This is a genomic window from Streptomyces sp. NPDC006450, assembly GCF_040612195.1.
Taxonomy (GTDB): domain Bacteria; phylum Actinomycetota; class Actinomycetes; order Streptomycetales; family Streptomycetaceae; genus Streptomyces.
In genome coordinates this window covers 1-57,671 of record NZ_JBEXPT010000007.1, presented here as the reverse complement: position 1 = coordinate 57,671, position 57,671 = coordinate 1, and the positions used below count along the sequence as shown (strand labels likewise).

Annotated in this window: 46 protein-coding genes and 2 pseudogenes (1 of these 48 running past the window's edge); 31 read left to right on the top strand and 17 right to left on the bottom strand. The window is 72.8% G+C overall.

The window, feature by feature from the left end; genetic code table 11:
* A protein-coding gene (locus ABZY57_RS04875; protein WP_356508186.1) for a serine hydrolase crosses the window boundary here: on the bottom strand, positions 1–1,662 show its 5' portion. It extends 297 nt beyond the left edge of the window; only the first 1,662 of its 1,959 coding nucleotides appear in the window; its start codon is at positions 1,660–1,662; its stop codon lies beyond the left edge, outside the window.
* 145 nt (positions 1,663–1,807) lie between these two features.
* Between ABZY57_RS04875 and ABZY57_RS04870 the strand changes: the two genes are divergently transcribed.
* The 3 genes from ABZY57_RS04870 (at position 1,808) to ABZY57_RS04860 (ending at position 5,808) form a co-directional block, all read left to right on the top strand.
* Positions 1,808–2,914 (top strand): nitronate monooxygenase family protein, encoded by a 1,107-nt coding sequence (locus tag ABZY57_RS04870; RefSeq protein WP_356508184.1) that lies wholly within the window; start codon positions 1,808–1,810, stop codon positions 2,912–2,914.
* Between the two features lie 20 nt (positions 2,915–2,934).
* Positions 2,935–4,488: an acyl-CoA synthetase gene (locus ABZY57_RS04865; protein WP_356508182.1), complete on the top strand. Its 1,554-nt coding sequence runs from the start codon at positions 2,935–2,937 to the stop codon at positions 4,486–4,488.
* A gap of 180 nt (positions 4,489–4,668) precedes the next feature.
* Positions 4,669–5,808, top strand: coding sequence for an ionic transporter y4hA (locus ABZY57_RS04860; RefSeq protein WP_356508180.1), 1,140 nt, complete (start codon positions 4,669–4,671; stop codon positions 5,806–5,808).
* Between the two features lie 80 nt (positions 5,809–5,888).
* Here the strand turns inward: ABZY57_RS04860 and ABZY57_RS04855 are convergent, their stop codons facing one another.
* Positions 5,889–8,375, bottom strand: coding sequence for a penicillin acylase family protein (locus ABZY57_RS04855; RefSeq protein ID WP_356508178.1), 2,487 nt, complete (start codon positions 8,373–8,375; stop codon positions 5,889–5,891).
* A 191-nt stretch (positions 8,376–8,566) separates the two neighbouring features.
* Between ABZY57_RS04855 and ABZY57_RS04850 the strand changes: the two genes are divergently transcribed.
* Positions 8,567–10,087, top strand: a complete 1,521-nt coding sequence (locus ABZY57_RS04850) for a fatty acyl-CoA synthetase (protein ID WP_356508176.1) — start codon at positions 8,567–8,569, stop codon at positions 10,085–10,087.
* A 64-nt stretch (positions 10,088–10,151) separates the two neighbouring features.
* Here ABZY57_RS04850 and ABZY57_RS04845 read toward each other — a convergent pair whose 3' ends face one another.
* From ABZY57_RS04845 to paaK, 3 genes are all read right to left on the bottom strand, one after another.
* Positions 10,152–10,676 carry a GNAT family N-acetyltransferase gene (locus ABZY57_RS04845; protein WP_356508174.1) on the bottom strand — a complete coding sequence of 175 codons (525 nt, stop codon included), beginning with the start codon at positions 10,674–10,676 and terminating at the stop codon, positions 10,152–10,154.
* Between the two features lie 74 nt (positions 10,677–10,750).
* Complete coding sequence (locus tag ABZY57_RS04840) at positions 10,751–11,575, bottom strand: YhjD/YihY/BrkB family envelope integrity protein (RefSeq protein ID WP_356508172.1); 825 nt, start codon at positions 11,573–11,575, stop codon at positions 10,751–10,753.
* 240 nt (positions 11,576–11,815) lie between these two features.
* Positions 11,816–13,126 (bottom strand): phenylacetate--CoA ligase PaaK, encoded by a 1,311-nt coding sequence (gene paaK, locus ABZY57_RS04835; RefSeq protein WP_356508170.1) that lies wholly within the window; start codon positions 13,124–13,126, stop codon positions 11,816–11,818.
* Between the two features lie 108 nt (positions 13,127–13,234).
* On the opposite strand from paaK, the gene ABZY57_RS04830 reads away from it, so the two are divergent.
* Positions 13,235–14,125, top strand: coding sequence for an alpha/beta hydrolase (locus ABZY57_RS04830; RefSeq protein ID WP_356508168.1), 891 nt, complete (start codon positions 13,235–13,237; stop codon positions 14,123–14,125).
* A gap of 124 nt (positions 14,126–14,249) precedes the next feature.
* Here ABZY57_RS04830 and ABZY57_RS04825 read toward each other — a convergent pair whose 3' ends face one another.
* Entirely contained in the window at positions 14,250–15,887 is a 1,638-nt protein-coding gene (locus tag ABZY57_RS04825) for an acyl-CoA synthetase (protein ID WP_356508166.1), read from the bottom strand.
* A gap of 174 nt (positions 15,888–16,061) precedes the next feature.
* Here ABZY57_RS04825 and ABZY57_RS04820 point away from each other — a divergent pair, with 174 nt between their 5' ends.
* The 9 genes from ABZY57_RS04820 (at position 16,062) to ABZY57_RS04780 (ending at position 25,336) form a co-directional block, all read left to right on the top strand.
* Positions 16,062–16,862: a crotonase/enoyl-CoA hydratase family protein gene (locus ABZY57_RS04820; protein WP_356508164.1), complete on the top strand. Its 801-nt coding sequence runs from the start codon at positions 16,062–16,064 to the stop codon at positions 16,860–16,862.
* Positions 16,863–17,124: 262 nt separating this feature from the next.
* Positions 17,125–18,087, top strand: coding sequence for an OB-fold domain-containing protein (locus ABZY57_RS04815; RefSeq protein ID WP_356508162.1), 963 nt, complete (start codon positions 17,125–17,127; stop codon positions 18,085–18,087).
* The gene (locus ABZY57_RS04810) at positions 18,087–19,145 is read left to right on the top strand and encodes a thiolase domain-containing protein (RefSeq protein WP_356508160.1); all 1,059 of its coding nucleotides are present in this window, start codon (positions 18,087–18,089) and stop codon (positions 19,143–19,145) included. The genes ABZY57_RS04815 and ABZY57_RS04810 overlap by 1 nt, the downstream gene beginning before the upstream one ends.
* Positions 19,142–20,317: a thiolase domain-containing protein gene (locus ABZY57_RS04805; protein WP_356508158.1), complete on the top strand. Its 1,176-nt coding sequence runs from the start codon at positions 19,142–19,144 to the stop codon at positions 20,315–20,317. Before ABZY57_RS04810 ends, ABZY57_RS04805 begins: the two co-directional genes overlap by 4 nt.
* Positions 20,318–20,447: 130 nt before the next feature.
* The gene (locus ABZY57_RS04800) at positions 20,448–20,687 is read left to right on the top strand and encodes a DUF397 domain-containing protein (RefSeq protein WP_356508156.1); all 240 of its coding nucleotides are present in this window, start codon (positions 20,448–20,450) and stop codon (positions 20,685–20,687) included.
* Between the two features lie 182 nt (positions 20,688–20,869).
* Positions 20,870–21,337 (top strand): hypothetical protein, encoded by a 468-nt coding sequence (locus ABZY57_RS04795; RefSeq protein ID WP_356508154.1) that lies wholly within the window; start codon positions 20,870–20,872, stop codon positions 21,335–21,337.
* A gap of 113 nt (positions 21,338–21,450) precedes the next feature.
* Positions 21,451–21,867, top strand: coding sequence for an ACT domain-containing protein (locus ABZY57_RS04790; protein WP_356508152.1), 417 nt, complete (start codon positions 21,451–21,453; stop codon positions 21,865–21,867).
* 124 nt (positions 21,868–21,991) lie between these two features.
* The gene (locus ABZY57_RS04785; RefSeq protein WP_356508150.1) at positions 21,992–24,691 is read left to right on the top strand and encodes an AAA family ATPase; all 2,700 of its coding nucleotides are present in this window, start codon (positions 21,992–21,994) and stop codon (positions 24,689–24,691) included.
* 144 nt (positions 24,692–24,835) lie between these two features.
* Positions 24,836–25,336, top strand: coding sequence for a hypothetical protein (locus tag ABZY57_RS04780; RefSeq protein WP_266911468.1), 501 nt, complete (start codon positions 24,836–24,838; stop codon positions 25,334–25,336).
* Positions 25,337–25,361: 25 nt separating this feature from the next.
* Here ABZY57_RS04780 and kstD read toward each other — a convergent pair whose 3' ends face one another.
* From kstD to ABZY57_RS04765, 3 genes are all read right to left on the bottom strand, one after another.
* Positions 25,362–27,155, bottom strand: a complete 1,794-nt coding sequence (gene kstD, locus ABZY57_RS04775; protein ID WP_356508147.1) for a 3-oxosteroid 1-dehydrogenase — start codon at positions 27,153–27,155, stop codon at positions 25,362–25,364.
* 221 nt (positions 27,156–27,376) lie between these two features.
* On the bottom strand, positions 27,377–27,565 hold the full coding sequence (locus tag ABZY57_RS04770; protein ID WP_356508145.1) for a hypothetical protein: 189 nt from the start codon (positions 27,563–27,565) through the stop codon (positions 27,377–27,379).
* Between the two features lie 128 nt (positions 27,566–27,693).
* Positions 27,694–28,818, bottom strand: a complete 1,125-nt coding sequence (locus tag ABZY57_RS04765; RefSeq protein WP_356508143.1) for an aminoglycoside phosphotransferase family protein — start codon at positions 28,816–28,818, stop codon at positions 27,694–27,696.
* Between the two features lie 229 nt (positions 28,819–29,047).
* Here ABZY57_RS04765 and ABZY57_RS04760 point away from each other — a divergent pair, with 229 nt between their 5' ends.
* Positions 29,048–30,529 carry a hypothetical protein gene (locus ABZY57_RS04760; RefSeq protein ID WP_356508141.1) on the top strand — a complete coding sequence of 494 codons (1,482 nt, stop codon included), beginning with the start codon at positions 29,048–29,050 and terminating at the stop codon, positions 30,527–30,529.
* A 117-nt stretch (positions 30,530–30,646) separates the two neighbouring features.
* Here ABZY57_RS04760 and ABZY57_RS04755 read toward each other — a convergent pair whose 3' ends face one another.
* Together ABZY57_RS04755 and ABZY57_RS04750 are read right to left on the bottom strand one after the other, a co-directional pair.
* Positions 30,647–32,074: a SpoIIE family protein phosphatase gene (locus ABZY57_RS04755; RefSeq protein WP_356508139.1), complete on the bottom strand. Its 1,428-nt coding sequence runs from the start codon at positions 32,072–32,074 to the stop codon at positions 30,647–30,649.
* A gap of 244 nt (positions 32,075–32,318) precedes the next feature.
* Positions 32,319–32,567, bottom strand: coding sequence for an SCO4226 family nickel-binding protein (locus ABZY57_RS04750; protein ID WP_356508137.1), 249 nt, complete (start codon positions 32,565–32,567; stop codon positions 32,319–32,321).
* A 378-nt stretch (positions 32,568–32,945) separates the two neighbouring features.
* On the opposite strand from ABZY57_RS04750, the gene ABZY57_RS04745 reads away from it, so the two are divergent.
* The 3 genes from ABZY57_RS04745 to ABZY57_RS04735 all read left to right on the top strand — a co-directional run bounded on the left by ABZY57_RS04745 (position 32,946) and on the right by ABZY57_RS04735 (position 37,793).
* Positions 32,946–35,180 carry a molybdopterin cofactor-binding domain-containing protein gene (locus ABZY57_RS04745; RefSeq protein ID WP_356508135.1) on the top strand — a complete coding sequence of 745 codons (2,235 nt, stop codon included), beginning with the start codon at positions 32,946–32,948 and terminating at the stop codon, positions 35,178–35,180.
* Positions 35,181–35,288: 108 nt separating this feature from the next.
* A complete protein-coding gene (locus tag ABZY57_RS04740) occupies positions 35,289–35,744 on the top strand; it encodes a (2Fe-2S)-binding protein (protein ID WP_327251219.1) in 456 nt (151 codons plus the stop codon).
* A 66-nt stretch (positions 35,745–35,810) separates the two neighbouring features.
* Entirely contained in the window at positions 35,811–37,793 is a 1,983-nt protein-coding gene (locus tag ABZY57_RS04735) for an APC family permease (protein WP_356508133.1), read from the top strand.
* Between the two features lie 16 nt (positions 37,794–37,809).
* On the opposite strand, the pseudogene ABZY57_RS04730 reads toward ABZY57_RS04735, so the two are convergent.
* Positions 37,810–38,529: pseudogene (locus tag ABZY57_RS04730) on the bottom strand (helix-turn-helix domain-containing protein); the annotation flags it as partial.
* Positions 38,530–39,077: 548 nt separating this feature from the next.
* On the opposite strand from ABZY57_RS04730, the gene ABZY57_RS04725 reads away from it, so the two are divergent.
* Positions 39,078–39,650 carry a TetR family transcriptional regulator gene (locus ABZY57_RS04725; protein WP_356508131.1) on the top strand — a complete coding sequence of 191 codons (573 nt, stop codon included), beginning with the start codon at positions 39,078–39,080 and terminating at the stop codon, positions 39,648–39,650.
* A 115-nt stretch (positions 39,651–39,765) separates the two neighbouring features.
* Complete coding sequence (locus tag ABZY57_RS04720) at positions 39,766–40,410, top strand: DUF6461 domain-containing protein (RefSeq protein ID WP_356508129.1); 645 nt, start codon at positions 39,766–39,768, stop codon at positions 40,408–40,410.
* A gap of 12 nt (positions 40,411–40,422) precedes the next feature.
* On the opposite strand, the gene ABZY57_RS04715 is transcribed toward ABZY57_RS04720, so the two are convergent.
* The gene (locus ABZY57_RS04715) at positions 40,423–41,730 is read right to left on the bottom strand and encodes a M48 family metallopeptidase (protein WP_356508127.1); all 1,308 of its coding nucleotides are present in this window, start codon (positions 41,728–41,730) and stop codon (positions 40,423–40,425) included.
* Between the two features lie 138 nt (positions 41,731–41,868).
* Between ABZY57_RS04715 and ABZY57_RS04710 the strand changes: the two genes are divergently transcribed.
* The 8 genes and pseudogenes from ABZY57_RS04710 (at position 41,869) to ABZY57_RS04675 (ending at position 50,021) form a co-directional block, all read left to right on the top strand.
* Positions 41,869–42,822 carry a DUF4304 domain-containing protein gene (locus ABZY57_RS04710; RefSeq protein WP_356508125.1) on the top strand — a complete coding sequence of 318 codons (954 nt, stop codon included), beginning with the start codon at positions 41,869–41,871 and terminating at the stop codon, positions 42,820–42,822.
* A 159-nt stretch (positions 42,823–42,981) separates the two neighbouring features.
* Positions 42,982–43,233, top strand: a pseudogene (locus ABZY57_RS04705) (helix-turn-helix domain-containing protein); the annotation flags it as partial.
* Between the two features lie 234 nt (positions 43,234–43,467).
* Entirely contained in the window at positions 43,468–43,866 is a 399-nt protein-coding gene (locus ABZY57_RS04700) for a hypothetical protein (RefSeq protein ID WP_356508123.1), read from the top strand.
* The gene (locus ABZY57_RS04695) at positions 43,863–44,642 is read left to right on the top strand and encodes a transcriptional regulator (RefSeq protein ID WP_356508121.1); all 780 of its coding nucleotides are present in this window, start codon (positions 43,863–43,865) and stop codon (positions 44,640–44,642) included. Before ABZY57_RS04700 ends, ABZY57_RS04695 begins: the two co-directional genes overlap by 4 nt.
* Positions 44,643–44,713: 71 nt before the next feature.
* Entirely contained in the window at positions 44,714–45,154 is a 441-nt protein-coding gene (locus tag ABZY57_RS04690; protein WP_356508119.1) for a roadblock/LC7 domain-containing protein, read from the top strand.
* Between the two features lie 143 nt (positions 45,155–45,297).
* Positions 45,298–45,672, top strand: a complete 375-nt coding sequence (locus ABZY57_RS04685; protein ID WP_356508116.1) for a hypothetical protein — start codon at positions 45,298–45,300, stop codon at positions 45,670–45,672.
* Between the two features lie 161 nt (positions 45,673–45,833).
* Positions 45,834–49,397, top strand: coding sequence for a bifunctional glycosyltransferase family 2 protein/CDP-glycerol:glycerophosphate glycerophosphotransferase (locus tag ABZY57_RS04680; protein WP_356508114.1), 3,564 nt, complete (start codon positions 45,834–45,836; stop codon positions 49,395–49,397).
* A gap of 141 nt (positions 49,398–49,538) precedes the next feature.
* Positions 49,539–50,021, top strand: coding sequence for a VOC family protein (locus ABZY57_RS04675; protein WP_356508112.1), 483 nt, complete (start codon positions 49,539–49,541; stop codon positions 50,019–50,021).
* 68 nt (positions 50,022–50,089) lie between these two features.
* Here ABZY57_RS04675 and ABZY57_RS04670 read toward each other — a convergent pair whose 3' ends face one another.
* Positions 50,090–50,833, bottom strand: coding sequence for a Sir2 family NAD-dependent protein deacetylase (locus ABZY57_RS04670; protein ID WP_356508110.1), 744 nt, complete (start codon positions 50,831–50,833; stop codon positions 50,090–50,092).
* Positions 50,834–50,978: 145 nt separating this feature from the next.
* Here ABZY57_RS04670 and ABZY57_RS04665 point away from each other — a divergent pair, with 145 nt between their 5' ends.
* Both ABZY57_RS04665 and ABZY57_RS04660 read left to right on the top strand, forming a co-directional pair.
* Entirely contained in the window at positions 50,979–51,857 is an 879-nt protein-coding gene (locus tag ABZY57_RS04665; protein WP_356508108.1) for an ATP-grasp domain-containing protein, read from the top strand.
* A gap of 97 nt (positions 51,858–51,954) precedes the next feature.
* The gene (locus tag ABZY57_RS04660) at positions 51,955–52,824 is read left to right on the top strand and encodes a GNAT family N-acetyltransferase (RefSeq protein WP_356508106.1); all 870 of its coding nucleotides are present in this window, start codon (positions 51,955–51,957) and stop codon (positions 52,822–52,824) included.
* 34 nt (positions 52,825–52,858) lie between these two features.
* Here the strand turns inward: ABZY57_RS04660 and ABZY57_RS04655 are convergent, their stop codons facing one another.
* The 3 genes from ABZY57_RS04655 to ABZY57_RS04645 form a co-directional block, all read right to left on the bottom strand.
* Positions 52,859–53,302: a subtilase-type protease inhibitor gene (locus ABZY57_RS04655; protein ID WP_356508104.1), complete on the bottom strand. Its 444-nt coding sequence runs from the start codon at positions 53,300–53,302 to the stop codon at positions 52,859–52,861.
* A gap of 185 nt (positions 53,303–53,487) precedes the next feature.
* On the bottom strand, positions 53,488–53,946 hold the full coding sequence (locus tag ABZY57_RS04650) for a cyclic nucleotide-binding domain-containing protein (RefSeq protein ID WP_356508102.1): 459 nt from the start codon (positions 53,944–53,946) through the stop codon (positions 53,488–53,490).
* A gap of 153 nt (positions 53,947–54,099) precedes the next feature.
* Positions 54,100–54,402 (bottom strand): hypothetical protein, encoded by a 303-nt coding sequence (locus ABZY57_RS04645; protein WP_356508100.1) that lies wholly within the window; start codon positions 54,400–54,402, stop codon positions 54,100–54,102.
* A 401-nt stretch (positions 54,403–54,803) separates the two neighbouring features.
* On the opposite strand from ABZY57_RS04645, the gene ABZY57_RS04640 reads away from it, so the two are divergent.
* A complete protein-coding gene (locus ABZY57_RS04640; RefSeq protein ID WP_356508098.1) occupies positions 54,804–57,536 on the top strand; it encodes a DNRLRE domain-containing protein in 2,733 nt (910 codons plus the stop codon).
* Positions 57,537–57,671: the final 135 nt, after the last annotated feature.

Below are 57,671 nucleotides of genomic sequence, written 5' to 3'. Positions count from 1 at the left end.
CTCCCAGGTCTGGCCGTCGGCGGAGGCCTCCAGGTGCAGCGCTCCCGCGCCGGGCACGGTGTCCCACCACAGTGCGCAGCGCAGCCGGGCGGAGCCGGTGGCGGGGGTCAGGGGCGGGAGGGTCAGGGTGCCCGAGCCGCCGGTCTCCATGCCGGAGTACCAGGCCGGGCCGCCGTGCTTCGTGCGGACGGGGACGGCGCGGGCGAAGCGGTTGCCGACGGCGACGCGGGGCGCGCTGCCCGCGCGCCAGGTGCGCACGGGGTGCACGGAGTTGCCCAGGAGGATCAGGAAGGAGTCCGTGGAGGGGTCCAGGACCAGGGAGGTGCCGGTGAATCCGGTGTGGCCGGCGGAGTGAGGGGTGGCCATGGCTCCCATGTACCAGTGCTGGTAGAGCTCGAAGCCCAGGCCGTGGTCGTCGCCGGGGAAGGCGGTGTTGTAGTCGGTGAAGAGGAGCTCGACGGAGGCGGGGCGCAGGATGCGCTTGCCGGCGTAGACCCCGCCGTCGAGGAGCGTGCGGGCGAGGATTGCCAGGTCCCAGGCGGTGCCGAAGACCCCGGCGTGGCCGGCGACGCCGCCCAGCGCGTGCGCGTTCTCGTCGTGGACCTCGCCCCAGACGAGCCCGCGGTCCAGCCCGGACCAGGGCGGGCGCTGGACCTCGGTGGCGGCCGTGACCCGGCGCCAGGAGAGCGGTGGGTTGTAACGGGTGCGGTGCATGCCGAGTGGAGTGGTGATCTCGTCCTGGAGCAGGAGGTCCAGCGTGTGGCCGGTGATCCGTTCCAAGAGCAGTTGGAGGGCGATGAGGTTGAGGTCGGAGTAGCGGTAGACCGTCCCCGGGGTTTCCTGTGGGCTTACCGACCACAGCAGCCTCAACTGACCTGCCCGGGTGGGCTCCTGGTAGAAGGGGGCCCAGGACCGCAGCCCCGAGGTGTGCGTGAGGAGCTGGCGTACGGTGATCGACTCCTTGCCGCCGCCCGTGAACTCGGGCAGGTACCGCTTCACCGGCGCCTCGAGCTCCAGCCGCCCGCGCTCCATCTGCTGCACGGCCAGCAGCGAGGTGAACAGCTTCGACAGGGAGGCCAGGTCGAAGACCGTGTCCTCGGCCATCGCGATCCGCTGGGCAGCGGGGAACTCCCGGACCCGGTCGGTGCGGCCGTCGTAGTCGGCGTACCGGACGGCGTCACCCATCGCCCGGTGCAGCGCCACCGTGCGGCCCCGCCCGGCGAGGACCACGGCCCCGGCGTAGTAAGGGTGTTCGGGGGAGGGGCCGAGGAAGCGCCGTGCCTCGTCCGCCACCCCTTCGAGATGCCTCTCCAGCAGTCCGGCCTGGCGGGCGGACCCGTACCGAAGCCGCAGCCCCTGGAGCGCGCGCCGCTCGGCCGGCCCTCCGGAGGCCCCCGCGGCCCCGGGCAGCGCGGCCTGGAGTGCGAGCACACCGCCCAGCGCCAGCAGCCGCGCCCCGAGCCGCCGCCGGCTGAGCCCGCGCGCGCTTGCGCCGCCGTCCGCCCCGCTTCCGGCGCCTTCCGCCCTGGGCCCGACCCCGTCCGCCCCGGGACCGCCGTCCTCTGCCCCGGGCGTGCTGTCGCCGTCATCGGGCGCCGTCGGGCCGGTCGTTCCGGAGCCCTTCGTGTCACCGTCGTTCCCGGCTGCCCGTCGTGTCTTCATGACCGGTCCTCCCGTCCACCGTCGTGCCCTCCCGAGTATCTGCCCGCTCACGACGCGGGCCCCGCGGTGACCGGCCGGCAAAGAATCTGACGCTGCATCAGAAAACCTCTTCCCTCGGCGGCCGGGCTGCGGCATCCTGCCGCCCATGGAGACGGAGCTGAGCAGAAAACTGGGAATAGAGCACGCCATCTTCGGCTTCACGCCCTTCCCGGCGGTGGCCGCTGCCATCACCCGCGCGGGCGGGTTCGGGGTGCTCGGTGCGGTCCGCTACACCGCCCCCGACGACCTGAAGCGCGACCTCGACTGGATGCAGGAGCACACCGACGGCAAGCCCTACGGGCTCGACGTGGTCATGCCCGCGAAGAAGGCCGTCGACGGTGTCAGCGAGGCCGATATCGAGGCGATGATCCCGGCCGCGCACCGGGAGTACGTCCGCGACACCCTCGCCAAACACCACGTACCCGAACTTCCCGAGGGCGAGGCCTCCGGCTGGCGCATCACCGGCTGGATGGAACAGGTCGCCCGCAACCAGCTCGACGTCGCCTTCGACTACCCCATCAAACTCCTGGCGAACGCACTCGGTTCCCCGCCCGCCGACGTCATCGCGCGCGCCCACGACCACGGCGTCCTCGTCGCCGCCCTCGCCGGCAGCGCCAAGCACGCCCGCCGGCACGCCGAGGCAGGCATCGACATCGTCGTCGCCCAGGGCTACGAGGCGGGCGGACACACCGGCGACATCGCCACGATGGTCCTGGTGCCCGAGGTGGTCGAGGCCGTCGCCCCGCTCCCGGTCCTCGCCGCCGGCGGCATCGGAAGCGGCGAGCAGATCGCGGCCGGACTGGCCCTCGGCGCCCAGGGCGCCTGGCTGGGATCCCTCTGGCTGACCACCACCGAGGCGGACATGCACTCCCGCGCCCTCACCGAGAAGCTGCTCGCCGCCGGCTCCGGGGACACCGTCCGCTCCCGCGCACTCACCGGCAAGCCCGCCCGCCAGCTGCGCACCGAGTGGACCGATGCGTGGGACGACCCGGAGGGCCCCGGCGCACTGCCGATGCCCCTGCAGGGACTCCTCGTCGCGGAAGCCGTGTCCCGCATCCAGAAGTACGAGATCCAGCCGCTGCTCGGCACGCCCGTCGGGCAGATCGTCGGCCGGATGAACAGCGAACGCAGCGTCCAGGCCGTCTTCGACGACCTCACCAGCGGCTTCGAGCGCGCGATCGACCGCATCACCCGCATCGCCGGCCGGGCCTGAGGATCTGAGGAGTGGACAAGATGACCGACACGCCCCCCAACGGCTTCTGGGCCCAGGCGGCCGCCGACCCCGAGCGCACCGTCCTCGTCACCCCGGAGGGCGAGACCTGGTCCGCCGCCCGGCTGCACGCCGACGTCAACCGCCTCGTGCACGGCCTGCGCGCCGCCGGGATGGAGCGGGGCGACGTCTTCGCCGTCGTCCTCCCCAACAGCGTCGAGTTCCTCACGGCCTACCTGGCCGCCTCCCAAGCCGGGTTCTACCTCGTCCCGGTCAACCACCACCTCGTCGGCCCCGAGATCGCCTGGATCGTCTCCGACTCCGGAGCCAAGGTCCTCATCGCCCACGAACGGTTCGCCGCCGCGGCCACCGCCGCGGCCGACGAGGCGGGCCTGCCCGCGAGCCACCGCTACGCGGTCGGAGCGGTCGCGGGCTTCCGCCCGTACGGCGAGCTGCTCGACGGCCGGCCGGACACCGCCCCCGCCGACCGCACGCTCGGCTGGGTCATGAACTACACCTCCGGCACCACCGGCCGGCCGCGCGGCATCCGCCGCCCGCTGCCCGGCAAGCTCCCGGAGGAGACGTACCTCGGCGGCTTCCTCGGCATCTTCGGTATCCGCGCCTTCGACGACAACGTCCACCTCGTGTGCTCGCCGCTCTACCACACGGCCGTTCTGCAGTTCGCCGCCGCGGCCCTGCACATCGGGCACCCGCTGGTCCTGATGGACAAGTGGACCGCCGAGGAGATGCTGCGCCTGATCGACGAGCACGCCTGCACGCACACCCACATGGTGCCGACCCAGTTCCACCGGCTGCTCGCACTCCCGCAGGAGACCAAGGACGCCTACGACGTCTCCTCCATGCGGCACGCCATCCACGGCGCCGCACCCTGCCCCGACCACGTCAAGCGGGCGATGATCGACTGGTGGGGCGGGTGCGTGGAGGAGTACTACGCGGCGAGCGAGGGGGGCGGCGCCTTCGCGACGGCCGAGGACTGGCTGAAGAAGCCGGGAACCGTCGGCAAGGCCTGGCCGATCAGCGAGCTCGCCATCTTCGACGACGACGGCGAGCGGCTGCCCGCCGGCGAACTCGGCACCGTCTACATCAAGATGAACACCGGCGGATTCAGCTACCACAAGGACGAGGGCAAGACGAAGAAGAACCGCATCGGCGACTTCTTCACCGTCGGAGACCTCGGCCTGATGGACGAGGAGGGCTACCTCTTCCTCCGCGACCGGAAGATCGACATGATCATCTCGGGCGGAGTGAACATCTACCCGGCCGAGATCGAATCGGCGCTGCTCACCCATCCGGCCGTCGCGGACGCCGCCGCCTTCGGGATTCCGCACCCCTCCTGGGGCGAGGAGGTCAAGGCGGTCATCGAACCGGCCGAGGGCTTCGCGGCGAGCGACGCGCTGGCGGCGGAGATCCTGAACCACTGCGAGCGGCAACTGGCCGGGTACAAGCGGCCCAAGACCGTGGACTTCATCGAGACGATGCCGCGCGACCCCAACGGCAAGCTGTACAAGCGCCGACTGCGCGAGCCGTACTGGGAGGGCCACGAGCGCGCGATGTGACGGCCGGAGGGCCGGTCCTGCCGGGGGTGGCGGGTTGGCCCTCCCGGGTCCGGCCCTGCGGGGCCCCGCGCTCCTCCGGGCGGCCCGCCACGCCCGGAGTTTCGTGAGAAGTGCCACGTCAGGGGTGTGAAGGTGGCTGTTCGACCGCACAGGTCGGACAGTTCTGGCAAGTTGGCTGATATGAGTACGGCAACCTACAGATCCCCCCTGACCGACTGGACCGTCGTGGTCCCCGTGGTGGCGCTCGTCGCGCTCGTCCTGAGCTGGGGTCGTGACCTGCCTCCACTCGCCGTGGGCCTGGTGGCCCTCTGTCTGGCCGGCGCCGTGCTGGCGGCGGTCCACCACGCCGAGGTCGTCGCGCACCGGGTCGGCGAGCCCTTCGGCTCGCTGGTCCTCGCCGTCGCGGTCACCGTCATCGAAGTGGCCCTCATCGTCACCCTGCTGGCCGACGGCGGGGACAAGACCTCCTCCCTCGCCCGGGACACCGTCTTCGCCGCCGTCATGATCACGTGCAACGGGATCGTCGGCCTGTCCCTGCTCGTCGGAGCCCTGCGCAACCGCGTCGCCGTCTTCAACGCCGAGGGCTCGGGCGCGGCCCTGGCCACCGTCGCCACGCTCGCCGTACTCAGCCTCGTCCTGCCCACCTTCACCACCAGCAAGCCCGGCCCCGAGTTCTCCACGGCCCAGCTCGCCTTCGCCGCCACCGCCTCGCTCGCCCTCTACGGGCTGTTCGTCGCCGTCCAGACGGTCCGCCACCGCGACTACTTCCTGCCCGTCGACACCAAGCGGATCCGCAGGGAGGCCGCGCAGGCGGCCGCCGCCGCGGCCGCCGGTGAAGAGGACGAGCACGCCGAACCGCCCACCGCCCGCGCCGCCCTGATCAGCCTCGGGCTGCTGCTCGTCGCCCTCGTCGCCGTCGTGGGAAACGCCAAGGCGGTCTCCCCGACCATCGAACGCGGAGTCGCGGACCTGGGCCTGCCCTACGCCGTGGTCGGTGTGATCATCGCCCTGCTCGTGCTGGCCCCCGAGACCCTGGCCGCCGTCCGCGCCGCCCGCCGCGACCGCGTGCAGACCAGCCTCAACCTCGCCTACGGCTCCGCCATCGCGAGCATCGGCCTGACCATCCCGGCCATCGCCCTCGCCTCGGTCTGGCTCTCCGGACCGCTGCTGCTCGGCCTCGAACCGCTCCACATGGTGCTGCTCGCGCTGACCATCGTCGTCAGCGCCCTCACCATCGTCCCGGGCCGCGCCACGCTGCTCCAGGGCGGCGTGCACCTCGTGCTGCTGGCCGCGTACCTCTTCCTCGCCGTCAGCCCCTGAGCGCGCCGCGACCCCGTACGGCCGGCCGCCGCCCTCCCGGGCAGCGGCCGGCCGTAGTCGCGAAGCGGCGACCTGTCCGCTCAGTGCCGTTCGCGCGGCCAGACCACCTTCAGCCGGGGCGAGGTGAGGATGTCCCGCTCGCAGAACCGTGCCTTCACCCAGCGCTCCTGGGAGAAGAGCCGGGTCTGGTCGGCCGAGTGCGGCGAATTCGGGTTCGAGGACTGGCTGTACGTCAGCAGCGTGCGCGCCACCGGACAGCGGCCGCCGTCCCAGCCGACCGCCTGGATGTGGCTGGAGCCGTGCAGGACCTCCGGGTAGCCGCCACCCGCCGCGTTCCACGGAGCCTCGATCTTGTTCCAGACGCCCAGGGCCTCCGTTCCGCCGCCCACCGGCAGCTTCTGCCCGCCGCGCACCACGAACTGGTGCTCCCCGAGCGGGGCGTCCGGAGCGATGCCCGCCTTCCTCAGCTCCGCGACCGTGTCGGCGAGGGCCCGCCCGATCCCGGGCGCCGCCTGGTTGAGCGTGCGGGGCGTCCGTACCGGATCGGCCGCGTCGAAGGGCACCAGCCACAGGTCCCGGGCCGGCGTGTTCGCGGCCAGCTTCCGCCAGAAGCGGTCGAAGAGCAGCGCGCCGCGGCTCGAGGCGTCGGCCGTCCGGTCCCAGGCCGCCAGCACCCCACAGGCCGCCGACACGTCCACGGCGGAGCCGTCGGACCCCGTGGCCGTCCCGCCCGGGAGGGCCGCGCAGGCCTTCGCCGCGTCGGCGGCCGCCAGATCACCGGCCGGGACCCGGTTCGCGAACTGCTGCTCCTGCAGGTCCGCCACCGTCAGCCCGCCCTGGTCGGCCATCGCGGAGACGTCCTCCAGGGCTCCCCGGGTCCGCAGCGAGCGCGGGGTTGCCACATTGCCCCAGATCCGCTCGTAGCCGGTGAGCGGCTGCTCCGCGTTGGCCAGCCAGGCGCTGTCGTTGGAGTTCTCGGCGTACGCGGCGTCGCGCAGCGTCGGGGCCCTGCCCGGGCCGAAGATCCCGGGCTGGACGGCGTCCGGGTCGGAGCCGGGCGCGCAGTCACCGCGCGAACCGTCCAGCACGGCCAGCCCCGAGGAGGGGTACGTGGCCCTGCCCAGGGGCGTCGAGCAGCGCGCGGCGAGCTCGTCCGTGATCCGGGGGAGCACCTGGGACTGGGTGAAGAGGGTGCCGCCCGCCGCGTCGGCGGCCACCGTGTTGACCCAGGGCAGCCCCTGCGTGCGCCGCAGGGCGTCCTGGACGCCGGCGACCGAGCGCGCCCTGCCCATGGCCAGGGCCGTGTCGGAGCCGCGCAGGTTCACGGAGTTGGGGTCGGCGAGCGCGTAGGCCGTGGTCGTGGTCCAGGGCAGCGGGAGGCCGCCGCCGAGGCCGGACAGGACCGGGCCGTACCGGGTCCACCACTGGGTCCGGGTGACCGGGGGGCCGCCCGCGACCTGCACGCTGACGGTGCGCGCGGTCATCTTCTCCGGCTTGCCGTCCACCAGATAGGCGGTCGGGTCGCCCGGGTCGAGGGCCAGTTGGTGGAGGTTGACGGGGGTGCCGGTGGCCACCGTGTGGCTCCATGCCACCTTCTCGTTGAAGCCGATGTTCACCACGGCGGTGCCCAGCAGCGAGCCGCCCGAGACGTTCAGCTCGCCGGGGATGGTCTGCTGCGACTGCCAGAACCGGCGGCCGCCCTGCCACGGATAGTGCGGGTTTCCGAGGAGCAGGCCGGAGCCGTTCGCGGTGGTGGAGCCGGCGAAGGCCACCGCGTTGGACCCCATGTCGTAGCGGGTGGTGTCGAAGAACTCCCGGGCCGCCTCGGCGGCGGCCGCCGGATCGAGGCCGGCCGCCGGATCCACGCCGGTCGTGTCCGGGACGGCCGTGCCCCGCGCGGCCGTGCCCGGCGCGGCCGTCGCACCCGGGGGCCGCGCCGAGGTGATGCCGTCGACGGCGCGGCCCTGGCCGCCGAGGACCGACACCGCGAGCCCGCGGGCGGCGACGTCGGTGGCGGTGACCGGGCGCACCCACCCCGCGCCCTTGCAGGCCGGGTCGGTGATCTCGTTCTGGGCCAGCCAGGCGTTGTAGCCGGCGGCCCAGCCCCGCATCAGCTCCTTGACCTCCTTGCCCGGCCCGGCCGGCGCGGGCACGGCCAGCAGCTCCTCCACGGCGCCGGAGTCGCGCACGCCCTTGAAGAACAGGTCGCTGGAGAGGTTTGCGGTGGCGGACGAGAGTGAACTGTCGGGCGCGGCGTCCGGGCCGAACCACCGCGACCGCTCCCCGGAAACGGTCAGGAACCCGTCGGCGAGTACGCACACCTGGTCGGCGGCCTGTGCCCAGCCCGTGCCGAACCCGAGGTGGGCGTAGTCACGGGCCAGGATGTGCGGGATCCCGTTCTCGGTGTACCGGATGACGGCGGACAGGCCGCCGCCGGACGGGCCGGAGCCCTGGTCCCGGGCGGCGGCCTCGGGTATCGCCGAGGCAGCGGCCAGCAGTGCGGTGCCGGTGACGGCGACACGACGGAGGAGCGGTCGGGCGCGGCGGTGTCCGTGGAGAAAGCGCAACGTGCCTCCCAAGTAGCCTGCGGACGGGCGCGATCGCCCGTGCGGGTGGGTGGTGCTCGCGTGCCCCCACACTCATGCAGGCCACCTGACGTCATGTCAACATGCCGTTTGGTATCCCCTGATGGTCCGGTCCGCCATCCACGGTGCCCGGGTCATTGACCCCGGCCCTGCGCGCAGACGAAGATCCCGCCATGACCCCGGTGCGCAAGAACACGGTCGACGGACTGCTCCACGACAGCGCGCGACGCGTCCCGGACCGGGTCGCGGTCCGCTACCGCGAGCGGACCTGGACCTACGCGGAACTCGACGCGGCCGTTTCCACGGGCGCCGCCGTGCTGCGCGGGCGCTACGGGCTGGCCGAGGGGGACCGGGTCGCGACCTTCGGGCACAACTCCGACGCCTACCTCCTCGCCTTCCTCGCCTGCGCACGGGCCGGGCTCACGCACGTCCCCGTCAACCAGAACCTCACCGGGCAGGACCTCGCGTACATCCTGGAGAACTCCGGGAGCGCGCTCGTCCTCGCGGACCCCGACCTGGCCGGCCGGGTCCCCGAGGGGTTCGCCGTACGCCCGCTGCGCGACGCGCCCGGCTCCTTCCTGGCCGAACCGGCGGAGCCCGCCGGGCCCGGGGCCTTCGCCGCTTCCACCGACCCGTCCCGGCTGGCGCAGCTGCTGTACACCTCCGGGACCACCGCCCTGCCGAAGGGGGCGATGATGACGCACGAGGCGCTCTGCCACGAGTACGAGAGCGCGATCGCGGCCCTGGACCTGGCGGAGGGCGATCTGCCGGTGCACTCCCTGCCGCTGTACCACTCGGCGCAGATGCACGTGTTCCTGCTGCCGTACCTGGCGGTGGGCGCGCGGAACACGATCGTGGACGCGCCGGTCGCGGAGGAGATCTTCGACCTGGTGGAGGCCGGTGAGGCGGACAGCCTGTTCGCGCCGCCGACGGTGTGGATCGCCCTGTCCCATCACCCCGACTTCGCGGACTTCGCCCTCCGCGACCTCTCCGCCCTGCGCAAGGCGTACTACGGAGCCTCGATCATGCCGGTCCCGGTCCTGGAGCGGCTGCGCGCACGGCTGCCCGGACTCGGCTTCTACAACTGCTTCGGCCAGAGCGAGATCGGACCGCTGGCCACCGTGCTGCGACCGGAGGAGCACGAGGGGCGGATGGACTCGTGCGGGAGGCCGGTCCACCACGTCGAGGCGCGGGTCGTCGACGAGGACGGGGCCGAGGTGCCGGACGGCACGGCGGGCGAGGTGGTCTACCGCTCCCCGCAGCTCTGCCTGGGCTACTGGAACGACGCCGAGGCGACGAAGAAGGCCTTCCGGGACGGCTGGTTCCGCTCCGGTGACCTGGCGGTCCGGGACCCGGAGGGGTACTTCACGGTCGTGGACCGGGTGAAGGACGTCATCAACTCGGGCGGGGTGCTGGTCGCCTCACGGCAGGTCGAGGACGTGCTGTACACCCACCCGGGCGTGGCCGAGGCGGCGGTGGTCGGCCTCCCGGACGAACGGTGGATCGAGGCCGTCACGGCGGTGGTGGTCCCGCGTGACGGGGTCACGGAGGCGGAACTGCTGGCCTACGCCCGCGAGAAGCTGGCCCACTTCAAGGCACCCAAGCGGATCCTCTTCGTGGACGCCCTGCCCCGCAACGCGAGCGGCAAGATCCTCAAGCGCACCCTGCGCGACCGCTTCTCGTCCCCGGCCTGAACGGGAAGCGGCCCCGGCCCCGGCCCCGGCCCCGGCACCGGCCCCGACCCCGGCCCCGGCAGGGTCAGCGGAGCTCGTCGGACAGCAGCCCCATGGTGAACATGTCGAACCAGCGGCCGTCGCGGCGGAAGACCTGGCGGAGGCGGCCCTCCTCGACGAAGCCGACCTTCTCGTAGGCCTTGCGCGCGGCACGGTTCTCGGTGACCACGGTCAGCGTCACCTTGTGCAGGCGCATGTCCTCGAACCCGTAGCGACAGACCGTGCGCACCGCGTCGGTGGCGTAGCCGCGGCCCCAGTACTCCTTCTCGCCGAGATAGATGTCGAGTTTCGCGATGCCCTTCTCGGGGGCCGTGTCGTGCAGGGTGACCAGCCCGATGAGCTTGCCGTCGGCGAGTGCCTCGACGCCGAGGAGCAGGTCGTCGTAGGAGTTGCGGGGGCGGTCGGCCAGCCACGTGCGGACGCGCTCCACCGTCTGGGGGTGCTGGTCGTCCATCCAGCGCATGACCTCGGGGTCGTGGTTCCAGCGCCACAGGGCCTCGGCGTCCCCGGGGCCCATGGCCCGCAGTCTCACCAGTTCTCCGAGCGCCATGCCCACCACACCTCTGGTCCATCTCGTGATCGTTTCGCGAACCATGAAGGGGTACCACGGCCGGGCTCGCACACTCAATCCAATTCGGCGAGCTCCGTTTCCTGGAGGCGGCGCAGGACGAGGTGTTCGTGGAGGAGCCGGCCGACCAGAGCGCCGCCGTAGACCACGAAGCCGACGCCGACCAGCCAGGACTGGACGACCAGAAGGGTGCCGAAGGGGCCGTAGGTCACGGCGTTGGAGGCGATCAGAGGGGAGAACACCAACTGTGAGAAGACCCGCAGTCCGAGGAGTCCCAGGCTGGTGACCACGGCGCTCGGGAGCAGGGCGCGCCAGCGGACACGGCCGCCGAGGAGCAGCCGCTGGGAGGTCCAGAAGAACAGGCAGGTGCCGATGAGATCGCCCGTGGCCCCCAGGACCGTGCCGGCCGCGCCGACCGAGGGAGCGGGGATCTCGACCAGCAGGGCGAGGTAGCAGACCAGCAGGGCCAGCCAGATGACGTGCCGCCACATGGTGTGCCAGCGGGCTGTCGGGAGGTCCCAGGCCTTCTCGTACCCGGTCTGCACGGCGGAGCCGAAGGTCAGACCGAAGACGGCGAGGGCGGCGAGGCCGAACCCCGTGGTCCGCTCCAGCGCGAGGTCCGCGGCCCCGAACAGCATCTCCACCCGCTCCCGGGAGGACGCCGTCACCCCGAGGGCCTGACCGAGCCAGCGGCCGAAGCCGGAGCCGCTGCCCGGCGCGGCGGCCGCGACGACGACGAGCAGCGGCACCAGGGTGAGGAAGCCGAGGGCGGCGAAGCCCATGGCCCGGTGCATCAGCTCCATCTCCCGCCCACGGCTCCATGCCAGCCCGGCCTGGGAAGCCTGGAGCCGGTCGTGGAGCCGTCGGAAGGTCGAGGTCACGCCTGTTTCCCTACCCGGAGGGGCCCGCGGCTTCCCGGGAGGCCCCCCGAGTGGGCCCGAAGGGGTGGATCCGACGGCGGTCCGGCCCTCCGGCGGAGGCGCTCGTCCGTCCTGTGTGCGCCCCAGGGCCAAGCTCAGGGCCAGGGTCCAGGTCCAGGTCCAGGGTCAGGGTCAGGGTCAGGGCCAGGGCCAGAGCGAGAGCCAGGGGTCAGGGCCAGGAGTCAGGGCCAGGGGTCAGGGTCAGGCATCCCGGAGGTCGACCACCCGCTTGATCTTGCCGACGGATCGCTCCAGCGTCTCCGGATCCACCACCTCCACCGCCACCGAGACTCCGATGCCCTCCTTGACGGCCCGCACCACCGAGGCCGCCGCGGCTTCCCGCTGGCCGGCGTCGCTCTCGCGGCGCGCCTCCACCCGTACCGTCAGGGCGTCCAGCCGGCCCTGCCGGGTCAGCCGGAGCTGGAAGTGGGGCGCCAGGGCCGGGGTCCGCAGGAGCACCTCCTCGATCTGGGTGGGGTAGAGGTTCACCCCGCGCAGGATGATCATGTCGTCGCTGCGGCCGGTGATCTTCTCCATGCGGCGGAAGGCCGGCCGGACGGTGCCGGGAAGCAGCCGGGTCAGGTCCCGGGTGCGGTAGCGGATGACGGGCATCGCCTCCTTGGTGAGCGAGGTGAAGACCAGTTCCCCGGGCTCGCCCTCCGGCAGCACGGCGCCCGTCAGCGGGTCGACCACCTCTGGATAGAAGTGGTCCTCCCATATGTGCAGACCGTCCTTGGTCTCGGAGAACTCCTGTGCGACACCCGGGCCCATCACCTCCGAGAGCCCGTATATGTCCACCGCGTCGATGTTCAGCCGCTCCTCGATCTCGCGGCGCATCTCCTCCGTCCACGGCTCGGCACCGAAGATCCCCGTGCGGAGGGAGGTGGCGCGGGGATCGATGCCCTGGCGCTCCATCTCGTCCAGCAGGGTCAGCATGTAGGAGGGGGTCACCATGATGACCTCCGGCCGGAAGTCCTCGATCAGCCGGACCTGGCGGTCCGTCATGCCCCCCGAGGCGGGGACGACCGTACAGCCCAGGCGCTCCGCGCCGTAGTGCGCGCCCAGGCCCCCGGTGAACAGTCCGTACCCGTAGGCGATGTGGACGATCTGGCCGGGCCTGCCGCCCGCCGCACGGATCGAGCGGGCGACGACGTCCGCCCAGGTGGACAGGTCCCCGTCCGTGTATCCGACGACGGTCGGGCGGCCCGTGGTGCCACTGGACGCGTGGATGCGGCGGACCTCGGTGCGCGGTACGGCGAACATGCCGAAGGGGTACTGGTCGCGCAGATCGGACTTGGTGGTGAAGGGGAACAGGGCGAGATCCGAGAGGGAGCGGCAGTCGTCGGGATGCAGACCGGCCTTGTCGAAGGCCTGCCGGTAGAAGGGAACCCGGTCGTACGCCCGGCGCAAGGTCGCCCGGAGCCGGGTCAGCTGGAGCGCCGCCAGCTCGTCCCGGCCCATCAGCTCGCCCTCGTCCGCACCGCCGTCGTGGCCCTGCGCGTACGTCCCCATGCCGCCCACCCCTTCTCCGAGTCAACCGACCGATCATTCGGTAGATTGCCGGACCTCGGCGGTCAAATCAATTACTCGAACGGGTGATCGTCTGCTGGGATGGTGCCCATGTCGACCTCCACGCCCTCCACCTGCACCTTTGCTTTCACCACCCCAGACGGAACCGAACTTGCGTACCACGTCCAGGGTGAGGGGGAGCCGCTCGTCTGCCTCCCCGGGGGCGCCATGCGGGCCTCCGCCTACCTGGGCGACCTCGGCGGACTGTCCGCCGGGCGCCGGCTGATCCTGCTCGACCTGCGCGGCACCGGCGACTCCGCCGTTCCGGCCGACATCTCGACGTACCGGGTCGACCACCAGGTGGCGGACGTCGAGGCGTTGCGCATCCACCTCGGCCTGGACAGCGTCGACGTGCTCGCCCACTCCGCCTCCGGCAACCTGGCCCTGCTCCACGCGGCGGCGCACCCGCGACGGGTGCGCCGACTGGCCCTGATCACGCCGACCTGCTGGGCCGTGGACCTCGCGGAGTCCCCGGAATCCCGCCTCGCGGACGTCCGCCGGAGAGCCGGCAGCGAGCCCTACGACACGGCCATCGCGGCCTACGAGCGGGCGCTGGCCGCCCTGGCCGCCGGAGGCGTCCCCGACGAGGCCGACTGGACGGCGGCGATGCCGCTCGCCTACGGCCGCTGGGACGAGGCGGCGCGCGCCCACGCGGCACTGAGCCCGGTCCAGAAGAACGCCGGGGCCTCCGCCGCCTTCGCCGGTCCGGGCGCCTTCGATCCGCCCGCCACCCGGGCCGCGCTGGGCCGGTTCGCCGGAGAGGTGCTCGTCCTGGCCGGGGAACTGGACTCCAACCCCTCCCCGGCCCTCGCCGCCCGGCTCGCGCAGCTCTTCGCGCGGGGCGTCGTCGACGTACAGCCGGGCGGCGGGCACTTCCCGTGGCTGGACGAAGCGGCGTGGTTCACGGCCCGCGTCGAGCGGTTCCTGGCGACCGGGGCCTGAGCGGCGGCCACCCGGCCGGGGGCGTCCGGGCGAAGCGGACGCCCCCGGCGCAGGAACGCCTACGAACACGCCCGCGGGCCGGGACCCCTCAGGGTCCCGGCCCGCCGGCCTGCGCAGCGCGGGGTCAGCTCGCGGCGTCCGTGTCCGCCTCCGTGGCCACCGACTTCGCCCACCGGTAGTCCGCCTTGCCGCTCGGGGAGCGCTGGATGGCGGGGGCGACGACGAGCTGGCGCGGGATCTTGTAGCCCGCCAGCTTCGTGCGGCAGTGGGCCTGTATCTCGTCCAGCGTCGGATCGGCGGCGCCCTCGCGGATCTGGACCACCGCCGCCACGTGGCTGCCCCACTTCGGGTCCGGGACCCCGGCGACCAGGGCGTCGTAGACGTCAGGGTGGGACTTCAGCGCCTGCTCGACCTCCTCCGGGTACACCTTCTCGCCGCCCGTGTTGATGCACTGGGAGCCGCGGCCGAGGACGGTGACGATGCCCTGCTCGTCCACGGTCGCCATGTCACCGAGCAGCACCCACCGCTCGGATCCCTTCTGGAAGAAGGTTTCGGCGGTCTTGGCGGGGTCGTTGTAGTAGCCGAGCGGGACGTACCCGCGCTGCGCGAGCCGTCCCGGCTCGCCGACCGGCACCGGCTCGTGGGTGACGGGGTCGACCACCTGCGTCCGCTCGTTGACCTCCAGCCGGAAACCCTTCTCCGGGCTGGAGTCGTTCGTCGCGCGGCCGTTCGAGCCGGACTCGGACGAGCCGAAGTTGTTCAGGAGCAGCACGTTCGGCACGAGTGCCTGGAACTCGGCGCGCACCGTCTCCGACATGATCGCGCCGGAGGAGGAGACGCTGAAGAGGGAGGACAGGTCGGTGCCCTTCAAGGGCCCGTTGAGGGCGTCGATGAGCGGCCGCAGCATGGCGTCGCCCACCAGCGAGACACTGGAGACCTTCTCCTTCTCGATCGTGCGCAGCACCTCCTCGGGCGCGTACTTGCGGTGGATGACCACCCGCTGCCCGTAGTTGAAGGCGATGAAGGACGTCAGCGTGGACGTGCCGTGCATCAGCGGCGGCGCGGGGAAGAAGGTCAGCCCGGCGCCCTTCGATGCCACCCGCTCGGCCAGTTCCTCGGGCCGCTTCACCGGTTCACCGGACGGTTCGCCGCCGAAGAGGCCGGCGAAGAAGAGGTCTTCGGCGCGCCACATGACGCCCTTGGGCATACCGGTCGTGCCGCCCGTGTAGATGATGAACAGGTCGTCGGGGGAGCGGGGCGGGAAGCCGCGGTCCGGCGAGCCGGCCGCCTCCGCGTCGGCGTACGCGATGGGTGCGATCGCGGGCTCCGGGGCGCCCGCGGGGGTCGGCCCGACGCGGATCAGGTGACGGAGCTCGGTCGTCTGCGGGAGGGCCGCCGCGACCCGTTCGGTGAACTCGCCCTCGAAGACGAGCGCCGCGAGATCGGCGTCGTTGTAGAGGTAGACGAGCTCCTCCTCCACGTACCGGTAGTTCACGTTCACCGGTACCAGGCGGGCCTTCAGGCAGGCGATGACGGTCTGGAGGTACTCGACGCCGTTGTAGAGGTGCAGGCCCAGGTGCTCACCGGCCTTCAGGCCGCTGTCCAGCAGGTGGTGCGCGATGCGGTTCGCCGCCGCGTCCAGCTCCGCGTACGTGAGGCGGCGCTCGGCGCCGGTCCCGGGGTGGTCCACGTACACGAGGGCCTCGCGGTCCGGGACCACGTCCACGACCGACTCGAACAGGTCGGCAATGTTGTACTCCACCGGTCCTCCTGACCCAGAAAATCCCATGGCTGGTCTGCTCGGCGGTCATTAGAGCGTCGCCAACCCCAACAGGGAAGGGGACCGTCCAAGAAATCTGACTGGGTGTCAGAAAACTATTGAACTGCACCGGCCCCTCCTGCAACCTGTTCTAGGTCTTGAGACGGGAGGACGGCAATGGGTGGGACAGAACACCTGACCGTGGAACGCCACGGAGCCACGCTGGTGCTCACCATGAACAGGCCCGAGGCGAAGAACGCGCTCTCGCTGCCGCTGCTGGTGGGGCTGTACGACGGCTGGCTGGAGGCCGACGCGGACGACACGATCCGCTCGGTGGTGCTGACCGGGGCCGGCGGGGACTTCTGCGCCGGCATGGACCTGAAGGCGCTGGCCGGCAAGGGCATGGCGGGCGACCAGTACCGGGACCGGCTGAAGGCCGACCCGGACCTGCACTGGAAGGCGATGCTGCGCCACCACCGGCCGCGCAAACCCGTCATCGCGGCGGTGGAGGGCTACTGCGTGGCCGGCGGGACGGAGATCCTCCAGGGGACCGACATCCGGGTCGCGGGCGAGGGGGCCACCTTCGGGCTGTTCGAGGTCAAGCGGGGGCTCTTCCCCATCGGCGGCTCGACGGTACGGCTCCCGCGGCAGATCCCGCGGACGCACGCGCTGGAGATGCTGCTGACCGGACGGCCGTACGCGGCCGAGGAGGCGGCGCGGATCGGGCTCGTGGGGCGGGTGGTACCGGACGGGACGGCGCTCTCGGCTGCGCTGGAGATCGCGGAGACGATCAACGCGTGCGGGCCGCTGGCGGTGGAGGCGGTGAAGGCCTCCGTCTACGAGACGGCCGAGATGACGGAGTCGGAGGGACTGGCGGCGGAGCTGCTGCGGGGGTGGCCGATCTTCGACACCGCCGACGCGAAGGAGGGGGCGCGGGCGTTCGCCGAGAAGCGGCCCGCGCTGTATCGGCGGGAGTAGCCCGGCTGCGGCCCGGCTGCGGCCCGGCCCGGCCCGTGCGTGTGCGGGCGCCCGTGGCCGTGTCGGTGGTACCGGACCGGGGCACGGGTGCGGCGCCGTTGCCGGGGACCAGTCCCCGGACCCCTGCGCCTCAAACGCCGGCGGGGCTGAATTGGGCCCGGCGGTGCCTGATTGGTTCGGCGGAGGCCGAGTTGGCCCCGGCAGATCTTGTTCGCCCGGCGGGGCGGAGAGCGTCCCGCCCCCTACATCGGAGACCCCACCCATGACAGCCGCGTCGCCACCCGAGATCCTCCGCGCGCCCCTCGTCGTCGAGTTCCCCTTCACCCGCTCCCTCGGTCCCGTGCAGAGCGCCTTCCTCACCGGGCTGCGCGAAGGGGTCGTTCTCGGGGTCACGACCGCCGACGGCAAGGTGATGGTGCCGCCCGTCGAGTACGACCCCGTCACCGCCGAGGAGATCCGCGACCTGGTCGAGGTCGGTACCACCGGGACCGTCACCACCTGGGCCTGGAACGGTTCGCCTCGCCCCAACCAGCCCCTCGCCACGCCCTTCGCCTGGGTGCTCGTCCGGCTCGACGGCGCCGACACCGCCATCCTGCACGCCCTCGACGCCCCCGGGCCCGAGGCGGTCGCCACCGGCATGCGGGTCCGCGTGCGGTGGGCCGGGGAGCGGACCGGGGCCATGACCGACATCGCCTGCTTCGAGCCCGCCGGGGACGGGGAGGCGGGTGCTCACGCGACGCCGCACAGCGGGGAGTTCGCCGACGCCGTCACCGGGATCGTCGCCGAGGCCCGCCTGGACTACACGTACAGCCCCGGCCGCGCGCAGACCGCGTACATCGCCGGGCTCTCCGAGCAGAAGACCATCGGCGAGCGCTGCCCCTCCTGCCACAAGGTGTACGTGCCCCCGCGCGGCGCCTGCCCCACCTGCGGGGTGGCGACGACCGACCGGGTCGAGGTCGGGCCGGCGGGCACCGTCACCACCTACTGCATCGTCAACATCAAGGCCAAGAACCTCGACATCGAAGTCCCCTACGTCTACGCCCACATCGCCCTCGACGGCGCCGGCCTCGCCCTCCACGGCCGGATCGGCGGAATCCCGTACGACCAGGTGCGGATGGGGCTGAGGGTCGAACCGGTCTGGACCGAGGGCGGGCGCTACCCCGACCACTACCGCCCCACCGGAGAGCCGGACGCGGACTACGACGTGTACAAGGAGCTCATCTGATGGCCCGATACGCCCGCGAGGTCGCGGTGGTCGCCTTCGCGCAGAGCGACCACCTGCGCCGTACAGACGAGCTCAGCGAAGTCGAGATGGTCATGCCGGTCCTGCACCAAGTGCTGGCCGCCACCGGCCTGAAGGCGGGAGAGATCGGCTTCACCTGCTCCGGTTCCAGCGACTACCTCGCCGGCCGGGCCTTCTCCTTCACCATGACCCTCGACGGGGTCGGCGCCTGGCCGCCCATCTCCGAATCGCACGTGGAGATGGACGGCGCCTGGGCCCTGTACGAAGCCTGGGTCAAGATCCAGACCGGCGAGGCCGACACCGCGCTCGTCTACTCCTACGGGAAGTCCTCGCCGGGGTCGGTGCGCGACGTGCTGACCCGCCAGCTCGACCCGTACTACGTCGCTCCGCTCTGGCCCGACTCGGTGGCCCTGGCCGCCCTCCAGGCCCAGGCGCTCATCGACGCGGGGGAGACCGACGAAGCCGGGCTCGCGGCGATCGGAGCCCGCAGCCGGGCCTCCGCGGAAACCAACCCGCACGCCCAGCTCAGCGGAGCCGTCGCGCAGGGCGGGTACCAGGTCGCGCCGCTGCGCACCGGCGACTGCCCGCCCATCGGCGACGGCGCGGCCGCCGTCATCCTGGCCGCCGGGGACGTGGCCCGCCGGCTGTGCGAGCGACCCGCCTGGATCACCGGCATCGACCACCGCATCGAGGCCCACAGCCTCGGGCTGCGCGACCTCACCGACTCCGCGTCGACGCGGATCGCCGCCGAGCACGCGGGCGTGTTCGAGGCTCCGGTGGACACCGCGGAACTGCACGCGCCGTTCTCCTCCCAGGAGGTCGTGCTCCGCAAGGCCCTCGGGCTCGGCGGGGACGTCGCCGTCAACCCCTCCGGCGGAGCGCTCGCCGCCAACCCGATCATGGCCGCCGGCCTGATCCGGATCGGCGAGGCGGCCGCCCGCATCCACCGCGGCGAGTCCGACCGGGCCGTCGCGCACGCCACCTCCGGCCCCTGCCTCCAGCAGAACCTGGTCGCCGTCCTGGAAGGGGACCGAGCATGAGCACGACGGGCAAGGAGCCGGTGGCCATCGTCGGCATCGGCCAGACCAAGCACGTGGCCGCCCGCCACGACGTCTCCATCGCGGGACTGGTACGGGAAGCCGCCGCGCGGGCGCTCGCGGACGCCGAGCTGACCTGGGCGGACATCGACGCGGTCGTCATCGGCAAGGCCCCCGACTTCTTCGAGGGCGTGATGATGCCGGAGCTGTACCTCGCGGACGCCCTCGGCGCCGTCGGCAAGCCCATGCTCCGCGTGCACACGGCCGGTTCGGTGGGAGGCTCCACGGCGCTGGTCGCCTCCAACCTGGTCGCCGCCCGCGTCCACCGCACGGTGCTGACCCTCGCCTTCGAGAAGCAGTCCGAGTCCAACGCCATGTGGGGGCTCTCGCTCCCCGTCCCCTTCCAGCAGCCGCTGCTGGCGGGGGCCGGCGGGTTCTTCGCCCCGCACGTGCGCGCGTACATGCGGCGCACCGGCGCCCCCGACACGGTGGGCTCGCTCGTCGCGTACAAGGACCGCCGCAACGCGCTGAAGAACCCGTACGCGCATCTGCACGAGCACGACATCACCCTGGAGAAGGTGCAGGCGTCCCCGATGCTGTGGGACCCGATCCGGTACTCCGAGACCTGCCCGTCCTCCGACGGGGCGTGCGCGATGATCCTCACCGACCGGGCGGGCGCGGCCCGTTCGCCGAAGCCGCCGGCCTGGGTGCACGGCGGGGCGATGCGCAGCGAGCCGACCCTCTTCGCGGGGAAGGACTTCGTGTCCCCGCAGGCGGGCAAGGACTGCGCGGCCGACGTCTACCGGCAGGCGGGGATCACCGATCCGCGCCGGGAGATCGACGCGGTGGAGATGTACGTGCCGTTCTCCTGGTACGAGCCGATGTGGCTGGAGAACCTCGGCTTCGCCGACGAGGGCGAGGGCTGGAAGCTCACCGAGGCCGGAGTCACCGAACTCGACGGGGACCTCCCCGTCAACCCGTCGGGCGGCGTGCTGTCCACCAACCCCATCGGCGCCTCCGGCATGATCCGCTTCGCGGAAGCGGCCCTCCAAGTGCGCGGCCAGGCGGGGGAGCACCAAGTCACGGACGCGCGGCGGGCGATGGGACACGCGTACGGCGGCGGGGCGCAGTTCTTCGCGATGTGGCTGGTCGGAGCGGAGCCGCCGGCCTCCTGAACGGAAGCCGGATTCCGGGGCAGGTGCCGTAACAGGCCACGAGTGACGCACCGTGGCCTGTGCGGCACGGCGTGCGATGGCTAACCTGGCGCCGGGACGACGAACCGGGAGTACCGGGAGGAGCACGCACGTGGCCGAGAGCATGACTTCGAAGGCGCCGGCCGGCTGGGGAAAGCCGGACATCGATCTGACCGAGGCGGACTGGCAGTCGAGCAGCCGGGGGGCGGGTGACGTCCAGATCGCCTTCGTGGAGGGGTTCATCGCGATGCGCAACGGCGACCGCCCCGAAAGCCCCTCGCTGATCTTCGCGCCGGACGAGTGGCGCAAGTTCGTCCTGAACGCACGGGGCGGGGAGTTCGACCTCACGTAGCCGGGGCCGGAACGGGTCGCGGCGCACCACCGGGGTCGGGGGCGGCCACCTTGCGGAGCCGCCGCCCCGGTGGCCGCCGGACCCGCATCCGGAGCTGCCCGCCCGCGTCCCCGGAACTCCCTTGCCGGACCCGGCAGGGCCCGGCATCATGGCCGCCATGACGATCACCCGCCGAAAGGGCGATGCCGCGTAGACGGCCCGGCGCGCTGCGCGCCGAACGAGGAACGTACGAGGACCGGCGGCCGCCCGCCTGGGCGTGGGAACTCCCGCCCGTGGACGGGCTGTCGCCCGATGCCGCCGCCGCGCACTGGGCCCGGCCCGGACAAGCCGACGAGATCGCGGAACTGCTGGGCCGCTACCGTGCCTTTCTGAGCCGCCCCGGCGGCTCCCTGCTCCTGGTCCCCTCCGAGTGCCCGGCCTGTCCCGGCTGCGCCCGCGACGACGTGGCCGTAGTCCGCGACGACCTGGGCGACCTGTACCGCGGCCTGCCACCGGTCGCACGCGCCGCCCTGGGCCGCGCGCTCCGGGGCCTGGACGCGCAGTTCCGCCGGCGCACGCTCCCGCACCCGGTCCCGTCCCCCGGGGGATGGGTGGACTGGAGCGGCCGTCCGCGCGCCTGGTGGCACCGGCGGCGCTACGAGGACGACTGACCCGGGGCGTCGCACCCGTGACCCGGGGGCGTCCTGCGGGCGTCGTGCGGGCCTTCGACTGGGGGCAAGGGGTGTCGTACCGGTCATAACGGCATGACCGGTACGGTAGGGGCATGAGTGGAGAAAGCGACCTGCAGAAGCTGCTGAGCGGAATGCGGCCCGAACTGAACGACGGGCTGTACGTGTTCTGCACCATCCCCGGCGACACCGACCCGGAAGCCCTGGCCGGGCTCACCCCCGTCGCCTCCGTCCTGGAACCCGAGGGGCTCACCCTCGTGCTGAGCCAGGAGGACGCGGACGGCGCCGGCCTCCCGTACACGTACACCGCGGGCTGGATCACCCTGCGCGTCCACTCCTCCCTCGACGCCGTCGGCCTCACCGCGGCCTTCGCCACCGAACTCGCGGCACACGGCCTGAGCTGCAACGTCATCGCCGGCTACCACCACGACCACCTCTTCGTGGACGCCGCCCGGGCCGCCGAGGCCGTGGCCGTCCTGGAAGCCCTCGCGAGCCGCTCCGCACAGGACTGAACCGGCGGGGGAAGCACACGAGGAGTCCCCGGAAAGAAGATCAGCTCGATTTGCCGCACCGGGCTTCCCGCGCGCGTGCGCGGGCGTACGCTGAACCCCCGAACAGGCCTGGGGGGTACCAGCCATGACGGAACGCCGGACCCGCAAACGGCGCACGCTGTTCGAACGCGACACGGAACTCACCGCCGTCGACGAAGCCCTGGAGCAGCTCACCGAGCCGGGCCCCGACGCCGGCGGAGCCCTGCTGGCCTTCTCCGGACCCGCCGGCCTCGGTAAGACCACGCTCCTCGCAGCAGTCCGCCGCCGTGCCCAGACCAAGGGCTGCACCGTCCTCGCGGCCCGCGGCGGCGAACAGGAACAGAGCCAGCCCTTCCACGTCGCCCGCCAGCTCATCCAGCCCCAACTGGCCGGCACCTCCGACGCGGAACTGCGCGAGGCCCTCGGCAGCTGGTACTCCATCGTAGGCCCCGCCCTCGGCCTCTGCGCGGCCGAACAAGGCGCCCCGCCCGACCCCCAGGGCCTGCGCGACGGACTGGACTGGGTCCTCACGCACCTCGTCGTGCAGCGCGCCCCCGTCGCCCTCGTCCTGGACGACGCCCACTGGGCGGACCCCGAATCGCTGTCCTGGCTCGCCGCCTTCGCCCCGCGCGCCGAACACCTCCCGCTCCTGCTCGTCGTGGCCTACCGCCCCGACGAACTGCCCGCGCACGCCGAGGCCTTCCGTACGCTGCCCGGCCGCGCGGGACACCGCCCGCTCACCCTCGCACCGCTCACCGCCGAAGCCGTCTCCGGCCTGGTCCGCGAAGCCGTCGGCGAACACGCCGACGAGGCGTTCTGCCGCGAGGCCTGGGCCGTCACCACCGGCAACCCCTTCGAAGCCGTCGAGCTCACCGCGAAGGTCCGGGACAAGGGCCTCGCGCCCGTCGAAGCCAGCGCCCCGCTGCTGCGCGACCTCGCCGCCGCCCAGCGCGGCAGCGGACTCGTCGCCCGCCTGCACAGCCTCGGCCCCTCCACCGTCCGCTTCGCCTGGGCCTGCGCCGTCCTCGGTACCGACATCCCCAGGGAACTCGCCGCCCGCGTCGCCGGACTCGGCACCGAGGAGGCCGTCGACGCCACCGGGCGGCTGCGCGACGCCCGCATCCTGTCGGCCGCCGCCGAGGAAGCGGACGAAGCCGGGCTGGAGTTCGTACACCCCCTCATCGCCACCGCCCTGTACCGCGCGATCCCCGACGCCCTGCGCGTCGCCCTGCACGGAAAGGCCGCCGCGGCCGTGGTCGACGCGGGACTCGGGCCCTCCGCCGCTGCCCGGCACCTGCTGGAGACCCACCCCGAGAGCGACCCCTGGGTGGTGCGCACCCTGCGCGAGGCCGCCGGTGAGAACCTCCGGGCAGGCGCCCCCGAAGCCGCCCGCCGCCAGCTCGCACGGGCCCTGCGCGAACCCCCGGACTTCGACGAGCGGGCGGCCGTCCTGTACGAACTGGGCTGCGCCTCCCTGCTCACCGAGCCCGCCAACACCGTCAACCACCTGCGCGCCGCCCTCGCGGAGCCCTTCGAGGACCCGGCGCTGCGCCAGGGCATCGTCATCCGGCTGGCCCAGGTCCTCTCGCACAGCGACCGGCTCGCCGAGGCCTCGGAATGCCTCGCCCGGGAGATCCCGCAGACCCAGGACGTGCGCGGCCGGCTGCGCCTGCAGTCCGAGCAGTTCATGTGGGACGCCTTCAACGCCGCCGAGCCCGACTCCCCGGCGCGCTCCCGGCGGCTCGCCAAGCTCGCCGACCGGCTGAGCGGGCGGGACCTCACCGAGCGGTACGTCATCGGGCTGCGCGCCTGGGACGCCTGCCTGCGCGGTGAGCCGGTCGACGTGGTCCTCCACCATGCCGGGCGGGTCCTGGAAACCGAGTTCAGCTGGGCGTACGCGGACCGGGGCTTCGAGGTTCCGGTGCTCGTCGCGATGGTGCACATGTACGCCGACCGGCCGGAGCGGGCCGAGGAACTGTTCGAGGCCGGCACCGCCGAGTTCGAGCGGCAGGGCTGGCGCGGGGCGCACCTGTCCTTCGCCTACAGCCTGCGCGCCTACATCCGCTACCGCCGGGGGCGGCTGGCCGAGGCGGAGGAGCTGGCGCGGGCCGGACTGCGCCTCGCCGAGCGCGTCGGGCGGCGTACGCCCGTGCACTGGTACGCCATCGCGATCCTCGTCGCCACCCTGCTGGCGCGGGGCCGGGCGGACGAGGCCTGGGAGCTGGCCCGGGAACACGAGTACGGGGAGCCCTTCCCCGCGGCGGTCGTCTTCCCCGACTCCCAGACCGTCTACGCGGAACTGTTGCTGGCCCGCGGCCAGGCGAAGGCCGCAGCGGCGGAGCTGGAGGCCGTGGACCGGCGGCTGACCCCCCGGGGGATCCAGAACCCGACCTGGTGCCCGTGGCAGCTCCACCTGGCCCGCGCGGTGGCCGCGGAGGACCCGGAGCGGGCGCGGGAGCTGGCCGAGGGCGCGGTACGCCGGGCCCGCGCCTTCGGGGCCGCGTCCGGGACGGGCCAGGCCCTGCGGGTGGCCGCGGAGGTGGCTGCGCCGCAGGACCGTGCGGCCCTCCTGGAGGAGGCGGTGGAGGTTCTGTCGGCTTCGCCGGCGGCCTACGAGCTGGCGCTCGCGCTGGCCGCGCTGGGGGAGGAGCGGGGGGACGCGGAGACCTTGCACCGGGCGGTTTCGGCGGCCCGTGCCTGCGGGGCGGACGGCCTGGTGGCCACCGCCACGGCGGCGCTGCTCGCGCGGGGCGGCACCCTGCCGTGCGACCCCGCACCCGAAGCCATCCCGGCCGGTCCCCGCTGACCGGTCCCCCGGCGTCCGCACGCCGTCGGGGCGGGTGCGGCTGGGGGCCTCGCTCCGCGCAGCGGAGCCACGGGCACCCGCAGCGGGGGGCACGGGTCGAGGGTGGAGGGCCGCGGGACGCGGCAGGGCACGTACCATGGCGGCATGTCCTTCCTCCGCCGCCACCGCGCCGCCACACCCGCCGGCCCGGACTTCGACGTCCTGGCCATGGACCCGGGGGACTGGCCGGGCAATCTCGGGGCCGGGCTGCTGCCCGCGCCCGACGGCAGCTGCCAGGGTGTCTTCCTCCGCTACGACCTGTTCGGCGGACGCGGCCCCGCAATGATCATCGGAAACCTCCCCGAGGGTTCCCCCGCGCGCGACCTCTCCGAGGGCCAGGTCCCCTTCGAGGTGGCCCAGCTCCTCGACGCCCTCGAGAACGACGAGGACGTCGAGGTCACCGGCGCCGAGGACTGCCCCGTCATGCAGGGCGACAACCTCCTCATCGTCCGCAAGGTCAAGCTCTCCGAGAGCCGGATCAGCTGCGTGCAGTTCGACCGCAGTGACAACGTGCTGGTCACCATCGCGAGCTGGGACCGGCCGATCACCGACGACCTCTACGCGCTGCTCAAGCCGCTCCCGGCCGAGCTCTTCCAGCAGGGCTAGCCGGCCGGCGGCCGCCCCGCGGCCGTCACGCGCCCGCGATGTCGTTGGCGGCCACGTAGCCGAACGTCATCGCGGGCCCGATCGTCGACCCGGCCCCCGCGTAGCTGTGCCCCATCACGGCCGCACTCGCGTTGCCCGCCGCCCAGAGGCCCGGGATCACGGATCCGTCCGCGCGCAGCGCGCGGGCCCGCGCGTCCGTGACGATGCCGCCCTTCGTCCCCAGGTCGCCCGGCACGATCTTGAAGGCGTAGAACGGCGGTGCCCAGACCGGGGCCAGACAGGAGTTCGGCGTGACGCCCGGGTCCGTGTAGTAGTGGTCGTAGGCGGTGTCGCCCCGGTGGAAGTCGGGGTCGGTGCCGTTCCACGCCTGGAGGTTGAACCGGTTGAGGGTGGAGCGCAGGGCGGCCGCCGGCACCCCGATCTGGTTGGCCAGCGCGTCCCAGGTCCACGCCTTCTTCGCCGCGCCCACCTGGTACCAGGAGTCGGGGAAGACGAGCGTCGGCAGGATGTCCTTGAACAGGTACTTGTTGCGGTAGTTCTGATCCACGATCAGCCAGGCCGGAATGTGCGAGCCGGTAGCATCCCGGTCCTTCTCGTACATCACGTGCACCACATCGCTGTACGGGGCCGCCTCGTTGACGAAACGGGCGCCCTTCGCGTTGACCATCAGGCCCCCGGGCAGGGTCCGTTCGGCCAGGCAGAAGTACGGCTCGTCGGGAAGGGGGATCGAGGGACCCCACCAGGCGTCGTCCATCAACGCGAGTGCCGCACCGGCCCGTTGGCCCGCCCGGATCCCGTCGCCCGTGTTCTCCTTCGCTCCGACCGACCACTGGGTGCCGATCGGCTGCTGCTGGTACTGGGCCCGCATCTGCGCGTTGTGCTCGAAGCCGCCCGAGCCGATGACCACGCCCTTGCGGGCCCGCACCACGCCCCGTACGCCCGCCTTCTCCACCACGACGCCGGTGACCGCGCCGCCCTCCTGGACCAGGTCGACGAGCGGGCTGTTCAGCCACACCGGGACCCCGGCCTGCAGCAGCCCGGCCCGCAGGCCGGCCGCCAGGGCCTGGCCCATGGTCAGCGGCTTCTGCCCGCACAGTGCGGCCGCCGTGCCGCGCGCCAGGCACTCCGTGGACACCGCGAGCCCCTTGGCGCTCACGGCGGCGAGGTTGAGCCACTTGTAGTCCTGGCTGAACACCACCATCCCGGCCGGCACGGGCATGTACGCCGGGTTCAGGTGCGCCAGTTCGGCGCCGAGGATGTTTCCGTCGATCTGGTCCGGCTCGATGGAGCGGCCGTTCGGGAGCCCGCCGGGGAGGTTCGGGTAGTAGTCGCTGTAGCCGTCCATGAAGCGGAAGCGCAGCGGGCTGTTGGCCATCACGAAGTCCAGCATCCGGGGCCCGTTGGCCAGGAAGGCCGCCTGCCGGTCCGCGGAGGAGCCGTTGCCGACCACGGCCGCCAGGTACTGCGCCGCCTTCGCCGGGGTGTCCGGGACGCCCGCGCCCAGGATCACCGAGTTGTTGGGCAGCCAGATCCCGGCGCCGGACCGGGCGGCCGAACCGCCGAAGGTCGGGGCCTTCTCGACCACGAGCACGCTCAGGCCCCGCTTGGCCGCGGTGAGCGCGGCGGTCATCCCGGCGGCTCCGGAGCCGACCACGACGACGTCGTACTCTCCGAGCGACGCGCTGTCGGCGTGCGCGGCTGCGGACGGCAGCACGGCGGCTGCCAGCGCCCCCGCGCCGGCCCCGGCGAGCACCGTCCGGCGGGAGGGGAGGGCGGAACTCGGTTCGGAACGCGCGGCGGAGGCGGTTCTCGCGGTCATGGGCAGGCTCCAGCGGAGAGGGGAGTGAGGGGTGGATCCAGCATTCTGATGCTGAGTCAGAAAAGGTCTTCGGGGGATCATGTGAAGTCAAGGCATACGCGCCAGTCGCACACCCGGTGCAGGCGAATCCGGTGCGGACATGGGAAATCCCGTGGTGCACGCACCGGATGTGCGCACCACGGGATCTCGGGGCCGGGCCGGGCCGACCGGGCCGGGTCACCTCACCGGTTGGGCGTGAAGTCCGCAGTCCGCGCGGCTCCCTCCCCGTCGCCGGCCGGGGCGTAGTTGGCGTTCGGGGTGGGGCCCGCGATCACCTGCGCGGACTCGTCCGCCGCCACGGCCGTCCCGGCGCTGGTCGCGGCGAGCCCTGCCGTCAGGGCGACGGCGGCCGCCAGATTGCGTATGCGCATGGTTTCCTCCCCTGTTCGTTCCGGCGTGCGCCGGAGCGGAACCCAGTGGGCAACACGCCGCAGTCCCGCGGCCGGACGAGCCGCGGGACTGCGGGACCGGCGGGCCAGGGGCCCTCGGGCGGCGAAGGTCAGCGCGTGCCCACCGCCGCGCGGACCGCCCTGCGGGCCATGCCCGCGTCGTCGTGCAGGCGGCGCAGGAGCAGGCGCTGCTCCTCGCCCGAGGACTGGGAGCCCACCGGCGGCGCCTGGGTAGGGGTGGTCGCCAGCATCGAGCGCTGCACGGCCGTCTCCGACATCCTGATCTCCCGGGTCAGGACCAGCATCAGGTTGACGAGGAACGCGTCCCGCGCGGCCGGTCCGGCCGCCTGCGCCAGACGGCTGATCTGGGATCGTGCTGCCGGGGCGTCGCCCAGCACGGTCCACAGGGTGGCCAGGTCGTAGCCCGGCCGGTACCAGCCCGCGTGCTCCCAGTCGAGGAGGACGGGACCCGTCGGGGACAGCAGCAGGTTCGACAGCAGCGCGTCGCCGTGGTTGAACTGCCAGGGGTTGCCGGACAGCTTCACGCCGTGCAGCAGCTTCTGCAGATCGCCGAAGTCCCGGTCGGTCAGCAGGCCGAGCTGGTAGTCCCGGGCGATCCGCCGGTCGTAGTCCAGCGGCCGCCCGAACAACTCGTCGGCGGGCCGCCAGCCGTTCACCTGGCGCACCGCTCCCAGCGCCGCCCGCAGGTCGGCCCGCGGCGGGGCCTCCACCGGATGCCGCTGGAGGGCGGCGACCCGGCCGGCCATCCGCTCGACGATCAGTACGCAGTTCTCCGGATCGGCGGCGATCAGCCGCGGCACCCGGACCTGGGGGCGGTGCCGGACGAACGTCCGGTACGTCGCTATTTCGTGCCGGTACCGCTCGCGCCACTCGGGCGAGTGATCCAGTAACACCTTCGCGACGGCCGTCATCCGTCCGGTGGTCCCCACCAGCAGGACCGACCGGCCGCTGCGGCGCAGTACCTGGACCGGCGCGAACTCCGGACAGATGCGCTGCACGGAGGCGAGTGCGGTGCGCAACTGCGCCCCCTGGGGGCCCGACAGGTCGATTCTCCCGCTGAGCGGCTGCGATCCGGTTCCCGGCATCCGCCGTGCCCGTACGGCGCCCTGCGCCGGGGCCGCGGGGCGGCCGGGTTCGAGGTAGGGGCCGCCGCCCGCGGGGAGCGTGCGGTGCGACCGGACCGGGGCGGACACGGAGGACGTGGCTGCGTACATGGCGTTACGGATCCCTTCGTGCGCCGACGAGTTCGTACGCCGCCCCGCCGGATCCCGTGCATCACCCTGGGGAGTTCCGCCGGTGACCGGGTCGGGGAGGCGCATTCCTACCTGACACCGGGGCGTGGGTGGCGGACCACATTGCGTGCCCTGGCGAACCCTGGCGAATAGTCGCTCGGCATCTGACGGGGGGCTACTGTCAACTCAGCCGAGAACCTGGGGGCTTGACGTGAGCAAAGGTCCAAACACCCGTCTGAACGACCTGTTCGGCCTGGCCGGCTGGTCGAAGGGCGAACTGGCGAGGATGGTCAACCGGCAGGCGGCCTCGATGGGCCACCACCAGCTGGCCACCGACACCTCGCGGGTGCGGCGCTGGATCGACATGGGGGAGACCCCGCGCGAACCGGTGCCCACGGTACTGGCAGCACTGTTCACCGAGCGGCTCGGTCGTGTCGTGACCATCGAGGACCTCGGGTTCGTACGACAACGGCGCACCGCCAAACGGCAACCGGACGGGGAGCAGGAGAACCCCGACGGAATGCCCTGGGCGCCCGAGCGCACAGCCGCGGTCCTCACCGAATTCACGGGAATGGACCTCATGCTCAACCGTCGCGGTCTGATGAGCGCGGGTGCCGCGCTCACCGCCGGCTCAGCCCTCAGCAACGCCATGTACGACTGGCTCCACACCGACCCCGCCCGCGGCAAGGAGGCGCAGCGTCACGCCGACGCCTTCCAGGCCGACTCCGCGGGCTACGACCGCTACGAGGCCGCGCCCATCGGCTCCCAGGAGATCGAGGCCCTGGAGCGTTCGGTGGACGTCTTCCGCGCCTGGGACGCCTCCAGAGGCGGCGGGCTCCAGCGCAAGGCCGTGGTCGGGCAGCTCAACGAGGTGGGCGGCATGCTCGCGTACCACCACCCCGACCACCTCCAGCGCAGGCTCTGGGGGGTGGCGGCCAACCTGGCCGTCCTGGCGGGCTGGATGTCCCACGACGTGGGTCTGGAGCCCACCGCGCAGAAGTACTTCGTCATCGCCGCGCACGCGGCCCGCGAGGGCGGCGACCGGCCGCGTGCCGGGGAGGCGCTCTCCCGCGCGGCCCGGCAGATGGTCCACCTCGGCAAGCCGAACGAGGCCCTCGACCTGATGAAGCTGGCACAGTCCGGCTCCGGCGAGCAGACCCTGCCCCGGACCCGCGCCATGCTCCACACCATCGAGGCCTGGGCGCAGGCCGCGCTCGGCAAGGGGCAGGCCATGCGCCGCACCCTGGGCGAGGCCGAGGACCTGTTCGTGTCCACCTCGGGTGACGTCCCGGCGCCGTCCTGGATGCAGCACTTCGACGAGGCCGATCTGCACGGCATGCAGGCGCTGGCCTTCCGTACCCTCGCCGACCACGACCCCTCGGCGGCGACCATCGCGCAGCAGCACGCGAAGGAGGCCCTGCGGCTGCGGGCGGACGGCCACCAGCGCTCGAAGATCTTCGACTACATCTCGATGGCCTCCGCCTGCTTCATCGCCGACGACCCGGAGCAGGCCGACCGCTACGCCCGCCTGGCCCTGGTCTCGATGAACGAGACCTCCTCGCACCGGACATGGGACCGGCTGCGCGAGATGTACCGGCTGACCGGCCAGTACTCCGGATTTGCCGGCATCGAGGAGCTCCGCGAGGAGATCAAGCTGGCCCTCCCGAACAGCCCCGTGGCACGGTCGGTCTGAGGCCGCACGGTCGGTCCGGGACCGGTGGTCGCCCGGGTCCCCGAGGACGGAAAAGGCCGCGCCTTCCGGCGCGGCCCCGAGTCCCGCGAATCGCCCGTCGGCTCCGCCCGCCGCTCGCTACGAGCCGATCCGGGCCACCAGGACGCAGGCGTCGTCCTCGCGTTCGCCTTCGCCGAACTCCCCGATCACCAGGCGCACGCAGTCCTGGGCGGACCGGGCGGCGGAGAAGTGCGGTGCCAGGGCCAGCAGCCGTTCGGTCCCGTCGGCCTTGCTGAACTCGATGCTGCGCGGCGTCAGTCCGTCGGTGTGCAGGACGAGTACGTCGCCGACCTCCAGCCGCTCCTCGGCCTGGCCGTACGTGGCTCCGGAGGTCGCTCCGAGCAGGACGCCCTCGGGCGGCAGCAGCGAACGGCCCTGGCCGCGCCGGAACAGCAGCGGGGCGGGGTGGCCGGCCTGGGCCCAGGACAGCACCCGGCGCGCGGGATCGTAGCGGCAGCACACCGCGGATCCCAGGGCGGGCTGGACGGAGGTCTCCAGGAGCTGGTTCAGCCAGCCCATCAGCGGGCCCGGCTCGATGCCGGCCATGGCCATCCCGCGCAGGGCGCCGAGCATCATCGCCATGCCGGAGGTCGCGGTCACCCCGTGCCCGGTGAGGTCACCCACCGTCAGCAGCAAGTTCCCGCGGGGGAGTTCGAGTGCGTCGTACCAGTCTCCACCGATGAGGGCGCTGGTCGCGGAGGGCAGATAGTGCGCTGCGAGGTCCAGCGCCCTGGTGTTGTCGTGCGGGAACCGCAGGGAGCCGCGCCACGGGGGGAGCACGGCTTCCTGCAGCTCGACCGCCAGCCGGCGCTCGGTCTGCGCGATCTCCTGCCGGCGCTGCAGCGAGTCCCGGGACTCGCGCACCGCCCGCTGGCTCCGGCGCAGTTCACTCACGTCCCGCAGCACGGCCCACATGGAGGCCGTGCAACCGTCGGAGTCGAGGACCGGCTCGCCCCTCATGTGCAGCGTCCGGACCCGGCCGTCGGCCCGGACGATGCGGAACTCGCCGTCTATCGGCTTGCCGTCCACCAGGCAGGCGGTCACCATCGCGGTCAGCAGCGGCTGGTCCTCGGAGAACAGGGTGGAACCCAGTTCGTCGAGGGGCAGCGCACCGGCCTCGGGCGAGCGGCCGAAGATCTGGAAGAGTTCGTCGGACCAACTGACCTCGTCCGTCAGCAGGTTCCACTCGGCACTGCCGACCCTGGTCTGCTGGGCCTCGGCCCCCGTCTCGGGGGCCGCCTGCGGCAGCTCGGCCGACTCGGGTGAGGCGGGCGGCAGCCCCTCCTTGAGCTGGCCGAGGTGCGCGCGGAGGTCGTCGAGGTGGTGGACGGCGAGATCGCACAGTGCGCGCTGCCAGCGGCCCTGCGCGTCGTCGTCGTCGACGACGGTGTCGCGCCGGACGGCGTCGACCTCTCCCCGGAGCCGGCGGGTCTGCGAGATCAGCGCGTCCACCGACCCTGGCTCGGGGGGTTGCGCGGGGCGGTCCGCGTACAAGTGGGACGGCATCTGAACTCCGATACAGGCGCGGCACGGCCAAGTCTGAGGAGGGACCGGTTCTGAAGGAAGGGCCGGTAACGACTGTGGCACAGCCTGCGACGGCCTGTAAGGCGTTTGGCAACATCTGTGCCGGACTTGCTTCGGGCATATGTCTGAGGCCTTCCGGTCCTCCTGGAGTGTGCGAACGAATCCGGTCAGCCCATGCCGACGGGCCGGCGAGCGGTCCCCGCCGGCCCTGGCCGTTCCCGCGCCGTCAGACGATGAGCGGTACCGGGTGGATCTCGCTTGCGGGGTGTCCCGTGCGCTCGTGGATGCGCTGGACCGCCTCCGCCGAGGGTGCCTCGGAGAGGCAGTAGACCGTGCCGGACGCGGGGTCGGCCCAGGCACGCTCGAAGTGCACGCGCTCTTCCTTCTCGATGGCCAGGTCGGCGTTGTGGGCGGCCTTCAGCTGCTCCGCGGTGATGCCGGTCATGCCGTGGTGGACGTCCATGTACTTCGTCACTGCCGCACACCTCCTCCATCTGTTGGGTGTGGCACTGCCGTCCTCTTTCCATCGTCCGCCCGCGGCCGGAAACCGGCCTTCCGGGCGAGGATGATCGATCGTACGGCCGAGGTGTACGAGGCACCGCTCCTGCGGTACCGGCGGAAGACGACGCGGACCCGGATCAACGCGACCGCGCCGGTACCGCCCGAACGAAGGACCCCGTGCCCCGTTTGCCGCCCGTTCGGCGCGCCGACGCGGCGCCGTGACGGTACGTCGGACATTGAGTCCGGATGTGACCCGGACTTCCCACCACACCCCCTGATCGCTACTCTACGTGCCGGTAATGAGCCGGGGAGGTCCGCTGGAGCGGGCCGCGCGCAGGGTGGGGACAACGACATGACCGGGCAGAGCCATGCGCCGACCGACGGGCAGAGCCGACGGTCCTTCCTCACGTATCTGGTCGCCGCTCCGACCCTCGCCCTCGTCACGCGCGCCGGCGCCGACCTCGTCGCCCCGCAGTCCGCGCACGCCGTGATCCCGACGCTGCCCGCCATCGCCGATCTGGTGGACCTCGGCGACCTGTTCATCCTGGCCGGCGCCCCCACCTCCGCTCTGCTCGCACTCGTCGTGGAGGCCGACGGAACGATCCGCTTCCGGCTGCCGCGCGAAGAGGTCGGCCAGGGGCTCACCACCGCCGTGGCGATGCTCGTCGCCGAGGAACTCGACGCCCCGCTGGCCGCCGTACAGGTCGAACTGGACGACGCGCGCCCCGAGCTGCTCTTCAACCAGCTCACCGGATCCTCCAACTCCATCCGCTCCCTCTACGGCCCGGTCCGCCAGTGCGCCGCGACCGCCCGGGCCCGGCTGGTCGCGGCCGGGGCCGTGCGCTGGAGCCTGTCGGCATCCACCCTGACCACGGCGAACGGCGCCGTGCGCGCCCCCGACGGCCGCACCGCCGCCTACGGCTCCCTCGCCGCGGCCGCCGCCGACCCCGCCCTGATCGTCCTCGGCGCCACCCCCAAGCCGGCGGCGAAGCACGCCCTGGTCGGCAAGCCCACCAGCCGGATCGACGCCCGCGCGATGGTCACCGGGGCCCAGCGCTACACCCTCGACCTGGACGTGCCCGGGGCCAAGCCCTGCGTGGTCCGCCGCCCGCCCACCCTCGGCGGCAGCGTCCGCTCCGTCGCCAACCTCGACGCCGTGCGGGCCATGCCCGGCGTCCTGCACGTGGTCACCGTCGCCACCGGGGTCGCCGTCGTCGCCGAGACCTTCGGCCAGGCCCTCGATGCCAAGGCCGCCCTCCAGGTCACCTGGGGCCCGGGCCCGGCCGACCAGCTCTCGGACGCTCAGGTCCGCAGCAAGCTGCGCGCCGCCACCCCGCCGCTGCTCGTGCCGCCGCTGCTCACCGCGCACGTGGACGCCGAGTTCGACTTCGCCTTCGTCAGCCACGCCCCGATGGAGACCAACTCGGCCGTCGCCGACGTGCGCGAGGACCGCGCCGAGATCTGGTCCGGCCTCAAATCGCCGATCGTGGCCCGCGAGACGATCGCCGCCGACCTCGGACTGCCCCTCGACAAGGTCACCGTCCACGTGGTGCAGGCCGGAGGCTCCTTCGGGCGGCGGCTGTTCTTCGACGCCGCCCTGGAGGCGGCCCGGATCTCCAAGGCCTGCCGCCGCCCGGTCCGGCTGATGTGGACCCGGGTGGACGACACCCGGCACGGCCGGATGCGCCCGGCCACCCACCACAAGATCCGTGCGACGCACCTGCTGGGCGAGGTGCTCAGCTTCGAACACCGGGTCGCCGCCGCGGAGACCGACTTCCGGCACGGACTCGGCGAGATCATCACCGCCACCGCCGCCAGCCTCCCGCTCGGCATCGGCAACGCCACCCTCGCCCAGACCCTGTTCCTCACCACGATCAAGTCCCCGTACCACTTCGGGCTCACCACGCAGGCGCTGACCGAGGTCCCGACCGGGGTTCCCACCGGGTCCTGGCGATCGGTGTACTCGGCGAACACCCGCGGGGCCGAGGAGATCGTGGTGGACGAGCTGGCCGCCGCGACGGGCCGGGACCCGTACCAGTTCCGCCGGACCTTCCTGAAGACGGCCGCCCAGCGCGCCGTACTCGACAAGGCCGCCACCGAAGGCGGCTGGGGCCGGGCCATGCCGGCCGGCTGCGCCCAGGGCATCGCGTTCCACGAGGAGTACAAGTCCCGGACGGCCTGCCTGGTCGAGATCGACACCAGGGACCCGGAGCACATCCGCGTCACGAAGGCGGTCATCGCCGTCGACGTGGGACTGCCCGTCAACCCGCGCGGTCTGGAGGCCCAGATGATCGGCGGTCTGACCGACGCGATCTCCACCACGCTCAAGGCCGGCCTGCACCTGGACAAGGGGCTTCCGCTGGAAGGCAGTTACAGCCAGTTCCACTGGGCGCGGCAGCGCGACACCCCGAAGGACGTACGCGTCTTCGTGCTCCCGGCGACCGGAACCGAGCCGGGCGGGGCCGGCGAGCTGGGCCTGCCCGCCGCCGTGGGCGCGATCGCCAACGCCTACGCCCGGGCCACCGGCACCAAGCCGCGCAGCTTCCCCCTCGACTTCGACGTCGACTTCATCCCCTACCCGCGCTGAACCGTCTCTTGCGGATGGTGCCGGGCCCGCGCCGCCCGGCACCGCACCGGACGACGCGGACCTGACCGACAACATCCCCCCGAAGAGACGACCTCCAGGAGCCGAGCCGTGCCCTCGCACACCTTCACCGTCAACGGGCAGAGCGTCACCGTGGACGCGCCCGACGATCTGCCCCTGCTGTGGGTGCTCCGCGACATGCTGGGCGTGCGCGGCCCGAAGTACGGCTGCGGAGTGGACGTCTGCAAGGCCTGCACCAGCCACCTCGACGGGGTGGACGTCCGCCCGTGCGTGGTGCCGGTCTCGGCGTGCGCGGGGAAGACGGTGACCACGATCGAGGGACTGGCCGACGGCGAGGACCTCCACCCGGTGCAGGAGGCCTGGCTCGAACAGGACGTCGCCCAGTGCGGCTTCTGCCAGCCCGGCCAGATCATGGCCGCCGTCGCCCTGCTGAAGCGGACGAGCACGCCCACGGACGAGGACATCGACGCGATCGCCAACATCTGCCGCTGCGGCACGTACTTCCGCATCCGGGAGGCGATCCGCAGCGCGGCGGCGAAGATGTAGGCGTTCACCCCGTGACACAAGGGTGATATGGGATGAATCGGTAGGGTTGTGGCTGATCATTCCTGAATGAGGCGTATCAATGCGAAACGCGTGCTGGTCGGCGAACCGCTCGACACCGCGCGCCTGGGCGAGACCCTGCTGCCCAAACGGCTCGCGCTCCCGATCTTCTGCAGCGACCCGCTCTCCTCCGTGGCCTACGCCACCGAGGAGATCCTGCTGATCCTGGCCCTCGGCGGGGTCGCGCTGCTCCACCTCGCCTGGTACGCGGCCGCCGCCATCGTGTTCCTGCTCGTGGTCGTCGTCGCCTCCTACCGCCAGACCTGCTACGCCTACCCGGGCGGTGGCGGCGCCTACATCGTCAGCTCCAAGAACCTCGGCCCGACCGCCGCCCTCACCGCCGCGAGCGCCCTGCTCGTCGACTACGTCATGACGGTCGCCGTCTCGGTGGTCTCCGGCGTCTCCGCCATCACCTCGGCGATCCCCTCCCTCTCCGACCACGAAGTCCCCCTGTCGGTCGGTTTCGTGGTGCTGCTGACCCTCATGAACCTGCGCGGGGTACGGGAATCGGGCCGGGTCTTCGCCGTCCCCACGTACGGCTTCGTCCTCGTCATCTACCTGATGTTCGCGGTGGCCGCCTACCGGCTCGCGACCGGCGACACGATCCGCGCCGAATCCGCCGCGCTGCCGATCAGCGAGGAGGGCACCTACGCCGGCCTCGCGGTGGTGCTCCTCGCGCTGCGCGCCTTCGCCTCCGGCTGTACCGCGCTCACGGGCGTCGAGGCCATCAGCAACGGCGTCCCCGCCTTCCAGAAGCCGAAGAGCAAGAACGCGGCGACCACCCTCGCCGCGATGGGCGCGCTCGCCGTCACCATGTTCGCCGGGATCACCTTCCTCGCCATGAACTACCAGGTGCACGTGGCGGCGGACCCGACCGAGCTGGGCCTGGCCCCCGGAACCCCGATGTCCACCGCGCTCGCACAGATCGGCAGAGCCACCTTCGGCGACTGGCACGTGCTCTTCTACCTGCTCCAGGCCGTCACGGCCGGCGTCCTGATCCTCGCCGCGAACACCGCCTTCAACGGCTTCCCGATGCTTGCCTCGATCCTGGCCAAGGACCGGTACGTACCGCGCCAGCTCTTCAACCGCGGCGACCGGCTCGTCTACTCCAACGGCGTCGTCCTGCTGGCGCTCGCCGCCATCGCCCTGATCGTCGCCTTCGACGCCCAGCTGACCCGCCTCATCCAGCTCTACATCATCGGCGTCTTCGTCTCCTTCACCCTCTCCCAGGCCGGCATGGTCAAGCACTGGAAGCAGGAGCTCGCCTCCCCGGCGACCCGCAAGGAGGAGCGCATCCACATCCACCGCCGGCTCGTCATCAACGCGGTCGGCGCCGTCATGACCTCCGTGGTCCTGGTCATCGTCCTGGTCACCAAGTTCACCCACGGAGCCTGGCTCGTCGTCATCGCCATGCCGCTGCTCTTCCTCGGGATGAAGGGCGTGCGCCGCCACTACGACACCGTGGCCCGGGAAGTCGCCGTCGCGCCCGGGGTCAGACCCCGCAAGCCCGCCCGCCACCACGTCGTCGTCCTCGTCGCCGCCGTCCACGCGCCGACCCTCAAGGCACTCGGCTTCGCGATGGGTCTGCGCCCCGACACCCTGACGGCCCTGTCGGTCGCCGCCGACGAGGAGGACGCCAACCGGCTGCGCGAGGCCTGGGCGGAGCACGACCCGGGCATCCCGCTCAAGGTGCTGCACTCCCCGTACCGCGAGGTGATCGGGCCCGTGCTCGCCTACGTACAGGAACAGGCGGCCGCCGAGGGCACGGACATGCTCTCCGTGGTGATCCCCGAGTACGTGGTCGGGCACTGGTGGGAACAGCCCCTGCACAACCAGAACGCGCTGCGCCTCAAGGCACGCCTGCTGTTCACGCCCGGGGTCGCGGTGATCGACGTGCCGTTCCTGCTGGAGTCCGCGAAGCCCGCGCAGGAGGGGAATCAGGGGAAGGAGGACCGGGAGGAGCAGGCGGGGACCCGGCCGGGCGCTGGGTGACCGCCGCGTGGGCCAGCGCCAGCTCCACGACGTGCGCGGGATCGGCCAGCGAGCGGCCGGTGAGCTGCTCCAGGCGCCGCAGCCGGTTCGAGACGGTGTTGCGGTGGCAGTACAGCCGCTGGGCGGCGTACGAGGTCGAGCCCCGGCAGGTCAGCCAGGTCCCCAGGGTGGTCAGCAGCACCCGGCGGTCCTCCGGGGCCAGGGCCAGGACCGGGCCCAGCACCACCTGACGCAGCCGGCCCGCGAGTTCGGGCTCGGCCGCGACCAGCGCCGCCGGGAGCCGCTCGTCCAGCAGGGCGGTGTGCGGACCGTCGGCTCCCGGCGCCGCGCGCAGCGCGAGGACCGCGAGCCGGCGGGCCCCGGCCAGCTCGCCCGGCGTCTCCACCACCGGGCTCACCCCGGCGCGTAAGCCGAGGGGCGCGAGCAGATCGGTCACGGAGGCGAGCGGCAGCCCGCCCAGGTCCACGAGGCCGGTCTCCCCGTCGGCCCGGATCCGCCACAGCACGCGCGGGGCGCCTGCGTCCGGGGTCTCCCACGCACAGTCCCCGGCGTCGAGGACCACCACGGCGAACCGCCCGCGCTCCGGCAGTCCGAGCCGTCGCGCGGACTCGGCGGGCCGGCCCGCCGGACCGCCGCCGTCGAGGAGGGCGTCGAGCAGGGCCCCCCGCAGCTCCCGCTCGCGGTCGCCGCGTACGGCATCGGCCCGGCGGTACGAATCGGCCGCCGCGTCCGCCATCCGGTCGACCACCTCCCACAGGGCCGGCGCCCCGGGCAGCAGCCGGGGGAGCGCCGCCCGGTCCCGGGCGGCGACGGCCTCGGTCAGGAGCTGCCACAGCAGCCGGCCGCCGAGCCGGTACACGCGCAGCAGGGAGTCGAGGGGCAGGCCCTGGCGGGCGCGCAGCTCACCGTCGGCCCGGGCCTCGGTGAGGTCGGGCGGCAGGCCGCGCGCTTCGCGGACCAGGCCGTCGACGGCCTGGCGGAGCAGGTGGTGGACCCGCTCGCGCAGGGCGGCCCGGCCGAGCAGGGCCACGTAGACGGCGCAGGCCGGTTCCTCGGCCGGTGACCGGTCGGCGAGCCGCTCGGCGGCCACGGCGATCCGGCGGTCCAGGTCCTCGCGTATCTCCCCGATGATCCGCTCCATGACGGGCAGGGTGGCACGTCGCGGGGGGTGCTGGGGAGGGCCGCGACGAGGCGGTGTCCGCTAGCGTGTCCGAAGCACTGCACGTGCAGTGCATATGCGGCGGTCATACCGGCAGCCACGTCCACACCGTCAGGGACCCACCCATGCGCCAGAACCCGGAGCGCCGCGCCGCGCTGCTCGACGCCGCCATCGAAGTCCTCGCCCGCGAGGGCTCGCGGGGGCTGACCCTGCGCGCCGTGGACGCGGAGGCCGGGGTTCCGACCGGCACCTCCTCCAACTACTTCGCCAACCGCGCCCAGCTCCTCGTGCAGATCCTGCACCGCACCCGCGAGCGGCTGACCCCCGACCCGGCGGACCTGACGGGCCCCTTCGACACGAAGGTGCTGCTGCGCCGGCTCCTGGAGCGCATGCGCCGCGAGCGCAGCGTCCACACCGCGATGCTGGAACTGCGCCTGGAGGCCACCCGGCGGCCCGAACTCCAGGAGGTACTGGCGGGTTTCCAGGGCGCAGAACTGGAGGCGAACATCACCTGGCACCTGGAGGCGGGACTGCCGGGGGACCGGCAGGGCGTGGTCCTGATCTACCTGGCCATGCTCGGGCTGATCGTGGACGACCTGACCGTGCCCGCACTGCTGGACTCCCAGCCCGCACCAGGGATCGAGGGGCTCATCGACACCATGGTCGAGCGCCTCCTCCCGGAGCGCCCCGCCGACTGACTATCGTGCCGGTAGGGCTGGTTCCGCAGGACCGGCGGCGTCGGCAGGACCGGCGCCGCGGGAAGGACCGGCTCGCATCGCGTGGATCGCGTGGATCGCGGGAGGAACCGTGGCAATGGCGGACATCACGGGGCAGGGCACGGGCGACGGCACCCGCGCCTGCGACGGCGGCATCCAGTGGCTGGCGGACTGGAGCGCCTGGTACGTCAGCCTCACCTTCGCCCGGGGCATCGGCCCCGAGGAACTGGCCGCCCGGCTCGGCGCCCTGCCGGACCTGCACCCCGGGCCGCTCGGGGCCATCGACGCGTGGAGCATGGTCACCGAGACGGTGGACGGCGACGGGGTGGCCCGGGTCGGGAGCTGGGGCGACTGGTCCTTCGCCGTGGAACACGGAGTGCCCGCCGGGGCGCAGCGCCTCGCGGAGGTCTCCCGCTGCGGTGTCGAGGCCGTGCACCTCGACCCGCAGCCCGATCACCCGCCCAAGCAGTTCGCGTACGCCCGGGACGGCGAGCTGGTCTGCTGCTTCGGCATCGGCGAGGAGCACTGGCGCGGCGGCCACCGGCCCGACTTCCTCCTGCCGGAGCTGGTCGAGGCCAAGATCCTCACCCCGGACGGCTGCTACGCCCGCCCCGAGGACGAACCGTACGAGGAACGCGACCGCCTCACCCTCGCCGTACTGGAACACCGCTTCGCGCTCTCCCTGCCCCGCCGCCTCGTCGAGGAGACCCCGCTCCCGGCCTTCGTGACCTGCACGCAGTAGCGGCGCCCCGGCTCAGCCGGCGTGGTCCCGGATCACCTGGCGGGCCAGCGCGGCGCGGGCCGGAGCCAGCTCGGCCGCGATCGACCGCGCCCGCGGGCCGTCGCAGACGACCCGGGCGGGCCGCGGGTCGGCCGAGGCCAGGCAGCGGCGGCGCAGGTGGGTCGGCGGGTGGGTGTCGTCGACGCTGTGCCCGCGCCGGGCCGAGACCCGGCGCAGCCGCTCGTACTCGCTCTCGGGGACGGAGCCGATCCGCGCGGCCAGCCTTTCCCACAGCTCCCGTTCGGCGGCTTCGCGCGCCTCGCGGCCCCCGGATCCACCGCCCGCCCGGGCCGCCGTCACCGACTCGCGCCGCAGGTGTGCCTCGACGCCTTCGCTGATCAGCAGCCGGTCGAGCAGCGCGACGGCCGCCCCGGCGGAACCGGCCCGGGCCGCACCCGCGTCGGCCAGGTACTCCGCACGCTGCGAAGCCCGCATGGTCAGGCCGTCGAGCACGTGGATCAGCCCGTAGACCGCCCAGCGGGGCAGGAACAGCAGGGTGTTCAGGAGCCAGTCCATGAGGTTCCCGCGGGATGCCGGGACCAGGAACGAATGCCATGCGCCCAGGGTCCGCAGGGCCCCGTGCGTCACGAACGAGGAGCGGACGTCGCCGTTCGCGAAGTGCCCGAGTTCGTGTCCCAGCAGCGCCACGCGCTCCTGCGGCGTGAGGATCTCCCACAGCCCGAGGCCCAGGAACATCACGCGCCGGCCGCGGAAACCGTAGGTGCGGACCCCGGCGTTCGCGGAGGCGTCCACCACCACCGCGTGCACCCCCGCCGTCCCGACGGCCGCCCCCACCTCGTCGACCAGCCCGAAGAGTCCGGGCGCGTCCGCCCGGTACAGCAGCGGCGCCCCCTGCGGGAGCCGGCCCGGCCGGGGCAGCAGCACCGCCACGGCCACGAGGAGCAGGCCGCCGAGCACCGGCTGGATGCCGGTGTGCCACCCGCCGATGATCAGCACGGCCGCGGCCAGGAACAGGCCCGCGGTGACCCCGTGCACCAGCAGGGCGAGGCCGAAGGCCAGGACCGTAGAGCGGTCCGCCCCGACCCGGCCGGCCGCGCTCCCGCCCCGTGCGACCTCCTCCGCCAGCTGCTCCCCGTAACGCCGGGCCAGGCGCCGCCGGACCTGCGCGAGGCGCCCCCGGTCCGGATCCGGGGCGCCCGGGTCCACGTTCCAGTCGCAGGCCGCGCACCAGCTCACGTACCGCACGTGCACGGTGACCTCGGTCCCGCACTCCGGACACTGCCGCACCTGCGGTGCGGCCACTTCTTCGACGGCTTCCACGTCCGCTGATCCCCTCCCCGCCGCGGACCTGCAGTGATCCGCGGTCCGCGCAGGATAGAGGTGCCCGGACCGGCTTCCGCGGCCGCCCGGGGATGGGCGGTTTTGGCCGGGGAGGGTGCGGCTTGTGACACTACGGGGGTGAACGCGACCGACTTGTTCCACCAGACGCTGCGCGAGCGGATCGCCCCGGCGCTGCGCGACGCGGGTTTCACCGGAACGGGGCTGGAGTACCGGCTCCGGGACGCCGAACCCGACCACGCGTTGCTCGGCTTCCAGCGGAACGCTTCGTCCGGGGCCGCCGAGTGCAGGTTCACCGTGAACCTGCGCGCGGTTCCCCACGGGGAACACGAGGCCCTGCGGCGGCTGCGGCCGGTCCTCGGGACCCGGCTCAGCGCCAACCGCATCGGCCCCGTCGGCTGGCACGCCAGGATCGGGCGCCTCCTCGGCCATCCGCACGACCACTGGTGGAGCATCACCGACGAGCGCTCCGCCGCCCGCGTCGCGGACGAGGTCACGGACGTGGTGCTGCGCCACGCCGTCCCCGCGCTGTGGGCCGAGGTGACCGACCGGCCCCCGATACCGGGTCCCGTGGTGGATCCGGTGCCCGACTGCCTGGACCCGGTGTGCCTGCGGGTGGACAGCGACCCGTTCCCCGTCGGGAGCGGGGCCATCCTCCTGCCCGTGGACGTCGAGGGCACCCTCGTCCTGGAGACGGGCGAACGCCGCCGTGCCTCGCCCTTCCTCACCGTCCACGACGAGCTGACCGACGCGGAAGCCCGCATCGTCATCGACGCCCCCTGGCGGCTGGAGCAGCCGCTCTTCGGCTCGGTCCGGGTCGGCATCGCCGCCGACGGGGACGTCCGGGTCTCCGCCAGCCCGGGCAGCACGCTCCCCGGCCATCCGCTGGCGCTCCTCGGCGAACTGGCCCTGTGCCGCATCGACACGGCCGAGGTCGCCGGCAACGGCTCCCTGCGCCTCACCTTCGAACAGGGCACCCCGCGCGAGGCCTGCCTCACCGTCTCAGGCGCCCCGCACGCGCTGACCGTCGGCGCGCCCTGGCACATCGAAGGCTGGACACCGGCCCGCATCTGACGGCCCGCGGGCTCGTTCGGCATCGAGGGGGAGCGCCGGTTTCCGGGGTCCCGCATGAGTTGATCTTATGCTCAGGTTTACGCGCGTCCGCTGGTTTTGAGGCCGGTGAGCGACTTTGATGGGTTGGCCAGGCCTCGTACCGAAGCAGGGGGACCACTCATGGGCACCGATCACAGCCCGAAGGACAGCGCGGAGAGCACGGACAGCGGCAACGCCACCACGACCGCACCCACCCTCATCGGTTCCGTGCAGCGGGCGTTGCGGCTCGTGGAAGCGATGTACGCGGAGGGCGGGGCGACCGCCAAGCGCCTGTCCCGGCTCACCGGAATCCCGTTGCCCACTGTCTACCACCTGCTGCGCACCCTCAGCCACGAGGGCTACGTACAGCGCGAGGGCGGGTCCTTCCGGCTCTCGGACGATCTGCCGCTCGCTTCGTAGAGGCGTGTCGGATGGGGTGTTTGGGGCGCGGGATCGTAAGTAATGATCAAAAGAGGTGGGGTTCCGGCCAAGCTGTCACGTGCCATCGCGCATGTTCCAGCGGAAAATGCCAGAACGCCCTTCCGCAGTGTGGAAGTTGAGTAAGTTCCCTCCTGTCGCGCCGTACGACCGTGCACCACGCACGGTCCGGCCGGGAGGGGAGCCCGCGTGCCCGGGATCGACGAATGCCTGCTCGAAGCCATGGCCCTGCCTGGTGCCAGGGGGGCCGCGCTGGTCGACTGGAGCAGCGGACTGGCCCTCGGCACCGCTGGGGAATCACCGGTGGGGGACCACGAGACCACCGCGGCCGAAACCGCCGAGCTGGCCCGGGCGGCCGCCGAGTACGAGTCCTTCGCCCCGGTCGGTACCGGGGCGAAGGATGCCGCCGGGCCGCCGGTGGAGGACCTGATCGTCACCACCCGGACCGGGTACCACGTGCTCCGCTTCGTCGAGACCAGCTTCGACAGCAGCGTGTTCCTGCACCTGTGGCTCGACCGGACCGACGGCAACCTCGCGCTCGCCCGGCACAGACTCCGGGCCCTGGCCGAGGAGCTGGTGCTGAAGTGACCGCCGCCACTGTTGCCGCCGTCTCCCCGCTGCTCACCCGGCTAGCCGCCGAGCGGGCGACCGGCGCCCTGTTCCGCGAGCGCGGCACCCTCTTCCTGGAGGACGGCCGGGTGGTGCACGCGGAGAGCCCGGCCACCCCCGGACTCGACGTCCTGCTCACCACCGGCGGGGGCCTCACCCCCGAGCGCTGGACCGACGCGGTGAACCAGGCCGGCGCCCGCCGCCAAGTCGCCCGTTTCCTCGTCGACAGCGGCGGGCTCGCAGGCGGCGAACTGGAGATATGCCACCTCGCCGCGATCTTCGACGCCGCCTTCTTCGCGCTCTCCCCGGGCAGCGGCCCGTCCCGCTTCCGGCGCGGGGCCACCCACTGGATCGGCTCCGTCCGCTCCGTTCCGGCCGCCGCCGTCGAGCGGGAGACCTGCCGCCGCCGGGAGCTGCTGGACGCGGTCTGGCCCTACCCGCTGCTGGACACCTCCCCGGTGGTGCCCCGCCCCGCCGCCCCCGGCCAGACCGTCACCGCACGCCAGCGGATCCTGCTCGACCGGGCCGACGGGGTACGGACACCGGCGGACCTCGCCTGGGTGCTGGGCCGGCCGGCCTTCCACACCCTGCTCGACGTACGACGCCTCGCGGCGGCCGGGCTGGTCGAGACCCCGCACGCGCCGGCACCCGCCGCCGCCGCGGAGACGCCGCTGCCCGACTGGATGACGCAGGCGCAGTCCCCGGACGTGGCGTTGCTGCGCCGGTTACGCGACGCACTGGAGGCAAGCCTGTGAGGCTCCCGCTGCGAGCCGCCCAGCGCGGCGACCGTTCCGAGCGGCGGCAGTCCGAAAGGAGAAGGTCCGACATGAGTACCGTGCCCGCCGAAGCCGAGGCCGAGATACTCGCGGAGCTCAGACGGCTGCGGGCCCGTGTCCCGCAGCTGGGCGGGGCCCTCGCCGCGAGCGTCGACGGCCTGGTCCTGGCCCACGACAGTGCCGCCACCGAGGCGGAATCCGTGGCCGCCCTGACCGCCGCAGCCCTCGGGGTGGCCCAGCGGCTCAGTGACTGCACCGGGCAGGGCGGGTTCCGCGAGCTGCTCGTGCGGGGAGAGGACGGCTACGTCGCCACCTACGCGGCGGGCGACGCGGCCGTACTGACGCTGATCGCGGAGCCGCGCGTCAACGTCGGCCGGCTCCACCTGGAGGCCCGCCGGTCCAGCCTGCGCATAGCGGAGCTGATCGACCACAGCCTCGGCCGCCGAGGCCCGGCGCCGGGCGCGGCGCCGGGCGTCGGCCCGGGCTCCTGATCCCCCCGACCACGTAGATCCGTACGGACCGCACCGTAGGGACCGAAACGTCACGACCGAAACGTCACGACCGAAACGTCACGACCGAACCGCACTGACCGAAAGTGCGCGCCCGGGAAACCGAAAAGAAAGAGGAAAACGTCATGGCCAATGTGGAGACATCGCTCAAGGAAGCCACCACCAGTATCGACGGCGTGCTCGGCGTCGCCCTGGTCGATTGCAGCAGCGGTATGGCCCTCGGCACCATCGGCGGGGGAAAGGATCTCGACCTCACGGTCGCCGCCGCTGGAAATACCGACGTGGTGCGGGCCAAACTCCGCACCATGGAAATGCTCGGTCTGAAGGACGAGATCGAGGACATCCTCATCAGCCTCGGAGGCCAGTACCACCTGATCAGGCTCCTCAAGGGCCGGGGCTCCGCGGGGCTCTTCCTCTACCTCGCGCTCGACAAGACGCGGGCCAACCTCGCGATGGCCCGTCATCAGTTGAAGAAGATCGAGGCGGAGCTCGAAGTGTGATCCGGTGACGGCGAGGTGGCGGGCGGTTGAACTCATGGCCGCCCGCCCCGCGGCTTCCCACGTATGTCCCGAGACGACCCATTTTTGTCATCTCGTTACACCGTACGATGCTGCAATCGGCCGATCATCGCTAATGCCATAAAGCTGGAGAACTCGCCCCCATGCCTCCGCGCCTGAGTATCGTCGTCCCGGTGTACAACGTCGAGCTCTATCTCGACGAATGCCTGGAATCCATCGCGGCACAGACATTCGGCGACTTCGAGGCCGTGCTCGTCGACGACGGATCCACCGACGGCAGCGCGGCACTCGCCCAGGCATTCGCCGACCGTGACGACCGCTTCCGGCTGGTTCTCCAGAAGAACGCGGGACTCGGTGCGGCGCGCAATGCGGGCGCCCGCCATTCCAGCCCGGGCACCGAGTACCTGGCCTTCGTCGACAGTGACGACACCCTGCCGCCGGACGCCTACCAGCGCATGGTCGACGCCCTCGACGAGACCGGCTCCGACTTCGCGGCCGGCAACGTCAAGCGCTTCCGCTCCGTCGGCATGCAGCAGTCCTGGGGACACCGTGCCGCCTTCCGCGCGACCCGGCTGAAGACCCACATCTCGAAGTTCCCGGCGCTGGTCACCGACCGCACCGCATGGAACAAGGTCTACCGGCGCAGCTTCTGGGACGCGCATGCCTTCCAGTACCCGGAAGGCATGCTCTACGAGGACGCCCCCGTCTCCATTCCGGCGCACTACTTCGCCAAGAGCGTCGACGTCCTCTCCGCGTGCGTCTACCACTGGCGCGTCCGCGAGACCGGCGAGCGCTCCATCACCCAGCGCTCCACCGACCCGGTGTCGGTCATCGACCGGGTCGCCTCCGTCCGCCTGGTCCGCGAGGCGCTCCGGGGCAAGGAGGGCGCCGCCTACGCCCGCTACCTGCGCGAATACGACCGCAACGTGCTGATCGAGGAACTCCCGCTCATCTACAAACACGTTGCCGAGTCGGGCGCGGATTTTCGTGCCGCCTTCGCACGGGAGGCCGGCGGCCTCGTCCGGGAGATGGGCACCGGGCCGTGGCGCGACCTCTCGGTCGCGGACCGGCTCAAGGCCTACCTCGCCCGGGAGGGCCGGATCGAGGAGTTCGTCGCCCTCCTGAACCACCAGCGCGACTTCGCCCACAGCGTCCCGGTCAGGGGACTGGCCCGCCCGCAGGCCGACTACCCTTTCCTCACGGCACCGGTCCCCGCGAAGCTCCTCACCCTCGGCACGCCCGAACGCCGCGTCGTCAGCCGCGTGGAGGAGGCCCGCTGGGCCGATGGCAAACTGCTGCTGCGCGGCTACGCCGTGCCCGGACACCTGGGCGCCGAGAGCCGCCTCGGCTCGCGCAAGCTGCTGGTCCTCCGCGAGAAGGGCACGGGCCGCCGGGCCGTCGTCACCACCCGTACGGTCGCCTCCCCGACGGCCACGGTGAACTCCGCGCACCTCGCCCTGCGCCACGCCGACTGGGCCGGATTCACCGCCGTCATCGACCCCACCGCCTTCCGGAAGGGCGGCCAGTGGAACGAGGGCGTGTGGCGCACCTCCGTCATCGTCACCGGCGCCGGAGGTCTGCACCGCGCCCGGCTGGGGGGCGGCGAGCACGACAGCGGACACCACCCGCCCGCGCACTGGGTCGCCCCGGACGTGCGGATCGTCCCGACCACCAGCGGTTCCTTCAGCGTCCGGGTCGAGATCGTCCGCGCCCGCGCCCTGGACGTGCGGCCGGCCGGCGACGAAGCCGTCGAGATCTCGGGCGAGCTCGCCGCCGAGATCGGTGCCGGCGCCACCCTGCGTGCGGAGCACGGCTCCACCGGAACCGTGCTCGGCTTCCCGCTGGAGACCGCGCCCGCCGTCACGGGTGGCCGGATCCCCTTTACCGTCCGCCTGCCACTGGCCGGTCCGGCCGCCGTCCCGGAGATCCCGGGCGCACCCGGCGAGTGGACCCCGAAGCCGTGGAATCTCTCGGTGACCTGCGCCGACGGCTCCGAGCACCGGCTGGCACACGACGACCGCGCCGGGTTCGCCGGACTGGTCGTCGCGCTGCCCGGCAAGGAGCCCGGCCGGTCCCTCTTCGTCAAGCGCGGCGACACCGGACACCTCACCCTCTCGGTCCAGTTCTCCCCGCCGCTGGTCGACACCGTCGACGCCGAGGACGGGGCCCTGACGCTCCGGGGCCGGTTCGCCGCGCCGCTGGACGAGCCGTACGAGCTGGTCCTGCACGACTCGTCCGGCCAGGAGTTCAGCTACCCCGTCACCCGGCACGGCGACACCTTCGAAGCCTCCTTCGAGCCGGTGCTCCCCGAGAGCCGGGCCGGCCGCATCCCGCTGCCGAAGGGCCGCTGGTGGCCCACCCTGCGTCCGGTCTCCCAGGGCGGGGTCACCGCGGGCCTGGTCGGCGCGGACCGGGGCGCCCCGCTGCAGTTCGCTCCGACCGCGCTGCACGCGGGGCCCCACGCCGTCACGGCCCGGGGCCGCCGGATGCGCGTGGAACGCCGCTTCTACGACCGCGTCGTCCTGGTCGCCGACCCGATGATCAGCCCACAGGACCGCTCGCCCTACGCGCAGCGGATCGCGCGCGACGTGACGTACCCGGCGCAGAGCGCACTCCCGCTCAAGGACATCGTGGTCTACGACGCCTTCCAGGGTCACGGCGCCGGCGACTCGCCCCGCGCCGTCCACGAGGAACTCCTGCGACGCGAGCAGGAGTTGGAACACGTCTGGCTGGTCCGCGACGGACGAGCCGAGGTCCCCCGGACCGCCCGTGCGGTCCCGTACGACAGCCGCGAATACTGGGACGTGCTCGCCCGGGCCCGGTACTTCGTGGTCAACGACAGCGTGCCGCGCGCCTTCCGCCGCCGCCCCGGCCAGATCGTCGTGCAGACGTGGCACGGTACGCCGCTGAAGCAGATCGGCCACGACTTCATGCACGACTACTACACGAGCCCCGAGGCGCTGGACGCGCTGGAGCACGACAGCGCCCAGTGGTCGCTGCTCGCCTCCCCGGGCTCGTACGCCACGCCCGTCCTGAAGCGGGCCCTCGGCTACGACGGCGAGGTCATCGAGTCCGGCAGCCCGCGCACGGACGCCCTGGTGAGGCCCGACGCGGAGCGGATCGCGGAGGTCCGCCGGCGGCTGGACCTGCCGGAGGGCAAGAAGATCGTCCTGTACATGCCCACGTGGCGGGAGAACCGCCGGGGCTGGTCGGTCACCTCCGGCTACAAGCTCGATGTGAAGATCGACCTGGACGCGGCCCGCCGTGAGCTCGGAGCGGACCACGTCCTGCTGATCCGCGGCCACCACAAGGTCACCGAGCAGGTCCGCGACGGCGTCCGCGACGGGTTCGTCGTCGACGTGTCGCGCTGGCCCGACCCCACCGACCTGCTGCTCGTCGCCGACGTCCTGATCTCGGACTACTCCTCCGTGATCTTCGACTTCGTGCACACCGACCGCCCGATCCTGCTCTTCGCCCACGACCTGGAGCACTACCGGGACACGCTCCGCGGCTTCACCTTCGACCTGGAGGAGAAGGCCCCTGGCCCGCTGCTCAGGGATTCCGCGAGCCTGATCGAGGCCGTGCGGAACGCGGACGCGGTGGGCGCGCGGTACGCGCAGGCGCGGGCGGCGTTCCGGGCCGAGTTCTGCGACCTGGACGACGGTCGGGCGGCTCGGCGGATCGTCGACCGCATGCTCGGCCTGTAGCCCGCAGGAGTGCATTCCGGACGGGATGCGGACCGGTCCCGGCCCCACCGATGAGTTTCGGGGCCGGGACCGGTCTGTATGAGCGGGACGGGATTTCCCCCACCCCCACCCCCCATCCACCCCGCACACTCGGAGGCAGTCATGGCGAGCAACCCCTTCACGACCTGTCTGTGGTTCGACGGCGAGGCCGAGGCCGCCGCCGACTACTACCTGTCGGTCTTCAAGGACGGCCGGCGCGGCCGGGTCGGCCTCTACCCCGAGGGGGGCCCCGGCGTCGCGGGCGAGGTCATGGTCGTCGAGTTCGAGATCAACGGCCAGAGGTTCGTCGGCCTCAACGGCGGCCCGCAGTTCCCCTTCACCGAGGCCGTCTCCTTCCAGATCCACTGCGCCGACGACGCGGAGGCGGACTACTACTACGAGGCCCTGACCGGCGACGGCGGCGAGGAATCCGCCTGCGGCTGGGTCAAGGACAAGTTCGGGCTGTCCTGGCAGGTCATCCCGGCCGGGGCCATCGAGTTGATCTCCGACCCCGACCCGGGGCGGGCCGCGCGGGCGACGGCCGCGATGATGAAGATGAAGAAGCTCGACGTGGCGGAGATGCGGCGGGCGGCCGACGCGGGCTGAGGCAGGCCGAGGCCGGGCCGGCAGGAGCCCGCGAGGGCCGTCGGGGCCCGAGCGCGGGCCCAGGCCGGCTACCCGAGGAGCGCGCCCTCCGCGGCGATCCGCGCCAGCAGGGCGGGCAGCGCCGTCCCGATGGGCTCGCGGATCACCTCGTCGGCGAGGGAGTCGTACGGAGTCTCCTGCGCGTTCACGATGATCAGGCGGGCCCCGGCCTCCGCGGCCATCCCGGCCAGCGAGGCCGCGGGCTGCACCTGGAGCGTCGAGCCCACGGCCACGAAGACCTGGCACCCCTTGGCGACGGCGACGGCCCGGGCGAGCACCTCGGGATCCAGCCGCTCCCCGAACATCACGGTCGCCGCCTTCAGGATCCCGCCGCACGCGAGGCAGGCCGGGTCCGGTTCCCCGGCGGCGACCCGGGCCAGCGCCTCGTCCATACCGGAACGGGCATGACAGGCCGTGCAGACCACGGCCCGCGCCGTGCCGTGCAGTTCGAACACCTTGCGCGCGGAGGTTCCGGCGAGCTGGTGCAGACCGTCCACGTTCTGGGTGATCACCCGCAGCGGGATCCCGGAGCGCTCCAGCTCCGTGACGGCGAGGTGGGCGGCGTTCGGCCGCGCCCCGAGGGCTCCGATCTCGGCGCGCATCAGCCAGGACCGGCGCCGGATCTCCGGATCGGCCATGTAGTACGTGTAGGTGACGAGCTTCTCGGCGTCGGCCTCCCGGCGCCACAACCCCTGCGGGCCCCGGTAGTCGGGAATCCCCGAATCGGTGGACATCCCGGCCCCACTGAACACTGCGACGAGCGGCTTTCCCATGCGCCGACTCTAGGCAGCCCGGACGCCGTTCTCCACGGGGTTTCGGCCGGCCCGCGGATCTGGCGTCCAGCGGTGCTCGCCCCGTTCCGGGGGCGGCCGGTGCATCCGGGGCCCGGCTCCGCGCGGACATCCGTAGGGTGGCGGCATGCCGACCACCGTCCTGTACTGCTCCGATCCGCTGAACGCGCGCCGGGCCGACGCCCACTTCGCCGAGGAGGCGCGCGCGGTGCTCGCCGCCGGAGGCACCCTCGGGCTCATCGACCACGACGCGCTGCTCGCCGGGGACGCCGACCGGGCCGTGGCCCGGGTGCCGGCCGGGTCGGGGGCCCTGTGGTACCGGGGCTGGATGATCCCGGCGGCCCGGTACGCCGACCTCGACGCGGCCCTGCGCGAGCGCGGATGCGCACTGCGCGTGGCTGCGGACGCCTACCGGCGCGCCCATGAACTCCCCGGCTGGTACGAGGCGTTCGCCGGTCTGACGCCGCCCAGCCGGTGGCTGGCGACACCCCCGGGGCAGACCCCGGAGGCGGCCCGGCTCGCGGACGCCGCCGCGGCCCTCCCGTCCCGCGCCGGCATCGTCAAGGACTACGTCAAATCCCGTAAGCACCAGTGGGCCGAGGCCTGCCACCTCCCCGACCTCGCGGACCTGGCCGCCGTCCACCGTGTGGTGAACCGCTTCGTGGAACTCCAGGGCGAGGACCTGGCCGGCGGGGTGGTGCTGCGCGCCTTCGAACCGTTCACGGCGGCCGAGGGCGTGGCCACCGAGGTACGGGTCTGGTGGCGCGACGGCGAGCCCCGGCTGGTCACCGCCCACCCGGACAGCCCGTACGCCGAGGCCGCCGCGCCGGACCTCGGACCGGTGCGGGCCGCCGTCGCGGAGCTCGGCTGCGCCTTCGTCACCACGGACCTCGCGCTGCGCGCGGACGGGGCCTGGCGGGTCGTGGAGGTGGGCGACGGGCAGGTGAGCGATCTGCACCGGGAGGCCGATCGCGAGGCGTTCGTCCGTCTCCTGGCGGGCGGTTGAGCCCGCGCCGGTCTCCGATCGGGGCGGCCCGCGCACCCTCGCGGGCCTCGCGCGAAGGCGCACGGGCCGCGAGGGCGGATCTGGTACAACAGCGGGCATGACGGGACTGACTGGATTCGAGATCAACGGTGCGAGCGCAGCCGACATGGCGCTGCTCCGGGACTGGGCCGACGCGGAGGGCTGGAATCCCGGGGACTCCGACCGGTTCGCGTTCGCCGTCGCCGATCCCGGCGGATTCCTCGTCGGGCGGCTCCGCGGGGAGCCCGTCGCCTGTATCTCGGCCGTGCGGTACGGCGACGGGTTCGGTTTCATCGGCCTCTACATCGCCCGCCCCGACGTCCGGGGCCAGGGCTACGGGATCCAGGTGTGGAAGGCCGGCATGGAACGGCTCCACGGGCGGCTCGTCGGGCTGGACGGGGTGGTCGAACAGCAGCACAACTACCGCAAGTCCGGCTTCCGCTCGGCCTGGAACAACGTCCGCCACGAAGGGGTGCCGCGGGCGGCCGGCGAGCTTGCGCCGGAGCCGGCGGCCGGGGTGCGGATCGTGGACGCGGCCACTCTGCCCTTCGGGCAACTCGCGGCGTACGACCGGCGGTTCTTCCCCGCACCGCGCGACGCCTTCCTCGCGGCCTGGGTCGGCCTGCCCGGCCGTACCGCCCTCGCCGCGGTCCGCGACGGCCGGGTCGAGGGGCTCGGCGTCGTCCGGCCGGGCAGCGGCGCCTCGCGGATCGGGCCGCTCTACGCCGCCGACCCCGCCGTCGCCGCCGCCCTGCTGTTCCGGCTCGCGGAGCGGACCCCCGACGGCAAGGTCGCCGTGGACGTACCGGACGCCCATCCGCGAGCCGCCGCCCTGCTGGGCGGACTGGGCCTGACCCCCACGTTCGAGACGGCCCGGATGTACACCGGCCAGGAGCCGGACCTCGACCTGACCGGCATGTACGGGGTCACGAGTCTGGAGCTGGGCTGATCCGCGGACTCGGGTCCCGGGTCCGCGCCCCGGCTCAGATGCCGAAGACCGTGCCGGTGCTGTTCCACAGGGCGCACGGGTTCGCGTAGGTGTAGGAGTAGCTCATCCGGCGGCCCTGCCACACGCCTTCGGCGGTGACGGTCACCGGGCTCCACTCCCGGGTACAGGCCGCGTCGGGGCGCGGCTCGGCGAGCGCGTCCAGCTCGGGGGCGTAGGCCTGTAACTCGGCGCACGCCGCGTCCGGGTCCGGGTGGGTTCCGCCGGGCCGCGGTGCGCAGACCAGCGTGACCGCGCGCAGCACCGTACCGCTCGCCGCGTCGTCGCCGTCGGTGACGCTCAGCACGAGCGCGGACGGGGCGTAGAGGCCTTCGGCGCCGGCGGGCGCGGCTCCGGCGACGCCCGAGCCGGACAGGGCGGTGAGGGCCGTGAGCCCCATGGCGGCGGACGACAGTCCCAGGGTCCTGGTGACGGATCGCATGTCGAACACTCCTCGCGTCGTTGTGTCGGATAACGGACGCGAGTCTTGCCCATGCGGAACCGGAACGCCCGTTCGCACCTCTACTTCTCGTCACGCAGCGCGCACGCATGACCGCAGACCGCAGCGCCCGGGGGGCGCTGACCTGTGGGGGAGCGGTCGGCGGAATCGGCCCGAACCCGCCCGGATCAGCTCGCGGCGAGGCGGGGGGCGTACGTGTCGAGGAGGCGGGTCCGGGTCTGTTGCAGCCGCATCGCGAGGACCCGCCCGACCCAGTGGCCGAGGGCGGACCCGAAGGCCGGATCGGCGTCCATGAGCATGCGTACGGCCGTGGCGTCGAACTCGTACGCGCGGACCGGCGTCATGGCCTCGGCGCTCAACTGCCACATGTACGGAGGGAACAGCCACGACCAGCCGACCAGTTCACCCGGGCCCAGGCTCTCGATGGGGGTGGGCCGGCGGCCCGGTACCGGGATCTCCAGGGTCACCGTGCCGGAGCGCACGATCCAGAAGGACTCGGCCCGGGTGCCCTCGTCGAAGATCCGCGCGCCCTCGCTGAAATTGACCTCGCGGGCGTGCGACATCAGCCGTCCGCGGTGCTCGGTCGACAGGACGGCAGCGATCCGGATGGGGGAAGGTGTGCTCACGACGGCCTCCGATCGGGACCCCCCGCTCCCCCCAGTGTCGCTGACGCCGGACCGAATCCGGGGTGTCCGCCTCCGGAGAATTGTCCGATTTTCGGCGGCGCAAACCCCGGACGCCGGAAGTCCGGCCCCGCTACGGTCCCCGGCCACCCCCGTCTACTCCTCGGCACCGGCCTCCAGGCAGGCCAGCTCCATGGCGTCGAGGACGGCCTCGTGGCTGCGCCCGCTCAGCTCGGAGACGTTCTCGATCTGCGCCGTCGCCCAGGCCGCCAGGGTCATCACCAGCACCCGGAGCCCGTCGGTGCCGTACTCGGCCAGGATCTCGTCGGCGGCGTCCATCGCCTTTTCGGGCACCTGCTCCGGTGGTTCCAGCCCGGCCAGGCCGCGGAGCAGGGTCAGGGTGCGGCGGGAGATCTCGGGGGTCATCCTCGCCAGTCGCGTGTCTTCTTCGTTGCTCATCCCGCTCCGCCCCTCCGGTCCCGCGTCCGCGCCCGCGTACGTACCCGGGCGTGCGCTCCTGCCCGTGCCTGTGCCATCCCCCCAGGGCACCGTAGAGGGGTGCGGGCCCGGCCGGGGCGGCAATCGCGAGAACGCGCCCGCGCGTCCCAGTGGGCGGACGTGCGGGTGCGGGTCCGGGTTCGGGGCCGGGTTCGGGCCGGAGGTGGGGGGCGGACGGTGCGATTCGGCATCCGATGGGTCAAGTGCGGTGAACGGCACCGGGATTCCCCCTAGGGTGCCCGTGGTCACGGACGTGGACGTCCGTACGATGGTTTCCGGCCATTCCATGTGCCGTATTCCGAATGACGCGCACGGCGTCGCGCAGCACGGCGCGGCGCCGCGCACACCGAACTGGGGGGTTCATGCGTAGATCAAGAGGGCTGGCCGCCGCTCTCGCGCTGGCACTGGCCGGCACCTGCACGGCCATGGGCCTCGGCCTCGTCGAAGAGGCCGCGGCCATCACCCCGCCGGTGGCCTTCACCGCCGACGAGCTGCCCACCTGGCAGGCCAACGGTGTCGTCTGGGCCCTGGCCGAGGCGGGCGACCGGGTCTTCGTCGGCGGAACCTTCTCCGCGGTGCGTCCGCCGGACGGCGCCGCCGGAACCGAGCAGGAGGCGGTGAACTTCGCGACGCTCGACGCCGCGACGGGGGCCCCGACCTCCTGCAAACTGTCCTTCACCGTGGGCTCCGGCACCGCCACCGTCCGCGCGCTCGTCCTCTCGCCGGACAAGGCGACCCTGTACGCGGGTGGCTACTTCGGTGCCGTCAACGGCACCGCGGTCTCCAGCCTCGCCGCCATCGACGTGGCGACCTGCACCGTGAAGACCGACTTCCGGCCCGCCTTCGCGGCCACCGTACGGGCCCTCGCCGTCACCGGCGACACCGTGTACGCGGGCGGCGACTTCCTCACCGTCGCGGGCCAGCCGCGCGAGCGGTTCGCCGCCGTCGGCGCGGCCGACGGCACGCTGAAGCCCTTCACCGCGAACGCCGACGAGCCGGGCCGGGCCGTAGAGCTCACCCCCGACGGCGAACACGTGGTCCTGGGCGGAGACTTCTTCACGGTGGGCGGTACGAACAGTCACGCCCTCGCCGTCGTCGACGCGACGACCGGCGCCGTCACCAAGGCCTACCCGGGGTTCGTCGAGACCAACTCGGTGGTCAAGGACATCGCCACCGACGCCACCGGCTTCTACACCGCCAACGAGGGAACGGGCGGTGGAGTCTTCGACGGCCGGATCGCGCTCAACCTGAGCGACTTCGGCCAGCGCTGGCGGGACACCTGCCTCGGCGCGACCCAGGCCGTGCTCCCGTACCAGGACGTGCTCTACAGCGCCTCGCACGCCCACGACTGCTCCAGCGTCGGCGAGTTCCCGGACGGCCAGCGCCACCACCTGCTCGCCCAGCCGACCACGGCCACCGGCAAGCTGGGCTGGGCTCCCGACACCAACGACGGCATCGGCGAAGGCATCGGCCCGCGCGTGATGGCCGTCGGATCCAAAGGCGGCGTCCAGTACCTCTGGGTGGGCGGCGAGTTCACCACCGTCAACGGTTCGGCGCAGCAGAGCCTGACGCGCTTCGCCTCCACCGGGGACACGGGCGCGCCCAGCGTCCCCGTGGCGAGCGCCGTGAGCTTCAAGCCCGGTCAGGTGCAGGTGCGCTGGCGCACCAGCCTCGACCTGGACGACGGCACGCTCACGTACAAGGTCTACCGCAACGGCGCGGCCACGCCCATCGCCACGGTCGTGGCGGACTCGCTGTTCTTCCGCCGCCCGCAGACTTCCTGGACCGACACCACCGTCACCGCGGGGCAGTCCTACACCTACCGGGTGACCGCCACCGACGCGGCCGGCAACACCAGCGCCCTGTCGGGCACGGCGAGCGTGACGGTGCCGAACTCGCCCGACGCGTACCCCAACGCGGTCCGCACGGACGGCGCCCAGCTCTTCTGGCGCTACGACGAGTCGGCCCTGCCCTTCGTCGCGGACTCCTCGGACGGCGGCAACCAGAGCGGTGTGCACCTGAACGGCCCCGCCCTGCGCCAGACGCCCGGTGCGGTCTCGGGCGCGAGCACGGCCATCGGCTTCAACGGCACGGACACCCAGGTGTACGGGGACCGCCGCCAGTCGGTCGGCTCCACGTACAGCATCGAGACCTGGTTCAGGACGAACACCACCAGGGGCGGCAAGCTCTTCGGGTTCGGCAACAACCAGTCCCGCGGCAGCAGTCAGTACGACAAGCACATCTACATGACCAATGACGGCCGGCTCGTCTACGGCGTCTACAGCGGCGGGACCCACACCGTGACGACCGCCGCCGCGTACAACGACAACCAGTGGCACCACGTCGTCGCGACCCAGGGGCCGGGCGGCATGACCCTGTACGTGGACGGAGTCCAGAAGGGCACGCTGGGCTTCACCGCGCACGAGAACTTCGCGGGCTACTGGCACGCGGGCGGCGACAGCCTCGGCGGCTGGCCCGACCGCCCGATCAGCGAGTACTGGGCGGGCCAGCTGGACGAGACCGCCGTCTACCCGACGGTCCTGAGCGCGGCCCAGGTGCAGAACCACCACACCCTGGCCTCCGCACCGGCCGACTCCGTCGTCGAGGTCCAGGCCGCGGAGGACACGTACGCCAACGCGGGCGCCCCGAGCACCAATTACGGGACGTCCGGCTCGCTCGCGGTGCGCGGAACCTCGTTCTATGCGAGCTACCTGCGGTTCAACCTGCCCGCCGCGCCGGCCGGCACGGTGCTCAAGACGGCCACGCTCAGCGTGAAGACCAGCACCATGAGCGGCGCCGGCACGACGGACACGGTCTCCGTGCTCCCGGTCACCGGCTCCTGGACCGAGGCCGGGGCCACGTACGCCAACCGCCCGGCACTCGGCGGTCCGGCGCTCGGCGGCTTCTCGGGCGTCCCGGAGGGGTCGGCCGTCCACACGACCGGCCTGGACAAGACCGCCGTCGCGGGGGCGCTCGGCAGCGCGTACGGCCTGGCGCTGAGCAGCGCCGGGACGGACGCGCTGTGGCTGTGGTCCTCGGAGGCCCAGGCCAACGAGGGCTCCCCGCGCCTGACCCTCACCTTCGGCGCGCCGTAGCCGGAGCGGGCCACGCGCGCGGCGGGCCGGGGGGGTGCCCGCCCCCGGCGGCGCCGCGGGTGGGGGGGGCCAGGCCCAGCCCGGGCGCGGGGGGGGGCCGGTGGTGGTGCCCGGCGCCGGCTGGGGTTGGCCGAC

Coding starts and splice junctions, on each gene's coding strand:
- ABZY57_RS04725 (WP_356508131.1), top strand. CDS start 39,078: ATGCGCCAGAACCCGGAGCGCCGCGCCGCGCTGCTCGACGCCGCCATC.
- ABZY57_RS04685 (WP_356508116.1), top strand. CDS start 45,298: ATGGCCAATGTGGAGACATCGCTCAAGGAAGCCACCACCAGTATCGAC.
- ABZY57_RS04870 (WP_356508184.1), top strand. CDS start 1,808: ATGGAGACGGAGCTGAGCAGAAAACTGGGAATAGAGCACGCCATCTTC.
- ABZY57_RS04785 (WP_356508150.1), top strand. CDS start 21,992: ATGACGGAACGCCGGACCCGCAAACGGCGCACGCTGTTCGAACGCGAC.
- ABZY57_RS04745 (WP_356508135.1), top strand. CDS start 32,946: ATGACCGGGCAGAGCCATGCGCCGACCGACGGGCAGAGCCGACGGTCC.
- ABZY57_RS04735 (WP_356508133.1), top strand. CDS start 35,811: ATGAGGCGTATCAATGCGAAACGCGTGCTGGTCGGCGAACCGCTCGAC.
- ABZY57_RS04645 (WP_356508100.1), bottom strand. CDS start 54,402: ATGAGCAACGAAGAAGACACGCGACTGGCGAGGATGACCCCCGAGATC.
- paaK (WP_356508170.1), bottom strand. CDS start 13,126: ATGGGGACGTACGCGCAGGGCCACGACGGCGGTGCGGACGAGGGCGAG.
- ABZY57_RS04720 (WP_356508129.1), top strand. CDS start 39,766: ATGGCGGACATCACGGGGCAGGGCACGGGCGACGGCACCCGCGCCTGC.
- ABZY57_RS04790 (WP_356508152.1), top strand. CDS start 21,451: ATGAGTGGAGAAAGCGACCTGCAGAAGCTGCTGAGCGGAATGCGGCCC.
- ABZY57_RS04830 (WP_356508168.1), top strand. CDS start 13,235: ATGTCGACCTCCACGCCCTCCACCTGCACCTTTGCTTTCACCACCCCA.
- ABZY57_RS04665 (WP_356508108.1), top strand. CDS start 50,979: ATGCCGACCACCGTCCTGTACTGCTCCGATCCGCTGAACGCGCGCCGG.
- ABZY57_RS04770 (WP_356508145.1), bottom strand. CDS start 27,565: ATGCGCATACGCAATCTGGCGGCCGCCGTCGCCCTGACGGCAGGGCTC.
- ABZY57_RS04810 (WP_356508160.1), top strand. CDS start 18,087: ATGGCCCGATACGCCCGCGAGGTCGCGGTGGTCGCCTTCGCGCAGAGC.
- ABZY57_RS04795 (WP_356508154.1), top strand. CDS start 20,870: ATGCCGCGTAGACGGCCCGGCGCGCTGCGCGCCGAACGAGGAACGTAC.
- ABZY57_RS04850 (WP_356508176.1), top strand. CDS start 8,567: ATGACCCCGGTGCGCAAGAACACGGTCGACGGACTGCTCCACGACAGC.
- ABZY57_RS04860 (WP_356508180.1), top strand. CDS start 4,669: ATGAGTACGGCAACCTACAGATCCCCCCTGACCGACTGGACCGTCGTG.
- ABZY57_RS04680 (WP_356508114.1), top strand. CDS start 45,834: ATGCCTCCGCGCCTGAGTATCGTCGTCCCGGTGTACAACGTCGAGCTC.
- ABZY57_RS04690 (WP_356508119.1), top strand. CDS start 44,714: ATGAGTACCGTGCCCGCCGAAGCCGAGGCCGAGATACTCGCGGAGCTC.
- ABZY57_RS04660 (WP_356508106.1), top strand. CDS start 51,955: ATGACGGGACTGACTGGATTCGAGATCAACGGTGCGAGCGCAGCCGAC.
- ABZY57_RS04820 (WP_356508164.1), top strand. CDS start 16,062: ATGGGTGGGACAGAACACCTGACCGTGGAACGCCACGGAGCCACGCTG.
- ABZY57_RS04655 (WP_356508104.1), bottom strand. CDS start 53,302: ATGCGATCCGTCACCAGGACCCTGGGACTGTCGTCCGCCGCCATGGGG.
- ABZY57_RS04815 (WP_356508162.1), top strand. CDS start 17,125: ATGACAGCCGCGTCGCCACCCGAGATCCTCCGCGCGCCCCTCGTCGTC.
- ABZY57_RS04675 (WP_356508112.1), top strand. CDS start 49,539: ATGGCGAGCAACCCCTTCACGACCTGTCTGTGGTTCGACGGCGAGGCC.
- ABZY57_RS04845 (WP_356508174.1), bottom strand. CDS start 10,676: ATGGCGCTCGGAGAACTGGTGAGACTGCGGGCCATGGGCCCCGGGGAC.
- ABZY57_RS04765 (WP_356508143.1), bottom strand. CDS start 28,818: ATGTACGCAGCCACGTCCTCCGTGTCCGCCCCGGTCCGGTCGCACCGC.
- ABZY57_RS04670 (WP_356508110.1), bottom strand. CDS start 50,833: ATGGGAAAGCCGCTCGTCGCAGTGTTCAGTGGGGCCGGGATGTCCACC.
- ABZY57_RS04640 (WP_356508098.1), top strand. CDS start 54,804: ATGCGTAGATCAAGAGGGCTGGCCGCCGCTCTCGCGCTGGCACTGGCC.
- ABZY57_RS04780 (WP_266911468.1), top strand. CDS start 24,836: ATGTCCTTCCTCCGCCGCCACCGCGCCGCCACACCCGCCGGCCCGGAC.
- ABZY57_RS04755 (WP_356508139.1), bottom strand. CDS start 32,074: ATGCCGTCCCACTTGTACGCGGACCGCCCCGCGCAACCCCCCGAGCCA.
- ABZY57_RS04865 (WP_356508182.1), top strand. CDS start 2,935: ATGACCGACACGCCCCCCAACGGCTTCTGGGCCCAGGCGGCCGCCGAC.
- kstD (WP_356508147.1), bottom strand. CDS start 27,155: ATGACCGCGAGAACCGCCTCCGCCGCGCGTTCCGAACCGAGTTCCGCC.
- ABZY57_RS04805 (WP_356508158.1), top strand. CDS start 19,142: ATGAGCACGACGGGCAAGGAGCCGGTGGCCATCGTCGGCATCGGCCAG.